Origin of the sequence: Rhizobium sp. AQ_MP (assembly GCF_014237835.1) — a bacterium.
GTDB lineage: Bacteria > Pseudomonadota > Alphaproteobacteria > Rhizobiales > Rhizobiaceae > Allorhizobium.
Genome location: NZ_JACJVI010000009.1, coordinates 1 through 55,928, shown reverse-complemented (window position 1 = coordinate 55,928; position 55,928 = coordinate 1). Strand labels below are relative to the sequence as shown.

Genomic DNA, 55,928 nt, shown 5'->3' with positions numbered 1-55,928 from the left:
CAAGGCCAACCGCGACATCGGCGAGATCCTCGGCCTGTCGGCCCGCACGGTGAACAAGCACCTTGAGCAGATCTACTCCAAGCTCGGAGTGGAGAACCGCGCCTCGGCCGCGGTGAAGGCGGCGGGCGTTCTGCGCGAGACGTGATAGGCAGTCGGCAGTCGGCAGTCGGCAGTCGGCAGCGAGATTGGATCGATTGCCGAGCAGCTTAGCAAGCCTCGGCATTCACCGCACCCTGACGTGGACCAAACCCTAGTCCCTAGTCCCTATTGCCTATTGCCTATTGCCTATTGCCTACTGCCTCCCCCGCCCCCAAACGCAGAAAGCCCGGCACAAGGCCGGGCTTCCGTCGGTCCGATGAAGGATCGAATTAGTTCTGGAAGTACGAGTACTTGCCGTCGTCGCCCTTCTTCCAGGTGTACATGACGTAGTCCGGACGGGTGATGTCGCCCTTGGCGTCGAAGCCGAGTTCGCCGATAACGGTCGTGTACGGGCCCTTTTCCTTGAGCGCGGTCGCAACGGCTTCCGGATCGGAAGAAGCAGCAGCCTTGGCAGCTTCTGCGATGACCTGCAGAGCAGCGTAGGAGTAGAGCGTGTAGGCTTCCGGTTCGAAGCCGGCGTCGCGGAACTTCTTGACGGCGTCAGCAGCGTTCGGGTTCTGGCGCGGATCCGGCGGGAAGGTCATCAGGGTGCCGTTGACTGCGTCACCAGCGATCGAAGCCAGTTCGTTCGAGGTGATGCCGTCGCCCGACATCAAGGTTGCGGTCAGGCCCTGGCTTGCCATCTGGCGCAGGATGAGACCGGCTTCGGTGTGCAGACCGCCGAAGTAGACGACGGAAACGCCGGCTTCCTTCATCTTGGCGATCAGGGCCGAGTAGTCCTTTTCACCAGGGGTGATGCCTTCGTAGATCACTTCGGTAACGCCGAGCTCGTTCATCGCCTTCTTGGTTTCGTCAGCGAGACCCTGGCCGTAAGGCGTCTTGTCGTGAACGACAGCAACCTTGGCGTCCTTGAAGTTGTCGGCGATGTACTTGCCGGCAACAGCGCCCTGCTGGTCGTCACGGCCGCAGGTACGGAAGGTGTTCCACAGGCCGCGCTCGGTGAAGTTCGGGTTCGTCGAAGCAGGCGTGATCTGCAGGATGCCGTTTTCGGCATAGACTTCCGACGCCGGGATCGAGACGCCCGAGTTGAAGTGACCGACGACGAACTTGACGCCGTCAGCAACGAACTTGTTGGCAACCGAAACGCCCTGCTTGGCGTCCGAAACGTCGTCGCCGAGAACGATCTTGATCGGCTCGCCGTTGATGCCGCCGGCTGCGTTGATGTCGGCAGCAGCCTGCTCGGCACCCTTCTGCAACTGTGCGCCGAAGGCAGCGTTCGGGCCGGTCAGCGGGCCGGCAACGCCGACCAGGATTTCGGCATAGGCGCTGCCGCTGAAGGCAACCATGGCCGACAGCGCAACCGCCGAAAGGAGAGACTTCTTCATATTTTGACTCCCAATTTTTTATGCGGGTTAGGTTTGAAAAGCCTGCGCAATACCCGCTGTGACTGCGCCGGAAACTGTTCCACTCTTTATTTCTGGCCAAGGCCTTGTTGTTTACCAGGCCGACGCCTTCTGTCGCCAATCTGCGACAGAAAACAACGGCTTGTCAATCTTTGTTCTTCCACGAGAAATACGAGGTTCTCTGGTAGAGCCAATAGTAGTTGTCGACCATCTGAGTGGTACGGCGTGCCTGGAAACCGGCCACCGCGAACACCATGAGAAGTGCGACGTCGATCACGTAGAAGAAGGGGCTGAGGAAGGGACCGCCAAACAGCGAGAAGTGAAGGAACCGCATCGCAAATCCCAATCCCAGCACGTAGACGAACACGGTGCCGTAGCCGTTCCAGCTCTCGGCAGCAGCCTTGCCGGTGCGCCACGCGGTCCAAAGACCGAGCAGCACCACAAGGAAGCGGAGGACGTAGCGAACAGTCGTGTCGCTCTCGAAAAACAAACCTTGCATGTCAAATACTCCCCGCGCTCAGTGATGGCCGCCTTCGAGATAGGCCGCACGGACCGAAGGATCGGCCAGCAGTTCCTTACCCGTGCCACTCATCGTCACCTTGCCGTTGACCATGACATAGGCACGGTCTGACAGTTTCAGTGCAGCGAATGCGTTCTGCTCGACGAGGAAGACGGTCAGTCCCTCTTCCTGGTTGAGCCGCTTGATCTGCTCGAAGATCCCCTTGACGATCAGCGGCGCGAGACCGAGCGACGGTTCGTCGAGAAGCAGCAGCTTCGGGCGCGACATCAGGGCGCGGCCGATAGAGAGCATCTGCTGCTCCCCGCCCGACAGCGTGCCGCCACGCTGGGTCTGCCTTTCCTTCAGGCGCGGGAACATGGTGAAGATCTTCTCCACGTCCTCCTTGAAGTACTTCAGATTATCCAGGCCGGCACCCATCTGCAGGTTCTCGAGAACGGTCATCCGCGGGAAGATGCGGCGACCTTCAGGCGACTGGGCAATGCGGCGGCGCGCGATCAGATGCGTCGGCAGTCGCGTAATGTCTTCGCCGTCGAAGACGATCTGGCCGGAGCGCGCTTGCGGGCTGCCGCAGATCGTCATCATCAGGGTCGACTTGCCGGCCCCGTTGGCGCCGATCAGCGACACGATTTCGCCCTTGTGCGCCTCGACGTCAACACCGGCCAAGGCGCGGATATTGCCATAATAGGTCTCGACGCCGGCGACTTTGAGAAGCGGTTCAGAGGACATCAGTGTTCTCCCCCTGCAACGGCTTCGACTTCATGGATAGCATCATCCAATTCTTCATCCTCGACACCCAGATAGGCCGCGATGACCTTCGGGTCGTTCTTCACGTGGTCAGGCGTGCCGTCAGAAATCTTCTGGCCGTATTCCAGAACCACGACATGGTCGGAAATCTGCATGACGACGGACATGTCGTGCTCGATGAGGAGCAGCGATGTGCCTTCGTCGCGGATGCTCCTGAGCAACGTGTTGAGCGCCAGAGACTCCTTCGGGTTGAGACCGGCAGCCGGCTCGTCCAGGCAAAGGAGCTCGGGCCCCGTGCACATGGCGCGGCAGATCTCGAGCCGCCGCTGGGCACCGTACGGCAGATCGCCGGCCGGATCGTCGGCGCGTTCGATCAGATCGGCCTTTTCCAGCCAGTAGCGTGCCTTCTCGATCGATTCAGCCTCGGCCTTTTTGTAGGCCGGCAGGCCGAGCAGACCGAGAATGGTGTAGCCCGAGGCCTTCATCAGCGCATTGTGCTGCGCCACCAGCAGGTTTTCGAGAACGGTCAGACCCGAGAAGAGCCGGATGTTCTGGAAGGTACGGGCGACCTTCGCCTTCTTGGTGATCTCGAAATCCGGCAGCCTCTCCAGAAGATACTGCTGGCCGGACTTCTGGTTTAGCGTAATCATCCCCATGGTCGGCTTGTAGAAGCCGGTGATACAGTTGAAGACCGTGGTCTTGCCTGCACCGTTGGGGCCGATCAGCGCGGTGATTTCGCCGCGCTTGGCTTCGAAGGAGAAGTCGTTGATGGCCATTAGACCACCGAAACGCATCGACAGATGCTCGACTTTCAAAATGGTGTCTTTGCTCATTGTCGTGTTCCCGGAAGCCATCAGCCGTGACCTTCCTTGGTGAAGCTGCCCGAAACGGCCTTGCGTTCCTTGAGGAAGGCCGTCGGCTCTCTGCTGCCGACGAAACCGCGCGGCTTGAACAGCATGACCACGACCATGGCGAGGCCGAAAAGGATCATGCGGTAGAGTTCCGGCGTGAAGTCGGGTCCGAAGATATGCTTCAGGAATTCCATCTCGCGCAGCGCTTCCGTGCCACCGATCATGACGATGGCAGCAATCGCGATCCCGGTGAGCGACCCCATGCCACCGAGTACGACGATGGCGAGGATGACGGCAGATTCCAGGAATACGAAGCTTTCCGGCGAGACGAAGCCCTGGCGGGCCGCAAAGAAGGAGCCGGCAAAGCCACCGAACATGGCACCGATCGCGAAGGCGGTGAGCTTGGTCGTGACCGTGTTGATGCCGAGCGAGCGGCAGGCGATCTCGTCTTCACGCAGCGCTTCCCACGCACGACCGATCGGCATGCGGCGAAGCTTGATCGTGACATAGGCCGTCAGGCAGCACAGCGCCAGGATCACGTAGAAGAGGTAGATCTTGTAGTAGGCAGACGACATCGGCAACCCGAACGTCTTGGCGAAACCATCAGCCGACGCGTTGAACTCGATGCCGAAGAAGGTGGCCTTCGGAATGCTCGAGATACCGAAGGTACCGCGGGTCACGTCCTGCCAGTTGATCAGCACCAGTCGAATGATTTCCCCGAAGGCGAGCGTCACGATGGCGAGATAGTCACCTCTGAGGCGCAGAACCGGGAAGCCCAGGATGATGCCCCAGAAGGCCGCCAGAATGCCGGCGAGCGGCAGCAGGATCCAGAAGGACAGACCGAAGTTCTGCGCAAGCAGCGCGTAGGAATAGGCGCCGACGGCATAGAAGGCGACATATCCGAGGTCGAGCAGGCCGGCGAGACCGACAACGATGTTCAGACCCCAGGCCAGCATCACGTAGATGAGGATCTGGATACCGAAATTGTCGACATATTTCAGCGAACCCTGGACACCCGAGAGTGCCACGATGACCGGCGGATAGAGGATCAGGGCAATCAGCGCGATCTTCAGGAAATGCGTCTTGAGGAAGGGCTGCTTGGCGTCGATGTCATGCACCGGCACCGCAGCCGACTTCTTTTCCTTGCGGGCGGCGAACCAGGGCGCCAGGAAGGCCACCATGGCGAAACGCCCGACGGCGGCGATGATGACGAAAATCGCCAGCAGTCCCCAGCGCGGATACCAGATCAGCTCATTGGCCATGTTCTGATCGGTCTTGATGCCGATGTAGAGGCTGAACAGGCCAAGAGCCAGAAGGCCGGCGAACAGGCCTTCCTTGATGGCGCGCGCCATTGTGCCGGACGAAGCGGCACCGTTTACGTTTGCAGGAGTAGTCATGGGATCAAACCTTCTCGACTTCCGGACGTCCGAGGATGCCGGTGGGCTTGAAGATCAGCACGAAGGCCAGGATGGCGAAGGTCGCGACATCCTTGTAGGCGATGCTGAAATAGGCCGACCAGAGCGACTCGATGAGGCCGATCAGCAACCCGCCAAGCACGGCGCCCGGGAGCGAGCCGATACCGCCGAGAACGGCTGCCGTAAAGGCCTTTACGCCGGGAATGAAGCCGTCATGGAACGAGGCGACACCGTAATACATGAGGTACATGGTACCGGCCACCGCTGCGAGCGCGGCACCCATGACGAAGGTGATGGAAATGGTGCGGTCAACATCGACGCCGAGAAGCGCCGCCATCTTGCGATCCTGTTCGGTCGCACGCTGCGCACGGCCGAGCGGGGTCTTGTTGACGATATACCAGAAGGCAGCCAGCAGGACGGCCGTGACAAGCACGATGATGACCTGCTTGACGGCGATGGTGACATCGCCGAAATGCAGAACGTCGCTGACCAGCGGCGGGATCGGCTTGTTGCGCGGACCCTGCGAGATCTGGATGAAGTTCGACAGCACGATCGACATGCCGATCGCGGTGATCAATGGCGCGAGGCGGAACGAACCGCGCAACGGCCGATAGGCCACGCGCTCGATCGTCCAGTTCCACAGACCGGTCATCAACATCGCAACGATCAGCATGATCAGCAGCGCAAGCGCCACCGGAATGCCGGCGAAGAACGATGTGAGAATGAGGAAAACGATCAGAGCGGCAAAGCCGCCGAGCATGAAGATGTCACCATGGGCAAAGTTGATCATGCCGATGATGCCGTAAACCATCGTATAGCCGATAGCCACGAGGCCATAGATGGATCCAAGAGTCAGCCCGTTTATGAGCTGCTGGATGAAGTATTCCATACATTATCCCCCGGACGCACCTGTTTACTGCGTCTCATTTTGTTGTCCCTGGCGGGCGTAGGCGTCGGAGGATTCCATATCGCTTTGTCCGAAAATGTGAAGCCTAAAAGGCGGGCACGGCACAAAATGTTACTGTTTCGCAGCACTTTGGCCCTTGAAATGACAGGCCACACAAAAAATCGGCAGAAAAAGCTTACGAAATCAGCAGGTCGCGGGAGCGACCTGCTGTCCATTTCAAAGCTCTAAAGCAAGCCCATTTTTGTGGAAAACGGTTCAGTTTCTCATTCGCGACCCATTCGCGTCAAATAGCGACTGAGGCTGCAGGCGGGCGGGCAGGATTTCCCCAAGAATTTCCACGCTCCAGCCGTCGATTTCGTCCGCAATTTCTTTCGGCACGTAGCCGATTGCGACGGAAACGCCGCTTGGATGCGCATAGCCACCCGAGGTGACCCACCCGCACACCTCGCCCTTGTAGGAGATCGGCTCGTCGCCGATGACATCGGCATCCTTGGCATCGACGATGAAGGTGCGAAGCCTGAGCTTGCCGCCGGACAGCTTCTCCTCGATTGCCGCCTTCTTGCCGATGAAATCCGCCTCCTTCTTCAGGGCGACGAAACGCGACAGGCCTGCCTCAAGCGGTCCGTAAAGCGGACGAAATTCACGTGACCAGCTGCCGAAGCTCTTTTCCAGCCGGAGGGCATTGAGCGCCCTGAGACCGAAGAGGGAGATGTTGAACTCGGCACCGGCTTCCATCAGCGCGTCGAAGACATAGCGCTGGTATTCCGGTCGCATCCAGATCTCATAGCCGAGGTCACCGGTATAGCTGACACGGCCAAGGATGACCGGCGCCATTCCGAGATCCATCTCGCGGATCGCCATGAACGGCAGCGCGGCATCGGATACATCGAGATGGGTGAGCTTGGCCAGCACATCGCGGGACTTCGGCCCGGCAATGGACAGGCCGACAAGGCTGAGGTTCAGCGCCTCGACATCAACCGAGCCGTCGTCGGGTAGATGGCTCTCGAACCAGCGCATGTGATAGTCCTCGGCAATGCCCGAGCCGATGACGAGGAAGTCCTCGTCGTCGAGATTGGCGACGGTGAAGTCACCGATCAGCTTGCCCGCCTCGTTCAGCATTGGGGCGAGCGCCATGCGACCGACTTCGGGGATCTTGCAGGCGAGCATGCGATCGAGCCACTCGCGCGAGCCCTCCCCGCTCACCATGTATTTGGCAAAGCCCGAGGTCTCCATCAGGCCTACGCTCTCGCGCACGGCCTTGGCCTCGCGGCCGACCGCCTCGAAGTCTGTCGAGCGGCGCCACGAGAAGGCATCCTCGACACCCTCGGGCGCGAACCAGAGCGCCGCCTCAAGCCCGTAGGAAGCACCGAACACGGCCCCGGCCGCCTTCAGCTTGTCGTAGATCGGCGTGGTGAGCAGCGGACGGGCGCCCGGAAGCTCCTCGTTCGGATAGCGGATCGAGAAACGGCGGGAATAGTTTTCGCGCACCTTGGCATTGGTATAGGCAAGCGTCGCATAGTCACCGTAGCGGCAGACATCCATGGCGAACACGTCGAAGCCCGGATCGCCCTCGATGATCCACTGGGCAAGCGCCAAGCCCACGCCGCCGCCCTGGGAGAAGCCCGCCATGACGGCGCAGGCCGACCAGAAATTGGTCATGCCGCGCACGGGGCCGACCAGCGGGTTGCCGTCCGGCGAGAAGGTGAAGGGGCCGTTGATGATCTTCTTGATGCCGGCATTGTTGAAGGCCGGAAAATGCCGGAAACCGATTTCAAGCTCGTTGGTAATGCGCTCCAGGTCTTCCGCGAGAAGCTCATGGCCAAAGGTCCAGGGCGTCTCGATCGGCGACCACGGACGGCAATCCTTTTCATAGGTACCCATCAGCATGCCGTTGCGCTCCTGGCGGATATAGATCTCGCCGTCGAAGTCGACGCAGTGCATCAGCTCCTTGCCGGTCGTCTTGTTGAACTCGATGACCTCGGGCATGTCCTCGGTGATCAGATACATGTGCTCCATGGCGAGCACCGGCAGCTCCAGCCCGACCATGCGGCCCACTTCGCGCGCCCAGAGACCAGCGGCATTCACCACATGCTCCGCGCGGATCTCGCCCTTGTCGGTGATGACGCGCCAGGTGCCGTCTTCCAGCTGCACCAGATCCTCCACCTTGGTGTGCAGATAGATCTCGGCACCGTTCTTCTTGGCCGACTTCGCGTAGGCGTGCGTCGTGCCGTAGGGGTCGAGATGGCCCTCATGCGGATCGAAGACCGCGCCGACGAACTGCTTGGGATCAAGCAGCGGCATCATCTCATAGGCTTCCTGCGCCGAAATGAGCGTCGCCTCACCGCCGGCATATTTGCCCTTGGCGAGCAGCGACTTCATCCAGTCGAAGCGCTCCTTGGTGGCCGCCAGCATCAGGCCGGAGGTCATGTGCAAACCGATATCCTGGCCGGAATATTCCTCGATTTCCTTGTAGAGCTCGACCGTATACTTCTGCAGCTTGGCAACGTTCGGATCGCCGTTGATCGTGTGCATGCCGCCGGCGGCATGCCAGGTCGAGCCGGAGGTCAGCTCCGAGCGCTCCAGCAGCACGACATCGGTCCAGCCGAATTTTGTCAGGTGGTACAGGACCGAACACCCGACGACACCCCCGCCGATGACGACGACACGCGCATGGCTCTTCATGGAAAAACGCTCCCCTTGGCAGCAATGGATTGGTACCACAAAGCTAGTTTGCGCGCGTGAAAGTCAGAAGACCGTGCTGCGACGAAAGATGTCGCATCGATGACAGCGAGTGTTCTCTCGGCGGCGTGGACAGGATGGTCAAAGGTGTCAACTTCTCACGACACATCCCAACATTTTTAAGGGTTCAGTAAGTTACGTTTTATAATCATACTTTTCGTCGGCACCCTGTCCCGGGTTGCTCCAAACAGAGATCAGCATGCCCTTATTTGACTTCGGCTTCGATGCCCGCGCTATTTTGAACGCTCTCGATAATTCCCAGGCCATCATCGAATTCGATTTGGAAGGCCGCATTCTCCACGCAAATGAAAATTTCCTGAAGGCGATCGGCTATCAACTGAGCGAGATTGTCGGCCAGCACCATAGGATGTTCGTGACACCCGCAGAAGCCGGCTCGGAGGATTATCGTCAGTTCTGGCGCAATCTGGCCGCCGGCAACTTTGACCAGCGGCAATACAAGCGCGTCGCCAAGGGTGGCCGCGAGATCTGGATCGAAGCGACATACAACCCGGTGCTCAAGGGCGGCCGCCCCCATAAGGTGGTCAAGTTTGCGACCGACATCACCGCCATGAAGTTGAAGTCGCTGGATGCCGAAGGCAAGCTGGCGGCACTCGATCGGGCCCAGGCGATCATCGAATTCACACCGACCGGCGAGATCCTGCACGCCAACGAAAACTTCCTCGGCGCCATGGGCTACACGCTGTCGGAAATTGTCGGACGCCACCATTCGATCTTCTGCGACAGGGACTACGCGGCCTCTGCCGAGTATCGCAACTTCTGGAAGGGCCTTAGCGAAGGCCGGTTTGTGGCCGATCAGTTCACCCGCTTCGGCAAGGGTGGCAAGCGCGTCCACATTCAGGCGTCCTACAATCCGATCATGGACACAGACGGCAAGGTGCTGAAGGTCGTGAAGTTTGCAAGCGACGTGACCGAACGCATCCGGGTCATCGAAGAACTCGGCGCCGGTCTCGGTCGCCTTGCCGACAGCAACATTCGCATGACGCTTGATGATCCCTTCACTGCCGAGTTCGAACCGCTTCGGCGCGACTTCAATGCCTCCATCGGGGCCTTCCAGCGAACCTTGTCGGGCGTTCTCGACCAGACCCATGACCTTGCCCGCAACGGTTCCGCCATGCGAACCTCCGCAGAGCAGCTTTCCGACCGCACGCATCAGCAGGTGGTCGCGCTCGAACAGACCGCGTCCGCACTTTCCGAAGCGACGAGGAAACTGAAAGCGGCGACCGAAGAGACCCGGGAAACCCGCCAGATCGCGACGGAAGCACGGGCCGCAGCGACCTCCTCGGTGGCCGTGGTCCGCGACACCGTGAGCGCCATGCAGCGCATCGAGGGCGCGTCGAACGAAATCGGCAAGATTATTGGCGTCATCGACGAGATCGCCTTTCAGACCAACCTTCTGGCCCTCAACGCCGGCGTCGAGGCGGCCCGCGCGGGTGAAGCCGGGAAGGGATTTGCCGTCGTCGCCCAGGAAGTTCGGGAACTCGCCCAGCGCTCCGCCAATGCAGCCAAGGAGATCAAGACACTGGTCAACACTTCCGCGAACGAAGTGCAGGAAGGCGTTCGCCTGGTGGGCGAGACGGGCCGGGCGTTGCAGGAGATCGAGAACTTCGTCTCTGCGATCGATCAGAATGTGAGCCGCATCGCAACTTCGGCGACCGAAGAAACGGCGGCGCTCGAAGCCATCAACGGCGCCGTCAGCGAGGTTGACAGCATGACCAAGGCGAATGCCGCTATGGTGGCGCATTCGACCGAGATCAGCCGTGCAGTCTCCGAAGGGGCGGCAGTGCTCGCCGATCTCGTGAACAGCTTCAAACTGAACCGTCGCGGTGAAATCCGCGAAGCGGACCGCGAGATCTGGTCACCGGCCGAACGCGCCGCACGCCTTGGGCAGACGGCTAGTCGCGCAGCCTGACAGATCAATCCGATCCCATCACCGGCCCGGCGCAAGCCTGGCCGGTTCATCGCATGGCGGCCTTTGACGCCGCCGACCGCAGCGTAAATTCCGTCAGTTCCGCCGGCACGCCGATCCTAAGCGCAAAGCCTGGCCAGAGCCCAGTGCCGTTGTTGACATAGAGCTGCATCCCACCGACCCGGTAAAAGCCCGAGACAAACCCGTTATTCGCCCGGGCGACGATCCGGTCGAGACCGCGAACCATGCCGCCGTGGGTATGGCCGGAGAGCTGCAGCGCAACGCCATGCTTGGCGGCCCGCTCCGCCATGCGCGGCTGGTGGTCGAGAAGGATGACGGGAGCATCCGCCGGCGCGCCCTGCAGCGCCCGTCCCAGATCCGGCTCGACAGCGCCGGTAAACCGCGCCGAAAGATCGGTCACACCGGCGATGACGAGCCTGCCCTCCCCCCGCTCGATGACGTGATGCGCGTTGGCCAGGATACGCATGTTGAGTTCGGGGAAATGCTTGAGCCAGCGATCGACATCGAAGAAATACTCGTGATTGCCGGGCACGGTCAGCACACCGTGACGGGCCTTGAGGCCCGAAAGCGGCGCGATGTCTTCGCGGCGGATGTCGAGACTGCCGTCGATCAGGTCACCGGTGATGACGATGAGATCGGCATCGAGCGCATTGGTCTTTTGAACGACGGCACTGGCCCATCGCCCGGTGAAAAGCCGGCTGATATGCATGTCCGTTAGTTGCACCATCCGGTAACCGTCGAGATCAGGCGCCAGACCGGGTATCTGAACCTCGATGCGCTTAACCTTCGGCACGCGGATCGCCTGGCTGATACCGAAGCTTGCAAGCAACAGCGCGGCGATCCCCATGCCGTAGCGCACCTCCGGGGGCACGGCCGGAAATGACCAGGTGACGGCAAAGATCAGGATACTGACGATGTCGAGTATTACCTGCATGGCCGCCAAGAGCACGATCGCCCCGAAGAACAGGTTGAAGCCGATCACCAGCGGCCGCGGGAATTCCGGCGCGAAGACCGATCCGGAGGTGAACCGGCTGAACAGATGGTACTGCGAGGCAAACAGCAAGAAGACGGCGAGCGAAAGCTGCACCCACCACGGCCACGGCAGGGGAGCGATGAAGCGCAAGGCAACGATCAGCCATGGCAGGGAAAACATCAGGTGAAACATGCGGGGCGCGGGATCCTTTGTGCCTGAAACGCAGAAACTACGCAGGCAGTTCACCCGAAGATAGGGACGTCAGCCCCTCATGCAAACCCCGCAGTCAGCGCAAACTCGCGGCCCATCTCGCGCATCTCATCGAACAGGAAGCCGGCGAAGCTGCGCATGAGGATGATCTCGAAGCTATCCTGGCCCGTTCGGGCGAGGTTCGCAGCGACATGGCAGATCTGGCAATTGGTCGACTGGCCGATTTCGAAGAGATCGGCATGCAGATCGAGCGCCGTGCATTTGGCGAGAATAGCCCGCACCTTCGGCCCGTGAACCCGAAGCACGACGCGCCCGTCGCTCTGGTCGACAAAGGAGGCCCGGCTCGCACCGAGTTCGGCGAGTTGCCGCGCGATCGTGTCAGCGGCAACAGTCTCGCTGACGACAAGCCATTCGCCCGGTCCACAGACGCGAATATGCACATCTTCGAGATTGGTCAGCGCCTCGTCGATGTCAGCCTCGTGGCCCTTGTGCGCGAGCACCGAAAACACGGAGACGGCCCGCAGGATGGCCAGATGATGGGGGTTCGGCGTCGCCTCGAAACCGGAAATGTGGTCCTCGAGCACGTGACGGGCGGCATAGGTCACCGGCATGGTCGGATCCTCACAGGTTCAGTTTCTTGTTGTCGGGGTCGTAAAAGACGGGGCTGACGACCTCGGCCAGAACTTCCGACCCGCGCAACCCGTCCCAGACGACGATCTTCTCGCCCAGCCGCTCGCGGCCGGATTTGAGGAAGGCGAGGCCGATCGTATGCCCGAGCGTCGGCGAATGGCAGACGGAGGAGACCCAGCCCTGATCGTTGAGCGTCGACGGCTTGACGTTTTCCTTCAAGAGATGTGCGCCTGCCTTGAATTCCTTGTCGCGCTCGACGGGCTTCAAACCGACGAGTTGCGGACGGTCGGCCGCGGTCAGGCCGAAGCGGCTCGACAGACGCTTGCCGATGAAGTCGCTCTTCTGCGTCGAGAACATTTTACCGAGGCCCACATCGTCTGGCGTCGTGCGCCCATCGATTTCGCTGTGCGTGATGAAACCCTTTTCGATGCGCAGCACGTTGAGTGCCTCGACCCCGTAAGCGCAGATCCCATGCGGCTTGCCGGCGGCCATGATCGCATCGGCAACCGCCTCTCCGTAATTGGCGGGGACTGCCACTTCGAAGGCGAGTTCACCGGAGAAAGAGATTCGGAAGAGCCGCGCCTTCAGGCCGCCCTTGAGCAGCACCTCGCGGGCCGACAGGAAGGGGAAGGCCTCGTCGGAGATATCGTCCTCGATGATCTGTTCGAGGATGATCCGAGCCTTAGGCCCCGCGACCGACATCTGCGCCCACTGATCTGAGGAGGAGACGAAGCGCACGTCGAGATCCGGCCAGAGAACCTGGGAGCAGAATTCCAGATGCGTCATCACCTCGCCGGCATAGGCCGTCGTCGTGGTCATGAAGAAATGCTCGTCCGAGAAGCGGCTCGTTGTACCGTCGTCGTAGATCATCCCGTCTTCACGCAGCATCAAGCCGTAGCGCGCCTTGCCGACGGGAAGCTTGAGGAAGGCGTTGGAATAGACGCGGTTCAAGAATTCCGCGGCATCCCTGCCGAAGATCTCGATCTTGCCGAGCGTCGAGACATCGCAGATGCCGGCATTGGCGCGGATGTTCAACACTTCCCGGTCGACGGCCTCGCGCCAGGTCTTCTCGCCGTCGCGCGGGAACCAGGAAGAGCGATACCACAGGCCGGATTCGACGAAGACGGCGCCGTTTTTCTTGGCCCAGCCATGCAGCGGCGAGGTGCGCACGGGCCGCGAATGTTCAGCCCGCGAGGTGCCCGCCATCGCCCCGAAGGAAACGGGCGTGTAGAAGGGCCGGAAGGTGGTGGTTCCGATTTCGGCCGGGGAGACGCCACGCATGCCGGCCATGATGCCGATCGTCGCGACATTGCCGAGCTTGCCCTGGTCTGTCGCCATGCCGCCGGTCGTGTAGCGCTTGGTGTGCTCGACATGCCCCATGGCCTCGCGCTGGGCAAGGCTCAGGTCCTTCACATGCACGTCGTTCTGGAAGTCGACAAAGGCCTTGGACTTGGCGCCCGGCACATACCAGAGCGGCGCGAAGGAGGCATCGAATTCACCTTCGACTTGCGGAACGTCGACCGTGCCGACGAGACGACCGAGATCGCCGATCGCCTCATGTGCCTTGTCCGCACCATCGCGCAGAACGGCGGCAAGCGAGGCATGACCGGCAGCCGAGCCCGCGATCCTCAGCCCCTGCCCCACATCGGGTGCCAGGAAGGCCTGATGCTCGTCGGACCAGATGGGCTTTGCGCCGCGCTGGCAGGCGAGATGCACGATCGGGCTATAGCCGCCGCTCATCGCCAGCGCATCGCAGGCGATCTCCTCCTGATGGCCCATGCGTTCGGCGATCAGCCCCTTGATCCGATAGTACCCTTTGGTGTCGACGACGGCGCCGCCCCGGATGACCCGCACGCCTGATGGAGCAACATCAGACGAGTCTGTCCGCCCGTCGATGATGGCCGCAACGCCAACCCCGGCAGCGACCAGATCGGCAGCCGTGCGATAACCAGCACCGCCATTGGTGAAGATGGCAAAGTTCTGGCCGGCGGCAACGCCATAGCGATTGAGATAGGTCCTGACAGCACCTGAGATCATTACGCCCGGCTTGTCGTTTCCGCCGAAGACCAGCGGTCGCTCTTCCGCACCTGACGCCAGGATCGCCCGCTTGGCGACGATGCGCCAGACCCGCTCGACCGACAGATCGCCCGAGGGCTGCGCGACATGCTTCTGCACCTTTTCCACGGCACCGAAAACATTGTCGTCATACCAGCCGAACACCGTGGTGCGCGGCATCAGCGTGACGTTCGAAAGGCTCTTCAACTCCTCGACGACGGAGGCAGCATATTCGGCTGCCGGCACGCCGCCGACGGTGACGCGTTCGCTCAACAGCGAACCACCAAGCCGGAAACCTTCATCCGCCAGAATGACGCGCAACCCCGCCCGCGCCGCAGCCCGCGCTGCCATCAGACCGGCGGGGCCGGCGCCGATCACCAGGAGGTCGCAATGCGCCCAGGCTTTTTCGTAGCGATCAGGATCGGCAATGAAGGGCGTCTTGCCGAGACCTGCGGCTTTGCGGATGATCGGCTCGTAGAGCTTTTCCCAGAAGGCCTTCGGCCACATGAAGGTCTTGTAGTAGAAGCCGGCCGAGAGAAATGGCGACAGCAGGCTGTTGACCGCGCCGATATCGTATTTCAGCGACGGCCAGCGGTTCTGGCTATTGGCCTCGAGCCCCTGATAGAGCTCGGCGACGGTCGCCCGTGTGTTCGGCTCGGTGCGCCCTTCTGCACCGATCGTCACAAGCGCATTCGGCTCGGCAGAACCTGCCGTCACGATGCCACGCGGACGGTGATACTTGAAGGAGCGGCCGACCAGCAGCTGGTCATTGGCGATCAGTGCCGAGGCCAGCGTATCGCCCTCGTAACCCGTATAGGTCTGACCATCGAAGCTGAAGGCAAGGGTGCGCGCGCGGTTGACGAGCCCGCCGGAAGACAGCCTGAAACCACTCATCGCGCAGCCTCCTTCGCGTACTCGCTCGCATCGGTCACGCTGTAGACCTCGTGACTCCCAGCATTATCGCGCTCGACGACAAGCCAGCGCCGGCAACCGGCGGTGTGATGCCAGTGCTCGATGATCCGACCCTTCGGATTGTCGCGGATGAAAACGTAAGCGTTCCAGGCATCGTCGGGCGCGCCGGGCGCCGGGCGAACGGGGCTCGCGTCACCGCGAATGCTGAACTCTTCCTTGGGACGGACGCCGCAATGCGGACAGGTAATCAGGCTGGCCATGGCGATGTCTCAATGCAGGTTCGGTTGTGGACCCTTGCCGCCTTCGTCGACGGCAAAACCGCGCTCGAAGCGGTCGAGGCGCAAAAGGCGGGCCACAGGATGGGGTTCGTTCTTGGCAATCAGATGGGCAAAGCAGAAGCCGGACGCAGGCGTCGCCTTGAAGCCGCCATAGCACCAGCCGCAATTCAGATAGAGATTGTCGATCGGCGTGCGGTCGATGATCGGCGAGCCGTCCATCGACATGTCCATGGCGCCACCCCAGGCGCGCAGCACGCGAACCCTGGACAGGCCGGGGATCAGCGACACACCCTCCTCGATCGTATGCTCGACGGTCGCAAGATTGCCGCGCTGGGCATAGGACGAATAGTAGTCGATGTCGGCGCCGAAGACCAAACCGCCCTTGTCGGACTGCGAGATATAGAAATGTCCCGCGCCATAGGTAATGACATTGTCGATCACCGGCTTGATGCCTTCCGAGACGAAAGCCTGCAGCACATGCGTCTCGATCGGCAGGTCGAGCCCGGCCATCTTGCCGGTGACGGAGGTATGGCCGGCGGTCGCCAGCGCCAGCTTGTTGCAGCCGATGAAGCCCTTAGTCGTTTCGACGCCGGTCACCTGGCCGAGCTCGTCGCGGCGGATGCCGGTCACTTCGCAATGCTGGATGAGATCGACGCCGCGCTCGTCCGCACCACGACCGTAACCCCAGGCAACCGCATCATGACGGGCCGTGCCGCCGCGCCGCTGGAGGAGGCCACCCAAAATCGGGAAGCGCGCATGATCGAAATTGAGATAGGGCATCATCTGACGCACCTGCTCACGGTCGAGCAGTTCGGCCTTCACCCCATGCATCATCATTGCATTGCCGCGCCGCGCATAGGCGTCCCGCTGGCCATCGGTGTGGAAAAGATTGACGATGCCACGCTGCGAAACCATCGCATTATAATTGAAGTCCTGTTCCAGGCCTTCCCACAGCTGCATCGACAGTTCGTAGAAGGGCTCATTGCCCTCAAGCATGTAGTTCGAGCGAATGATCGTCGTGTTTCGCCCGACATTGCCGCCGCCGAGATAGCCCTTCTCGATCACGGCGACATTGGTGATGCCGAATTCCTTGGCCAGATAATAAGCGGTCGAAAGGCCATGCCCGCCCCCGCCGACGATGATCACGTCGTAATGCGGTTTCGGCTGCGGCTCGCGCCACATCGGAGCCCAGTTCCGGTTTCCGGAAAGCGCCTGGCGGAAGATCGAAAGGGCGGAATAACGCATCGAACAACCTCTGCAAATGTCGCGTCACATTCGCATAGGCGTCACAAAGAGCAAGCGCGATCAGGACAAAAACTATGCTGTTTGAGACATGGAACACAGGTTTGATCGCAGTGCAGCACAGAAACATCACGCGCCGGCAAGGGCTTGCGACATCGCGCACTTCCAAAGCGTTGGCGACAGGGCTAAACCGGAGAGGAAGTGATCGGGAGACCGGTTTGGTGCATCGGACGGCAGACTTATTGAAACTCTTCGAGGCAAGCGCCATCGCCGCCGGCCGCGTCATCCTCGAAATCTATCAGACGGGTGCCAAGGTGCGCCTTAAGGGCGACACATCGCCTGTAACCGAGGCGGACGAGGCCGCCGAACGCCTGATCCTCGCAGCACTTGCGCGCGACTTGCCCGACATCCCCGTGGTTGCCGAGGAGGAGGTCGCCGCCGGTCGCATCCCAGACGTGAGCAACGAACGCTTCATTCTGGTTGACCCGCTAGACGGCACGCGCGAATTCATCGGTGGCCATGACGACTTTACGGTCAACATCGCCCTGATCGAAAACAGCGTGCCGGTCCTCGGCGTGGTGCATGCGCCGGCCCTGCAAACCCTTTATCTCGGCGGCGGCAACACGGCGGAGAAGGTCAAGCTTGACGATACGGATCAGGTGATCGCGCGCATGCCGATCGCGGCGCGCATGCGAAGCGCCTCACCATCCGCCCTCGTCTCGCGTTCTCACAATTGCGATGCGACGGACGCCTATATCCTGAAGTCGCAGATCATGGAGCGCAAGACCGTCGGCTCCTCGCTGAAATTCTGCCTCGTGGCCGAAGGCGTGGCCGATCTTTACCCGCGCTTCAGCCCGACCATGGAATGGGACACGGCCGCCGGCGACGCGGTTTTGCGGGCGGCCGGCGGCATGGTGTCGACCGAAGACGGCGCACCACTGACCTACGGCAAGCGCTTGCCCGGCCTGCGCGCCTTCGAAAATCCGCCCTTCCTGGCGACCGGGCGCCCATCCGAGCGGGGATGAGTTTCGAAAATTCCTGAGACTATTCAATGGGGGCATGTGCTTTTCATCCCCCTCCTCCGCGGCTGGCTCACACTCACGCCTTCAACCGCGCTGTCTCCGACAGCCGAACGCGAAGGAGAGACCATGCAAGAAACGACGCCCAATCTAGCCCTGCCGTTCATCCTGCCGGCGCAGGCCCAGAAGCACGTGACCCACAATGAAGCGCTCCAGCGCCTGGATGCGCTGGTACAGCTGGTCGTCGCCAGCAGCGCGACAAGTCCACCCGCCGATCCTCACGAAGGCGAGATCCACTGGGTCTTGCCGCCCGAGAGCGGCCTGTGGATCGGACGTGCGGGCAAGCTCGCGATATTTCAGGATGGTGTCTGGATCTTCATAACGCCGAAACATGGCTGGTCTGCAGTCTTCCTGATGGAAGCCAGGCTTAAAGTCTTCGACGGGACCGAATGGATCGAGCCACCACTGCCCGACAACGCCCGCGTCGAACACCTCGGGATTGGAGGCGATGCCGATAGCTACAATCGTCTTCTGATCTCATCGCCGGCCAGCCTGCTGAACCACGCTGGCGACAGCCACCGGCTGACCATCAACAAGGCGGGAACAGCGGAAACCGCCAGCCTGATCTTCCAGTCCAACTGGCAGGGCCGTGCCGAAATGGGACTGGCGGGCGAAGACCGCTTTTCGCTGAAGGTGAACGGCGATACGACAGGGTGGCGGCAGGCGGTCAGCGTGACACCGGAAGGCTATGTCCGCCACGATCAGCGCCCGCTTGTCCGCGCAGCCCTTGCCGTCACCACCCTGACCCCGGCTGCCGGAAGCTTTACCGGCTTCGATGATCTTCACCTCTCCGGAGGCGATGTCACCCTGGGGTCTCCGCTCGCCTCGGGCCACGGCCGCCCGCTGGTCATGCCGACCTCAGGCCACTATCTCCTGTCGCTCTCGGTATTCGCCGTCAGCACCGCAACCCACACCGTGCATGTCAGCCGCAACGGTTCGGCGGATATTGTGAGCCATGCAGGCGGAGCGGGACGATCGAGCACCACCGCGATCGTCTGGCTCGATGCCGGCGACACGCTGGCCCTGCGCCATGAAGGCACGATCCAGTACCAGTTCGGCTACGGCCAGACCGAACTCAACCTGACTTTGCTTTGAATGAATGAAACGACAAGGGCGCTGCATCGCTGCAGCGCCCGATCAGATAAGAGAGCGGAAACTTTTACCGTCAAAGCAGCCGGTAGCGACAGGCCCGCGCGACCGCCTGCATTCGGTTGACGGCCTCGAGCTTGCGCATCGCGCTCTTCAGATAGCTCACGACCGTGTGGCTGGAAATATCGAGAATGATCGCGATCTCATCGCTGCTCTTGCCGGCCGCCGACCAGCGAAGACATTCGATCTCGCGGGCCGACAGTTTTTCCTTTGGCCCGAACCGCGGCACCAGGGCATCGACGCCTGCATCCAATAGCTCCAGGGCACTGAGCTGCAGGAGAGCGATTTCCTGCCGGTCCGGCGTATCGTCCCGCCCCGAAAAGACGAGAACATACTGCGTCTGGTTGCGGTCGTGCAGACTGAAGATCAGGCAGGCGCCGAGATCGAACTGTCGAAACAGCGGTGCAAGAGGCTGGCGCGCCTCTGCCCCGGACGTGCCGAGGAAGAGATTGTCTTGCGTGAAAAGCGGAAGAACCGACTGCTTGATCCGCGCGACCAGCAGGCTGCCGGCATAGATGTCTGCCGCTTCATAGGCGAGGCGCAGCTCATCCGGCCAGGAACAGAGGATGAGATTGGCGGAAAACTCTGGGCTATCCGCCTTGGGCACACGGGCGAGCAGACAGTGCCGGAAACCGTGGCTTCGGCCAAGCGCGGAGAGTTCGCGCCCCCACGGCCCTGCCGAAAGTGCTTCGGTGCGAAAAACGGGTTCCCCGTCACCAAAATCGTGACTTCGCGTCACATCGTTTGGCCTGAACATAAAACTCCTTTCGACCGGACATTCATCCGATCGGGATTCCGAATGTTTATGGACATTATGGCGTTCCATGGGGAACGACTATCAGTCGGGCCTGTCGCCGGTCTTGCGGCCCTGACGGAAACCGCGATGTTCGACATCTACCCGTGTGATCGACACGTCGATCAGGTCATTTCAATTGCTGGCCAGCCCATTGCCACAAATCCCGAACGCGCACCAGTCGCGCGGCTCGCATAACACCTATGCAAATGCCGCAAGTTTAATCAACTTCCACCGAATCCGCCGACTCTCCGATGCGGTGAAGTCGCAACAATTATTATCAAATGCTTACAACGGGCTTAGGCAAATTTTAAAGCATCGGTCCTAGTATGAGGGTGTGTGGTCTTGAGTTTGTATAGAGAGTCCAATGACCGAAATGATCCGCCCACGAGTGAAATATGTCATCGGCCCCGATGGCAGCCCCCTGACGATTGCCGATCTTCCGCCGGCCAATACGCGCCGCTGGGTGATCCGCCGCAAGGCTGAGGTTGTCGCGGCTGTGCGTGGTGGCCTGTTGAGCCTGGAAGAAGCCTGCGAACGCTACACGCTGACGGTTGAGGAATTTCTCTCCTGGCAGTCCTCCATCAATGACCACGGCCTGCCGGGCCTGCGCACCACCCGCATTCAACAGTATCGCCATTAATCGATTTTTGTGCCGGCTGCCCGGCACGCCGTGATTTGCATCAGACCCATACCTGAACCGGCAAGGCCCAGCCTGCCGGTTTCATGTTTTGTAGCCCACCTCATCTTGCTTCAACACGCTCAGCATGACGACCGCAAGGCTGGAACCCGCATAAAACCAAAGCCCGGGCTGCGTGAAAGCCTGTGCAAGGCCGCTGGTCTTGGTCGCAAAGATCAAGATTGCGACCAGCAACACATCCATCATCGACCATTTCGACAGCACCGGCACCAGACGGGAGAGCGCGCCCTGCCCTGCCAGCGGCGCACCGGCCATGAGTTCGGCGGCGACAAGCAGCAGCTTGGCCAGGGGAAAGACGATCGAGACGAGCGCGACGAGGAGTGCCAGCAACCGATCCCCTTCCGCCCAGAGAGATGTGATCACCTCGACGAGCGAAGCATCGGTCGAGAAGACATAGAAGCTCTCGAACCGCATCAGCGGTAGCGTCACGCCGAGCGCGAAGGATGCAGCGGCCGCAACGAGAAGCAAGGCCTTCAGCCAGAGGAGCAAGATGGTTCCTTTCCTGCACATCGAACAGACCGTATCCGCCCAACCGCGTTGCCGCCGAACAACCGTCGATGTTAATCAGAACCACAAGAACGCGGCAACAGGAGGCAACAATGCAGATCAGAAGCGAAGAAGCAGGCTCCGGCGGACGCTATGTCCTCCACATCGAGGGGATCGAAGAGCCGGCGATCATGACCTATTCGCGTGCTTCGGCCACGCTGATTATCGTTGACCATACCGAAGTGCCGTCCAGCATGCGCGGAAAAGGCGCCGGCCAGGCGCTCGCCGAACATGCCGTTACCGAAGCGCGCAGCGGCGGCTGGAAGATCATTCCGCTCTGCCCCTTCATGAAGTCGCAGATGGACCGTCACCCCGACTGGAACGACGTGCGCAAGTAAGACGTAGCGCAAAACGAACGAAGGCGGACGGAGGATTGCCCTCGCCCGCCTTCCATTTCGAAATCTCAACCAGACTGAACCGTTAAATTCAGGCCCGGACACGCATCTGGCCATCGCGCTCTTCGAGAGCCGCAGCCTTCTGGTATTCCGCTTCAGCCTCTTCCAACGCCAGTTCTGCCGCTTCCTGCTGGACCCTCAGCTCTCGGATCGAGACCTGGAGATTGTCCGCGCGTTGGCGTGCCGCCTTGGCGAAGGTGGGATAGGCGAAATGATTGGGATCGGTGATGCCCGATTTCTTTTCTTCGATGCCGATCTGAGCCTCAAGCTCTTTCGACATCCGTTCGAACTCCGACATCATAGACTGCAACTGCTGCAATTGCCGACGCTTTTCGGTAACCTGAAATCCCTTCAGGCGTACCAGGCTCTCACGCGACTTCATACGCAATACTCCCGTGATGCGAGACCCCCCGCCACACTTGCTACTCAACACGCCCGCCACCGATTCGTCCAAAAAAAGTCCGCGGCGTTAACAAAAAGCTACCTTTGGTAACCTTTCGTTTACGGGCATCGTTAATGATAAGGCCGATCACTTAAGGGTCAGTAAATGCCAGAGCCCGAAAAGAGCTCCTGACAATGATGAGTCAAATGAATCGGTTACAGGGTTTTCCTGAGGCGCAGATTCAGGTGTGGCGATGACCGAAACACATGAAGAATCAGGAGGCTGATATCTTTGCTTAATAAATTCGATACACCTTGCCAGAGGGAATCAGAATTTGTTAACCAATTGGTGGCAGCCTTCAAATCAGGCAACGACTGGATCCGTATCGCGTAGGGGGCCATCTTGACCTTTCGGCGGCGGTAAAGGGGATAAATATGCGGGTTCTACTCATTGAAGACGATAGCGCGACGGCGCAGAGCATCGAACTGATGCTCAAGTCCGAGAGCTTCAACGTCTACACCACCGACCTCGGCGAAGAAGGTGTCGATCTCGGTAAGCTCTACGACTACGATATCATTCTGCTCGACCTGAACCTGCCCGACATGTCCGGTTACGAGGTGCTGCGTACCCTTCGCCTGTCCAAGGTGAAAACGCCCATCCTGATCCTTTCCGGTATGGCAGGTATCGAAGACAAGGTCCGTGGTCTCGGCTTCGGCGCCGACGACTACATGACGAAGCCGTTCCACAAGGACGAGCTCGTTGCCCGCATTCATGCGATCGTTCGCCGCTCCAAGGGCCATGCCCAGTCGATCATCGTGACCGGCGAGCTGATCGTGAACCTCGACGCCAAGACTGTTGAGGTCGGCGGCCAGCGCGTTCACCTGACGGGCAAGGAATACCAGATGCTGGAGCTGCTCTCGCTGCGCAAGGGCACGACTCTCACCAAGGAAATGTTCCTGAACCACCTTTATGGTGGCATGGACGAGCCGGAACTGAAGATCATCGACGTCTTCATCTGCAAGCTGCGCAAGAAGCTTGCCAACGCCGCCGGCGGCGCCAACTACATCGAAACTGTCTGGGGCCGCGGTTATGTGCTGCGCGAGCCGGATGGTTCGGAATATATGGAAACGGCCTGAGCCTTTCCGCTGTGTCATCAAGAGGCCCGCGTCCATGACGCGGGACTCTGGCATTTTGGGATCTCGTGACCGGATCCAAACGGAACATTCAAACAGAAAAGGCGGCGCTCCTGGCACCGCCTTTAACAATTGGATCTGAACTCAGGGAAATCAGGCCGCGATGGCCTTGTCGCCGAAAGTCTTGGTCAGGATCTCACGATCGAAGGGCTTGAGCAGGAAATCGCTGGCGCCGGCACGCTTGCCCGCCATCATTACCTTCAGCTCGGCTTCGACCACGCAATAGTAGATCTTCACCGCTTTGCCCTCGGGCAGTGCTCTGACATTGGAGATCAGATTGAGGGCGTCGTCCAGACCGGCGTCGACGATCATCACATCGGGAAGTTCCCGTTCACAGCGGGAGAGAGCCTCACGTCCGGAAGAGGCTTCCGACACCTGATAGCCAAGCTCCGACAGGATCTTTTTGCCGACCTTGCGAACGATGTCCGAGCCGTCTGCGATCATCAAGCGCTTCATGGTCAACTCCCCTCCCCGCAATCGAGGATTTGAAATGCATTCGTTAACATATCGCCCTTCGACTAAGGAAAGGTTACCGGTAGCAAGCCTTTCGCGTCCCGGTTTGATACGGCTTAGGAAACAACCTCAGCGGTAAAGGCGATCTCGCCTTCGCTGGGCACGCACTTGAGTTCCATCCCGCATTCCTCTGCCAGAAGCACCGTGTAGTAAGGCTGGATCGAATGTGCATCCACCGCCTCTTCCAGGTGTCCGGACAGGATTTCCTGGTATTTGGGCGGCACGCGCAGCATGCGACCCTTGGCGACGATCTTGAACTTTGCGTCCGTCTCGGGATTCTCCAGATGGATATCGAGCGAGCCCCCGCGCGGGATGGCGCCATAGGCGACCAGGAAGAGATTGAGGAGCAGCTTGACCCGGTTCTTGGCGATGATGGCGCGCGGGCCGTTCCATGTCACCTCGGTCTTCTTTTCCGCCAGCGCAAAATCCTTGGCCGCCTTCTCGGCCTCGCCGGTATCGATCGAGGCGCCGACTGAACCCGATGCACCGAAGGCGAGGCGGGCAAACTTCAGGCGCACCGAAGCATTGAGGGCGCTCGTGCGGATGAGATCCATTGCGTCAGCATCGGCGCCACCTTCGTCAAGCAGCTCGAGACCGTTGTTGATGGCGCCAACTGGCGAGATCACGTCATGGCAGACGCGGCTGCAGAGCAGTGCGGCAAGGTCGGGCCCTGCAAGCGTGAGGTTGGGGTTCTTCGCCATGGTCGTCTCCAGAAGATGTGGACCCTCAGCGCAACAGGCGGACACGCGTCCGCAGGCCGCGACTTGGTCGGATGCCGTTCGGCCATAATGACACCATATTTGGTAAACCGATTATTAAGACGATGCTCGCTAGGTTTAATTACCCCCAAGGAAGACGCCGAATCCGTCGGCTTCGCATTTAGGAGGCACCATGCGTCACCTGCCCCATCGCTCCCTGCCGCTGTTTCGGTCGTTCGTCCTGGCCGTTCTGGCGACGATCAGCCTCGTTGCGGTCCAGCGCCCTGCCGAGGCTGCCGGCGAATATTCGATCCAGGAAGTGGTCGACGCAGGCCATGGCTTCTTCGGCGAAACCAGCGGCGCGCTCGCCAAGGTTATCGAGCAGGCCTTCGAGCAATACGGTCTGCCGAACGGTTACATCCTCGGCCAGGAAGGCTCCGGCGCCCTCATTGCTGGCCTGACCTATGGCGAGGGCACGCTCTACACCAAGAATGTCGGCCAGCATGATGTTTTCTGGCAGGGCCCGTCGCTTGGCATCGACTATGGCGGCAATGGCACTCGCACCATGATGCTCGTCTACGACCTCCCCGATGTGGACACGCTTTATTCCCGTTACGGCGGCGTGAGCGGCTCGGCCTATATCGTCGCCGGTGTTGGTATGACCGTGCTGAAAAGCCGCGACGTGATCCTTGTGCCGATTCGCACTGGTATCGGCGCGCGGCTTGGTGTCAACGTCGGATATCTGAAGCTCACCCGCACCCCCACCTGGAACCCCTTCTGAGCGGGCATCAAGCTCTCGTTCAGGCTGATGCAAGCTCGATCTGCTCTGTCGTTAGCCATATTGGTTGAAGCATGGGCCGCGTCGGGCTGTTCTGCTTGCTCGGCGCATGCCAGCATGCTTAACTATCTTCTAATGCTATCCTAGTGCACTGGCGCGGTCGTGATTGAATATAGCCTGATTTTCGCGATGGGATTTATGGCGGCGGCGCTGCTGGTGATGCTTGTCGCCCCGGCGGTGCATCAGCGTGTTGTCCGCTACACGGAAAACCGGTTGAAGGCGACCATGCCGCTCAGCCCTCAGGAAATCCGTGCCCAGAAGGATATGGTGCGCGCACTCTACGCTGCGGAGAATGCCCGGACCCAGCACGAACTGAGCCGTGAACGGGAAAAGTCGATCGGTCTCAACCTGAAGAACGAGGCGTTGAGCAGCGATGCTGCACGCCTCGTCACCGAGACCAAGGAGCTGAAGGTCCAGATCGAGGAGATGAGCACGGAAGCCGCCGATCTGCGCTCTCGCCTACGGCGCGGCGATGTCGAAATCACCTCACTGCGCGAAATGCTGAAGCGGGTCGAGAACGCTGCGGCCGCCAAGGATGTCGAGCTTGAAAATCGCGCTGCCCGCATGACGCGCCTTCTGGCCGACATGGATACGATGCGGATCGAGGCGATGAGCCGCGACACCGAAATCGACAATCTGAAGACCCGTATTCTGGGGATGCGCGACGAGCGCGAGGAACTGCGCCGGGAAAACAAGCTGCTCAGCAAGCGGGCCAAGGATGCGGAACTGCGCCTCGCTCAGGAAGAGCATAAGGTCATTCGCCTCGAAGACACGCTCGCCCGCGACGCTGCCGACCGTGCCGACACCGGATCGCTCCTCGATCGCAGAACGCGTGAATTGCGGGACGTTCGTGCCAAGCTGAAGACCGCCAATGCTCAGCTTCGTGAGGCCCAGCGTGCCCTGCGGGAGGCGGGCCTCGCCATGCCCGAGATGAAAGATCTTGCCATGCCCGAAGACGAGATTGCGAATTCCAACCGTGCCACGGATACGGCGGCGCTCGAAATCGATATCCGCCAGAGCCAGACGGCATTGACCGAGCGCCTGCTGAAGGCGAAGGCCTCAACGGAGGACGATGCGCTTCGCGAAGAACTTGGCGATATCGCCGCCAAGATGATTGTTTTGACCGCCGCTCGGGAAGGCGAACAGTCTGTGATCGGCGATCTTGTTTCGTCTCAGCCGAAGACGGGTGAGAAGAGCAAGAGCCTGGTTGATCGTGTTCTCGCCATGGAGCCTTCCATCGGCCGTGGTGCCGGCATGGCAACCCCGGCCGAGTAAGGGGCGGATCTGCAGCTTGACCGCTGGGGTGCGACAGGGCGTTAACCGAGGCGCCCCAGGGCCCGCGCGATGGCATAGAGGGCAATACCGCTCGCAGTCCCGACATTGAGGCTGTCCAGCCCTGAAGCCTGCGCGATCCTCGCCGAGCGGAAGCGGTCGAGAATGGAAGCAGGCAGCCCCTCGCCTTCCGTCCCCATCACCAGAGCAACACGCCGACCGGGCACGATGGTTCCGATCTCGACGGCACCATCCGGCGACAAAGCCCAGATTTCAAACCCTGCCTGCGCCAGCGCTCCGAGGACCGCCTCGGCACTTTCCTGCCGCGCATAGGGCACCGTCAGAACCGAGCCGACGGATACACGCAGCGCCTTGCGATAGAGCGGGTCGCAGCAAGTCGCATCAAGGAGCACCGCATCCGCCGCAAATCCGGCTGCATTGCGAAACAGGGCCCCGACATTGTCGTGATTGGAGATGCCGCATCCGACCAGGACCAGCGCGTCCTCCGGCAGGCCAGCAATCATGTCATGCAGACCGGGAGGCGCCACACGGCTGCCAAGCGCCAGGACACCGCGATGGAGATGAAAACCCGCGATAGCATCCAGCACGGCCGCCGAGGCGACATACACAGGCAGATCCGAAGGGAATTGCCCGATCAGATGGGAAAGCCCCACCACCCGGTTCTCAAGAAGCAGAAGTTTTTCCGCCCGAACCCCGCCTGCCCGACCATGCGCCTTGGCAAGCATGGAAAGCACCACCGTACCCTCGGCAATAAACTGCCCCTGGCGCCCGGTGAGGTCCCGCTCGCGGATCGCCGTGAATTCGGCAATCCTCGGATCGCCGGGATCGGTGATCTCGATGAGACGGGCCTGTCCCACGGCCTGCCTCAGCCGCCGGCCAGCGTTACGTCGGCAATGATGCGGCCGAGCGCGAGATCGAAAACGAAGGCCTTTCTTTCGCCGGCAGCGGTTTCGCCATAGATGAGGATCTGACTGCCGGAAAGCGAGGTCTGGACGACCCGGAAGCCGGCCGGCAGGTTCGCCGTCACGCTGAGCGGCTGATCGGAGGGCACGGCGAAGGGCTGCGATGTCGTCGCCACCGGCTGCGCACCACCCTCCTCGCGCGTCAGCTTGTAGAAGATCGAGACGAGAACGGCGAGGAAGAGCGTCGCCATGATGCCGCCGGAGATCAACTGCAGCTTGACCATCTTGCGGCGAACGCTTTCCATTGCCGGATCAAGCGGCTTCTCTTCCTGGTTCTCGTCGTCGATATGCGCCATGGCTGCAATCATTTCCCACTTGCGTTCGCGCTGCTCTCGACGCTTCCACCGGCGCGAACGAGCCGGATAAAGTGGCCGGGCGGACCGGCAGTCGATTGTCGAAAACCCCGGTCTGTGCCAAATGGCAGCGACAAAGGCCAAAGCCCCGGCCGCCGTATGACGGGATGACATGATGACCGAACCCTTTAACGAAGCCGCCGCATCAAGGAAAGAGCTGATTGCCGAGGATGATGCCGAGGGCCGCATCGATGCCTGGCTGACGGCCGCCCTCGGGCAGGAGTTTTCCCGCAACCGGGTCAAGGCGCTGATCGAACAGGGCGCGGTGCAGCTGAACGGCAATCTGCTGGACAGCCCGAACCGCAAGATCAAGCCGGGCGACACCGTTGTTGTCGATCTGCCGGAACCCGAGGATCCGCAGCCAAAGGGCGAGAACATCCCGCTCGACGTTCTCTACGAGGACAAGGACCTGATCGTGATTGCGAAGCCTCCCGGCCTCGTCGTGCATCCGGGTGCGGGCAACTGGAATGGCACGCTGGTCAATGCGCTGATCTACCACTGCGGCGACAGCCTGTCGGGCATCGGTGGAGTCAAGCGCCCGGGCATCGTCCACCGCCTCGACAAGGACACGTCGGGCGTGATGGTCGTTGCCAAGAACGACATCGCCCACCGTCACCTCGCCGACCAGTTTGCCGACCATGGCCGCACAGGCCCATTGGAACGCGCCTATCGCGCCATCGTCTGGGGCCGCCCGCGCACGCTGGCCGGGACGATCGATGCAGCCCTTGGCCGTTCTGGCGCCGACCGCACCAAGCGCACGGTCAAGCGCGAGGACACCGACGACGCCCGGGAGGCCATCACCCACTACACCGTGCTCGAACGTTACGGCGAAAAGCCCGACGCCACCTGCCTCGCGTCGCTGGTCGAGTGCCGGCTGGAAACCGGCCGCACGCACCAGATCCGCGTCCACATGGCCCATATCGGCAATCCCCTGATCGGCGACCAGGAATATGGCGCCGCCTTCAAGACCAAGGCCAATCTCCTGCCCGAAGACGCCAAGCGCGCCGTCAACAAGTTCCATCGTCAGGCCCTGCACGCCTATCTGCTCGCCTTCGAACACCCGGCCACGGGGAAGACCATGCGCTTTGAAGCACCGATCCCGGCCGACCTGCAAAAGGTGATCGATGCCTTGAAGGGGATGTAAGAGCGTTCCACCCCTTGCGGGGCCGAGGGTCCATGTATCTCAGCGGGCACAGGCCACAACATTGAGGAAAAGGCTGGCGTTTCCCGCCTGTCGTTTCGCACCTTGTCTCGGCTTTGCCACTGCTGTTGACTGACAGATAAAGCCACGAACGAAAGAGCATGCAGAAGGATTATGTGATGAGCTGGCGAATGCCATCTGAAACTGCGCCCCATGATCGCACCTGGATGGCCTTTCCAAGGGAGGGCACGACGCTCGGCAGTGGCGAGGCCTGGAAGGAGACCGGCTATCAGGCCTGGACGGCCGTCGCGCACAGCATCGCCGAATTCGAGCCCGTCACAATGGTTGTCGACCCCTCCGAGCGGCAGCGCGCCCGCCGTATGCTCGGCAGCCATGTCGAGTTGGTCGAGATGCCACTGGATGAATTCTGGATGCGCGATTTAGGCCCCACCTTCGTGCTGGATGACGCGCGCCCTACCGTGCTGGGTGCAGTCGACTGGGTCTTCAATGGCTGGGGCGACCACGCCTGGGCGCAATGGAAGCAGTCGGCCGAGATCGCCCGGATGATCGCAAGCCATAGCGGCGCCGAGCTCGTGTCGAGCCTGCTCGTCAATGAAGGCGGCGGGATCCATGTCGACGGTGAGGGAACAGTTCTGGTGACCGAGACTGTCCAGCTTGATCCCCGTCGCAACCCCTTCGCTGACAAGTCTCGCGTCGAAGCCGAGCTCGCGCGCACGATCGGAGCCACCAAGGTCATCTGGTTGCCGCGAGGCCTCACCCGTGACTATGAGCCCTTTGGTACATCGGGTCATGTGGACATCGTCGCAACGATTGCCGCACCGGGCACATTGCTCCTGCATCGGCAAGCCAATCCCGACCATCCGGACCATGCCGTTATGCGGGACCTGCGTGACTTTCTCGCCCAGACGACGGACGCGTCGGGCCGCACATGGCGTATTCTCGACCTCGACGCGCCAGCTGCGATCAGGGATGAAGACGGCTTCGTCGACTACAGCTATGTCAATCACCTGGCGGTCAATGGTGGTGTCATCGCATGCGGTTTCGGTGACGAGAAGGCCGATGCAGCTGCGTGCGCCATTCTGGAAGAGGCCTATCCCGGCCGCCGCGTGGTCAGCGTCGATTCCCGCCCCATTTTCGCGCGCGGCGGCGGCGTCCACTGCATCACGCAGCAACAGCCCTCTCCGACCGAAGCTCGCTAAGCACATCGTGCGGCCGGCGTTTCTTGCGGCCCCTGCGGCGTCGCTCAGGCGTTGACACTCCGTCACGGCCTCGTGAGGGAACGCAAATCTTGTATCGCCGTTTTGCCATACTTATCTGTCAAGAGGATTTCTGTGGGGAAATGAGATCCACGGAGATCGGGCTCGCCGTCTGCTTGGGAGCCCAGAAGGAAAAAGGGGTGCTATATGGCCCGCAACACGCTGCCAACCATCACTGCCGGTGAAGCCGGCCTCAATCGTTATCTCGATGAAATCCGCAAGTTCCCGATGCTGGAACCGCAGGAAGAATACATGCTCGCCAAGCGTTATGCCGAGCATGCCGATCGTGACGCAGCCCACAGGCTCGTGACCAGCCATCTGCGCCTCGTGGCGAAGATCGCCATGGGTTACCGCGGCTATGGCCTGCCGATCGGCGAAGTGGTGTCCGAAGGCAATGTCGGCCTGATGCAGGCCGTCAAGAAGTTTGATCCCGAACGCGGCTTCCGCTTGGCCACCTACGCCATGTGGTGGATCAAGGCCTCGATCCAGGAATACATCCTGCGCTCCTGGTCGCTGGTAAAGATGGGCACGACCGCCAATCAGAAGCGCCTGTTCTTCAACCTGCGTCGCCTCAAGGGCAAGATCCAGGCGATCGAAGAAGGCGACCTGAAGCCCGATCAGGTGACCGAAATCGCCACCAAGCTGAATGTCTCGGAGGAGGAGGTCATCTCGATGAACCGCCGCCTCTCCGGCGACGCCTCGCTGAACGCCCCGCTGCGCGCCTCCGAAGGCGAGAGCGGCCAGTGGCAGGACTGGCTCGTCGACGACCACGACAGCCAGGAAGAGGTTTTGATCGAGCAGGACGAACTGGAGACCCGTCGCAGCATGCTGAAGCGGGCGATGGCTGTCCTGAACGACCGCGAACGCCGCATCTTTGAAGCGCGTCGCCTGGCCGACGATCCGGTCACGCTGGAAGAGCTCTCCGCCGAGTTCGACATCAGCCGCGAACGCGTCCGCCAGATCGAGGTCCGCGCCTTTGAAAAGGTCCAGGAAGCCGTTCAGAAGGACGCCATGGAACGCGCAAAGGCATTGCGGGTCGTGGAGGCCTGAGGCCACCCCATCCGGCGTGAAGCCAACAAAAAACCGGGTGTGTCGCCACACCCGGTTTTCTTTTGTCTGGTCTCAGCCTCAGTTGGCCGGCGCGGCGGGCGCGAGCGCGGCCCATTCACGGATCACCTGGTCGAAGACATTCGTCCCCGTGGTTCCCTTGTCCAGCGTGATCAGCGCACGACGACCGTTGCGGTAGGTGACGGGAATATCGATCCAGGCACGGGTGGAGAGAAGCTCCATGTTGCGCTTGACCACATCCTCGAAATCATTGAGCGCCACGAGATAGGTATCGTCAGTGACCTTGGCGGTGACGGCCACCAGCGGATCGCCGCGATCCTGTTCGGTGCGCTTCATCGCGATGCGCTGCAGGTTCTCAACCGCACCCCCCTCGAAATCCGCAGGAACGGAGAACACCACTTCAATGATGTGGCTCGCCGGCAACGAGTTGTCGGTGTTGCGCTTGAAGGTGAGCAGCGCCGAGATGCCCCGCTCGGGAACATTGATCCGCCCCTGGATCTGCGGGTCGGGACGCCCGTCGGCACCATTTTCCCGGACCGCCGTCCAGGTGATCGAACCGGGCACGGCCACCGGTGTCGCCTGGCCAATGCGCTCCTCGTATAGGAAGAGCTTTTCGCCGCCGGCAACTGCGGCGGTATTGGCAGCCGTTCCAGGCGCCTGCGTGGCAGCTGCACCACTGGTTGCCGCCGGCGGATCGGTAGGCTCAACCGTGGAAGCCACGGTCTGAGCAGATACGGAACGACCCTCGGCCGGCGCACCATCGATCGGCGCAGAACCGACGCCTTCGTCCACTTCCGTTCCATCCGGGCGCAGACGCTGGGTGAACTTCTGGGTGGCAGTGGAACCATCGGCAGGCGGAGTGGCCACTTCCGGAGCGGCCGCCGTTTCGGCCGCAGGCTCGGTCGCCGCAGGCGTCGTCTGCGCCGTTGGCGTCTGTGCCGTCGGCTCTGCGGGCGCAATCTCCCCGGTCAGGTTGGCCACCATGCTGCCGATCTGGTCGCGCATGCTCCAGGCGAGGTAACCTGCGCCGCCCAGGACCGCAAGCACCAGCGCACCGATGATGACGGGCGCGAAGTTGCGACGCTTCTTCGGTTCAAGGCGATAGGCGGGTTGCTGCCCATATCCGCTGACGAGCGCTTCCATACCGTCGGGCTGGGATGCCATCTCGACCTGCGCGCCCTTGGCGCTCGGCGCAAAGCTGTCTACGTGCTCGTCCCACTCGGAACCAGGGGCGGGAGCAGCAGCCGCAGAAGCAGACCCGGCAGCGCCGCTGTCCTTGCCACCTTGATCAACATGCTCCTGGAACCACTGGCTGAAGTCGTCGGCATCGATGGCCGGTGTCGCGGGCGTCGAGGTGAGTTTGCCCACCACCGTAGGGTCGGCGTCAGGCAGGCTCAGGCCTTCCGGCGTAACGTAGTCGCGGCTGGCCTCGACATGCAGAGGCTCGACATAGGCAGGAAACTCATCGGTCGGCGTGTAGGAGGCCGACGCCGGTCCGGTGTCAATTTCCGGCAATTCCGGAACCCGGTTTGCCGCAGTCTCGGTCGCGGCTGGCAAGTCCCAGCTGGCGGCGGGAATGACCGGGACAGGATCGAGCGCGCGGCTCTGCAGCCAGTCTTCGACCGAATCGACCCGGATACCGGCCTGCGGTGGCTCGGAAGGCCGATCGGCTTCGACTTGCACGGGCTCGCCAAAGGTCGGATCGGTCGTTACCGGCAAAGTCTCGAGAGGCGTGACAGTCTCCCAGCCGGGAGCGACGGCATGGGGCTCCTCATCGCGCGACCAGGTCTCCTCGGCCGTCGGCGCATCGACGTAAGGCGCGGCTGCAATATCCGGTTCCACTTGAGGCTTGGCCGGAGCCTCCGGCTCGGAAACGCTGACCGGCTCCGGCGCTACAGGTTCATGGACCGGGCTGTCGTAAAGACCGGCATAGACGGCTTCGTGCTCGTCGCGTCCGAAAGACGGCTCTGTGGACCAGGAATCGGTATCTGCTTGAACGGTCTCTATGGCAGGCTCGGCGGTCGGCTCCTCGACCACGGCGGGCGGCTCATCGGCGACCGGCTGGTCGACGACCGGCTCGTCGGTCGCGACGGGGACAGCCGGCTCCGCCATATGGGCATCGGCCCAATCATCGCCTGTTACCGCCGGTGCGGGCTCGACCGGTTCGTCTGTGGACACCGCCTCGTCAGCCGCTTCCTGCCCGAACATGCCACGATCCTGAACGGGCTGAGCCTCAGCGACCGTTTCAGGTTCAGGCTCCGTCCAGGCCGGATGCGCTACAGCAGCGGTTGCCGCAGTCACGGGAGCAGCGACCGGCACCGCCGCCACCTGCGGCTCCTGATCGAGCGGCGGAAGGGCGTCCGCATGTTCCGCCTCGACCTCACGGATAGCCTGATCGAGCTTGTCCAGCTGACGCTGCAGCATATGCTCGGGCGGGCGGGGTGACATGTTCTCAAGCTGCCGAACGACAGCGGCGCGAGCCTTTTCATAGACCCGCGCGCGCATCTCCGGAGTATTGTTCGACAGGCCGTCCACGGCCCGTCGAATCACAGCGATAAAGTCAGCCATCAGCACTTTCTCTTGAGAGCCGGCCCGCCGCGCCGGCAAAATTTCAATAAAATCCTAGATTAATCCTCGAAGGGGTCCGTCACAAGTATGGTGTCGTCCCGTTCCGGACTTGTCGACAGGAGGGCGACCGGCGCACCGATCAGTTCCTCCACCTGACGGACATATTTGATCGCCTGAGCCGGTAAATCGGCCCATTTCCGGGCCCCTACGGTTGATTCTTTCCATCCTTCGAGCGTGATGTAGATCGGCTCGACTCGCGCTTGGGCGGCTTGGGCGGCCGGAAGATAGTCGATTTCCTGGCCGTCGAGCTTGTAGCCGACACAGATCTTGAGCTCTTCCAGACCGTCGAGAACGTCGAGTTTGGTGAGCGCAATGCCGGTGATTCCATTGGTGGCGACCGACTGGCGCACCAGCGCTGCATCGAACCAGCCACAACGGCGCTTGCGGCCCGTCACGGTGCCGAATTCATGCCCCTTCTCGCCGAGGAACTGGCCGATCTCGTCATGCAATTCGGTCGGGAAAGGACCCTCGCCAACGCGTGTCGTGTAGGCTTTGGTGATCCCGAGAATATAGCCGAGCGAACCCGGGCCCATGCCGGAACCGGCAGCGGCCTGACCAGCCACCGTGTTCGACGAGGTAACAAAAGGATAGGTGCCGTGGTCGATGTCGAGAAGCGACCCTTGGGCGCCTTCGAACAGAATGCGCGAGCCCTTGCGGCGCTCCTTGTCGAGCAGCACCCAGACCGAATCCATGAACGGCAGCACGCGATCGGCGATCGAGGTCAGTTCGTCCATGATCGTCTTGTGTTGGATTTCCGCCACGCCAAAACCGCGACGCAGCGCGTTGTGGTGCGTCAGGATCCGCTCGACCTTTCCGTCCAGCGCATCGAGATCGGCAAGATCCATCACGCGGATCGCGCGACGGCCGACCTTGTCTTCATAGGCCGGGCCGATGCCGCGACGGGTGGTGCCGATCTTTGTGCCGCTGTTGGAAGCTGCATCTTCGCGCATGCCGTCGAGCTCGCGGTGCAGCGAGAGAATCAGTGTCGCATTTTCGGCGATCCGCAGGTTCTCGGGCGTGACGTCCACGCCCTGGTCCTTCAGACGGCCGATCTCAGCGATCAGCGCATGCGGATCGACGACCACGCCGTTGCCGATGACGGCCTTCTTGCCGGGACGCACGACGCCCGACGGAAGAAGCGACAGCTTGTAGGAAACGCCGTCGATGACGAGCGTGTGGCCGGCATTGTGTCCGCCCTGGAAGCGGACCACGATGTCCGCACGTTCGGAGAGCCAGTCGACAATCTTGCCCTTGCCCTCGTCACCCCATTGCGAACCAATCACCACGACATTCGTCATCACATAATCCTGTATATTGCGCACCACCTGCGCCCACCCAAACCCGCGCATCTATACTGTGTTGTTTTTGGGAAATCGACCCGTCTTGACGGGCGATTTGGCTTTTTACGTGACAAAGCATGCCCCCTCGCCTATTTCGAAGGCAATTCGCGCCGTGACGGACCGGGGGGAGCAAGTTTCGTCACATGGCGCCTGCATGCAGGGAAGAGATGCCTTTGCCCATTCGCGCTTATGCCTTTCTCGTCATCACCACGCTGCTCTGGGGCGGCAACACGATTGCCGGCAAGCTGGCGCTCGGCCATGTCAGCCCGATGGTGCTGAGTTTCGGCCGCTGGGCGCTTGCCACCATTGTCATCGCCGCCATCTCCATCCCGCAGATCCGCAAGGACTGGCCCGTCCTCAGGGCAAACTGGAAGCTCCTGGTCTTCTACGGCGCAGTCGGCTACGCGGCTTTCAACGGGTTCCTCTATACGGCCCTCAAATATACGAGCGCCGTCAACGGCGCGATTGAACAGGGCGCGATCCCCGTCCTGATCTTCGTCATAAACTTCCTGCTGTTTCGCATCGCGGTATCCGCCATCCAGATCCTCGGCTTCCTGATCAGCTTTGTCGGCGCTGCCGTCACCGCATCCCACGGCGACCTCCAGACCCTGCTGACATTGACGCTCAACTACGGCGATCTGCTGATGCTGTTTGCCGGCATCTCCTATGCGATTTACACGGTCTCGCTCCGCTGGAAGCCCCCGGTTCACTGGAAGAGTCTGATGGCCGTGCCGGCGCTTGCCGCCGCCATCACCTGCCTTCCGCTTCTATGGTGGGAATCTGGCCGCGGCGAGCTCATCCTCCCGGACACGCAAGGCTGGCTCATCATACTCTACGCCGGCCTCTTCCCCTCGCTGATCTCGCAGATTCTCTACATCAAGGGCGTGGAAGGTATAGGTGCCAACCGCGCAGGCCTCTTCATCAATCTCGTCCCGGTTTTTGGAACGTTGCTGTCGATCACCATCCTGGGCGAGCAACTGGAGGTTTTCCACGTCGTGGCACTGGTTCTCGTCCTCGGCGGGATCGCAATTGCCGAATGGGGCAAGCCAGCGGCAGACAAGCCGAAACCCTGATCGTCCGGGCCCTCAGTATCAGCCGACAGAAAGGATCTTCACCGCGCCGGCCTGCAGCCGCGCGGCCGTCAGGCGCCCGGTGCGATAGCAATGCGTGTCCAGACTGACCCTATCCGGTCCGACATGGGCCTCGCGCATCGGCGTATGACCGTGGAAGACGCGGACCGGCAAACCGGGCCCCAGGTCGAGAAAGGAACGACGTATCCACATCAGGTCGTCGTCCGTTTGCTCCGAGAGCGGACGCCCCGGCCGGATGCCGGCATGCGCAAAGATGTCGCTGCCGATCGTCAACAGCACCGGAAGCGTTTGGAGAAACTCGAGATGACTGGCGGGAATGGCAGCACGGAGTGCCTCGCGGAGGAGATGCCGGTTCACGCCCGGTCCAAAGTTCTGCACATCCACTCCATAGGACGCAAATGTCGTGTCGGCGCCATGATCGAGCACCCAGTCTCCGGAGGGATCAGCTTCGATGAAGGCGAGAAAGGCATCGTCGTGATTGCCGCGTAGACAGACACGATCAAAGCCGGCGGGTGCCGAAGCCGTCAGGTGATACAAGACCGCCGAAGACTTGGGACCCCGGTCGACATAATCGCCGAGCATCACGATCAGCTTGCGCCCGTCGACCTTTGTCGCGTCATTGCGAATGAGGTCTTCGAGCTCCAGAAGCGCATCGAGGCAGCCATGCACGTCACCGATCGCATAGATCGCGGCATACTCGGAGGGATCGATGGCGAGACGTGGCGCACGGCCGGTCTCGACACCCATCGGCCCGTCATTACCCATTGGACGCCTCCTGTCCCACCGCCGCGCAGCACGCTTGCAGAGAAAAGCCTATCGGCACGAAAAAGGCCAGCCCCGAAGGGGCCGGCCTCAGGCTGGCTGGAAATGGCCGGTTATGGCGTGGTGGTCGCCGGCGGCGTGCCGGTGGCACCACCGGTCGGTGCCGGTGTCGTGGGCGCCGGATCGGCAGCAGGCGGCGGGCTGGCCGGATCCGCTGGCGGGGGCGGTGCGGTATCGGCCGGCGGTGTTGCCGTATCGGCCGGCGGGGTCGCCGGAGCATCGGCCGGCGGCGCAGCCGGTGTGCTGCTTTCCGTGTTGGTTGTAGCCGGCGTCTGGGCGGTGTCACTGCCACCGAAGACGAAGAAGGCGCCAGCTGCGATTACCACGATCAGCAGAATGGCAATACCCCAGGTCGCACCGCCACCTGCGGAAGTCTGCTGCGTGACGTGCGGACGCTGATCAAGGCGAGGGTCGGGACGTTGGTCCATGGTATTTCCTCCTGAATGGGGCGACCGGCCGCAGCGCGGACGATCAGGCCCTGTTATCTGTGAAGACGAATGGACGGCGCTTACTGGACGACGCCCACGACCACATAGGTCTGCGGATCGACGATGACGCGCTGGTTGTTGACCACGGCATAGGCGTAGGTCGGATCATCCGGGATCGGTGTCAGCACGATTTCCTGCGGAAGGGGTTCACCGACGACCACCTGCTTCTCGATGACGACGGGCTGGGTGGGAAGCGGCTGGCCCTGGACATAGGTCACGACCTTCTGCGGCGGCGGCGCGACCGCCGTGCCAGCGATTGCGCCGACGACACCACCGACGGCTGCGCCGACGGGGCCACCGACAATAGCCCCCGTCACCGCACCACCGGCGGCGCCCGTGACAGTACCTTCCTGAGCCAGAACGGGGGTGGCGACGGCACCAATCACCAGAGCTGAAAGAGCGATGATCTTCGTATTCATGGCTTGATCCTTTCCGTTGACTGCCAATGACGGAAACAACGGACTTCACGGGAAATTGTTCCAAAGCTTAAGCTCGGCCCCCTGACTGCAAGCCATTGGAAAAATAGGCGGAATTTAGGCAGAAGAGTGGAGTCTCTGGCAAGCAATACTGGAAGTGGCAAGAATGCGCCGCCCATGCGCCGCGCAATACGCCACCCCACGGACTGCCGTCATCGAGCCTTTTTATGACCCCAGCCGACGATTCCCTTGATTTCGAGAAAGTCGTGAATGCCCCAATCGGCATATTCGCGGCCGTTACCCGACTGCTTGTAGCCACCGAAGGGCGCGGATGTGTCCCAGTCAGGATAGTTCAGATAGACGGAGCCCGCCCGCATCCGCGCGGCCACGCGCCGGGCATGTTCTATATCCTGTGACTGGACATAAGCGGCAAGCCCGTAAACCGTGTCATTGGCAATTTCGATCGCCTGCTCTTCGGTGTCGTAGGGCATGATCGACAGGACCGGCCCGAATATCTCCTCGCGCGCAATCGTCATGTCGGGGCTGACATGGCCGAAGACAGTGGGCCGGACATAATAGCCCCGGTTCAACCCATCCGGACGCCCAGGACCACCGGTGACCAGAAGCGCGCCCTCTTCGATCCCGACTTCGATCAGCCGCTGAATCTTGTTGTACTGGATGTCGCTCACGACCGGACCGAGAACGGTATCCTCTGCTTGGGGATCGCCGACCTTGTGCGCCTCTGCGGCAGCGCGCGCGAGGTGAAGCGCCTCATCGTGGCGATCAGCCGGCACCAGCATGCGCGTCGGCGCATCGCAGGATTGCCCTGAATTGCCAAAACACCCCTCGACACCCTTGCGCACTGCAGTCTCGAGATCAGCATCCGGAAGGATGATATTGGCTGATTTGCCACCGAGCTCCTGAGCCACACGCTTGACTGTGTCGGCCGCCGTTTTCGCGACGATGATGCCGGCCCGCGTCGAGCCGGTGAACGAGACCATGTCGACGTCGGGGTGACCGGCCATCACCTGGCCAACGTCGGGGCCACGACCATTCACGAGGTTGAACACGCCCTTCGGCGTCCCGGCGGCCTCCATGATCTCCGCGAAGATCAGGCCGGAAATCGGCGCGATCTCTGACGGCTTCAGCACCACCGTGCAGCCTGCCGCGATCGCAGGCGCCACCTTGCAGACAATCTGGTTGAGCGGCCAGTTCCAGGGGGTGATCAGCGCGCAGACGCCGATCGGTTCCTTGACGATGCGGGTCGTGCCACGCTGCTCGGAGAACTCGAATGATTTGAAGGCGGCGATCGTTGCCTCCAGATGCGCCCGTCCTGCCCAGGCCTGAGCGTCCCGAGCAAAGGTGAGCGGCGCCCCCATCTCCCGGCTGACCGCCTGGGCGATGTCTTCGAAGCGTTCGTTGTAGACGGCAAGGATTCGCTGAAGCAGAGCGAGGCGCTCCGCGCGGTCGGTCAGGGAGAACGTGGCGAAGGCTTCTCGAGCCGCCTTGACCGCACGGTCGACATCGGCACGGCTTCCGATCGCAATCGTCGTGAACGGTTCTTCGGTAGACGGATCGATGACGTCGAGAAGAGCGGGGGCCGCCGGATCGACCCATGCACCGTCTATGAAGAACTTCAAATGGTTGGACATGAGAACTCCGACGGAGTGGAAAATCTGTTTTTGGCACTATTGGTCACCTGCGCGATCACGGCAAGCACCCAACGGACAGCGAAGCGCCAATCCCCAACCAGAATAGCCGGATCACCGTTCCAGGGCGTCCAGCGCCCGGTACAAGGTGACGTTCGCAGCCACCGCAAGACGGCGAAACCGATGAAGTGGAATAGGCTTGAGCGGTGAGATCGGCAGCGGCAAATCGTCAGGCTCGCCCGTGCGACAGTATCGCGCCAGCGCTTCGCCAAGCCCCACCATGAGCCCGATTCCGCGGCCTTGGCAGCCGGCCACCATCAACAATCCAGGCTGAGGCTCGTGAAGATGCGGCAGCGCATCGCGGGTCATGGCAACACGACCGAACCAGCGATGCTCGACACGCACGGCGCCAAGCATGGGAAAAAGGCGATGCATGGCCCGTTCCAGATGTCGCCAGTCCTCCGTCCTTTTCGGCACGCGCATCGGACCCCGTCCACCGAGCACGAGACGCCCGTCGGGCGTGCGGCGATAGTAGACCAGGATCCGGCGGCTGTCGGAGACAGCCTGGCCGCTTGGCAGGATGAAGTCGAAGGAGGCTGGCAGCGGTTCCGTCGCGATCTGAAAGGAATTTAGCCAGACGAGGCTTTCGGCGAGGTTGGGGACCAGTCCCTGCGAATAGGCATTGGTCGCAACGAGAACCTTCGAAGCTCTCAGCGAGTGGCCGGACAGCGTTTCCACGCGCCAGAGCGCTCCATCCTTCCGCAGAGATGTCGCAGCATCGTTCAGCACGAGGGCCGCACCGGATGCAATTGCGATGCGCGCCAGTTCATGCACCAGCGCCAGAGGATTGACGACACCGGCCCGGCGATCGAGAAAACCGCCCCGATAGCCCTCGGCTCCGGTCAACAGCGCTACATCGGCCTGGTTCAGCAGCGCCACATCGGCGCCTTGCGCGCGCCATTGACGATTGCGCTGCACGGCCACCTGCAGGGCCAACTCGGTATGCGCCGCCTGTATCCAGCCCGAGCGCTGATGCTCGACCTCCAGTCCTTCCGCGCCGATAAGATCGAAAACGGCATCTGCGGTTTTCGCTGAGAACTGCAGGAGCCTTCGACCGGCCTGTTCGCCAAACAGCGCAAGCAGGGTTTCCGGGTCCTGCTTCAGTCCGGGAATGACCTGGCCCCCATTCAACCCGGACGCCCCATCACCAAGCGAACCGGCCTCGATCACCTGAACAGAAAGCCCGGCGCGCGCGGCATGCAGGGCGGTGGACAATCCCTGATAACCGGCTCCGATGATCAGAAGGTCGACCTGGCCATCGGCAAAGCGGCACACGATCGGCGAGGTGGGCCGTCGCCACGGGGACGAAATTGAAACTGCGGATGGCATCGAAAGGAGACCTGAACATGATCAATGAAATACCAAGGCAATCTGCCCGGCAAAAAGAAGCCGGACAATAAACGTGAAGCTGTATTTGTACGCGTGGTAGAATGACAGGCTACTTACTTTAGCTCAGGACGATAAGCCTGCGCGTCCTGCTATCATGCTTCGGTCGGTAACTGCCAATCGATCGCAGATCTGCATCGGGAAACCAGATAATCATTCGCCTGCGAAAAGTGACGGCAACCGAAGAAGCCGTTATGGGCCGAAAGCGGCGATGGATGCGGCGCCTTGAGGACAAGATGCCGCGATCTGTCGACAAAGGCGGCCTTCTTCTGCGCATATGAGCCCCAGAGCATGAACACCACGTGCTCGCAATCCTCGTTGACCGCCCGGATGACCGCATCGGTGAACCGCTCCCAGCCCTGCCCCTGATGCGAGGCCGCGCGCGCCTCCTCGACGGTCAGCACGCTATTGAGCAGCAGCACGCCCTGGCGCGCCCAGTGCTCCAGGAAGCCATGTCGGGCTGGCGCAATGCCCAGGTCACTCTGCAACTCCTTGTAGATGTTGACCAGGGAGGGCGGAATGCGCACGCCGGGCCTGACACTGAAGCAAAGCCCATGCGCCTGCCCGGCCCCGTGATAGGGATCCTGACCCAGAATGACCACACGGACCTCAGTCAGCGGGGTGAGATCGAGAGCCCTGAAGTATTCGGCTCCCTTGGGAAAGATCTGCTTTCCTACCGCCTTTTGCCTTTGCAGAAAATCCTTGAGGTCGCGCATGTAGGGCTGGGTGAATTCGTCTGCCAGCACAGCTTTCCAGCTGTCTTCGAGCCTGACCTCCGCGTCCGCCATTGCCGCTGCTCCTCATTCCCGATTACATGCACGAAGACGATAGAAACCTGGCAACCGACCCTGTCAACCTGCTGCCGCTGCGAGCACACAAGAGAACCGTGAAGTCATTCCTGAAACTCTGGCGCCGCCACCCGGTGCTCACCTCGGCCTTTGTCATGGCCATGGCGCTTGCGATCTTCTTCGCCGGACGGACGATCTTCTTCGTGGTCTATTGGAATGACCCGGCGCGGCAGGATCTGGCACCCAAGCCCTGGATGACCATTGGCTATGTGGCCCATTCCTGGCATGTGCCTGTCGAGAAGCTGGCCCGCGACCTCAACCTGCCACCGCCACCCAAGGATGGCCCTCGTCCCTCGCTCGAACGCCTAGCCGAACAGCGCGGCCAGAGCTTCGATCAGTTCAAGGCCGAAATCGAAGCCTCCCTGGCCGAACTGCGGCGACAAAGGTCAGATCAATGACCCTGACTGAAACGCTGCTTGCGTCACTGCCATCCTATGGTTTGTCGCTGCTGGCGCTGGTCGTTTGCGTCAGCTGTCTCGGGGCGCCCCTGCCCGCATCCATCGTCATGATGCTCATGGGCGCGCTCGCCGCCGCTGGCGACTTTACCTTGTGGACCGTGGTCGCCGTGGCACTCGCCTCTGCAATTGCAGGAGACCAGGCAGGTTATCTGCTCGGGCGCATCGCAGGGCAGCGTCTGCTTCCCATCGTGGCGAGGAACCCACATCGCCTGAAGGCGCTCCACCGGGCAGAGCAGCAAATGGACGCGCGCGGCAATCTCGCCGTTTTCCTCACCCGGTGGCTGCTCTCACCGCTTGGACCCTACCTCAACCTGATGGCCGGCGCCTCCGGTTTCCCATGGTTTCGCTTCACCCTCGCAGGCATTCTGGGCGAGGCGGTGTGGGTTATCCTCTACACGGGGCTGGGCGCGAGCTTCAGCGAAAGTGTCACGGAGATCGCCGAGATCAGCGGCAGCATCAGCGGTTTCCTTGCAGCCGCTGCCGTCGCCGCCTTCCTGGGCTTCAAGCTGCTTCAGGCACTGGCCAGCAAGGATTGAAGCTTCGCCGAACTGTCACACTGCGATGTTATGCGGAAGACAAAATCCGGAGACTCGCCATGACTGTTCTGATCTGGTTCGCCGCGATCGCCCTTGTCATCCAGCTTGCAAGCATCGCCTTCGTCCTCTCCGCCAGACTGCGCAACCCAAACAGAGGAACGACGTCGACCCCACGGCCGCCCGTCACCTTGATCCGCCCCATCTGCGGTTTGGAAAACAATCTTGAGCGCTGCCTCGCTTCCTCGTTCAGGCTCGATTGGCCCGCTTACGAGATCCTCTTCTGTGTCGCCAGAGCCGACGACCCGGCGGCCACCCTTGCACGCCGCCTGATGGCAGAACACCCACATATCCCCGCAAAGCTTCTGGTCGGAGAGGACCTGTTCAGCGTCAATCCGAAGATGAACAACGTCATAAAGGGCTGGCGCTGCGCCCGCCATGACTGGATTGTCATGACCGACAGCAACGTCCTGATGCCATCGGACACGATAGAGCGCATGCTTGCCCGCTGGGATGAGCAGACCGGCCTCGTCTGCTCGCCTCCGGCCGGCACGGAACCTGAAAACTTCGGCGCTTTCCTCGAAAGCGCCTGGCTCGACAGTTTCCAGGCCCGCTGGCAGCTGTTTGCCGATGCCGTCGGATTCGGCTTTGCCCAGGGCAAGTCGATGCTCTTCAACCGCCAGCTGATCACCCGGCTCGGCGGTTTCGAGCGGCTTGGCGAGGAAGTCGCGGAAGATGCGGCGGCCACGCTCCTCATCCGCAGCGCGGGCCTCAAGGTCCGGCTCGTACGCCAGCCTTTTCCTCAGCCGCTCGGGGAGCGCGACATCAGGGCCGTCTGGAAGCGCCAGCTGCGCTGGGCCCGCCTGCGCCGCGCGTCCTTCCCGATCTACTTCCTGCCGGAGCTCTTCACGGGAGCCGCCCTGCCTGCCGCAGCGACCATTGCACTGTCGGCGATGGGCAGCATGCCGCTTTATGCTCCCCTCGCCTATCTCGCGCTATGGTACGGCGGCGAAGTTCTGCTCGCCCGGACCTATGGCTGGCCGGCCAGCTGGCGCATCATCCCCGCCATGGCAACACGTGACCTTTTTCTGCCGGCCCTATTCATCGCCGCCTGGTTCGGCAGCGGCTTTGAATGGCGCGGCAACGCGATGACGGTAGCCGACAACGACAATGGCCGCACGGCACGGCTTCGCAAGGCCGTGGTGAAGACCCGCGACAAAGCCAGAGCCCTCGTCGCTGCGCGCGGCCTCTAGGCTTTCTCAGAGAAAAAAGCGGGCGGGACCGCCTGGCGATCGCCGCCCGCAAGAGGGAGGTGTAGTCTTTGCCGCTCAGATCGTGCCTTGGCCCATCTGTTCGGCGATGTAATCCGCCTGTCGGATCGCAAGAGAGACGATCGTCAAGGTCGGATTTTCTGCGGCGCCCGTGGTGAACTGGCTACCGTCTGAAACGAAGAGATTGCTGATGTCGTGCGTTTGGCCCCATTTATTGACGACGCCGTCCTGCGCCTTCTCGCTCATGCGGTTGGTGCCGAGATTGTGGGTCGACGGATAAGGCGGCGTGGGGAAGGCCCTGTTAGCACCGACCGCTTCATAAAGGGCGACACCCTGCTTGTAGGCGTGATTGCGCATTGCCTCATCGTTCGGATGGTCAGTGAACCAGACATCCGGGATCGGCATGCCGAACTTGTCCTTGAGCTCGGCATGCAGCTTCACGGCATTCTGTTCCTGCGGCATGTCTTCGCCGACGATCCATAGACCGGCCATGTTCGCATAGTTGTCGAGCGCCGAGGTGAAGGACCGGCCCCAGCCGCCCGGATCGAGAAAGGCCGCCATGAACGGCAGACCGAGCGCAAGCGTCTCGAGTTCATAGCCGCCGACGAAGCCGCGCGACGGATCGTGCCTTGCTTCGTCACGGATGATCCCGGCCATGGTCGTACCGCGATAGAAATGCACCGGCTTGTCGAACACGGCATAGACCGAGCCGGTCGTGTGGCGCATGTAGTTCTTGCCGACCTGACCGGAGGAATTGGCCAAACCATCCGGGAACTTCGATGAGGCGGAGTTCAGAAGCAGGCGCGGGCTTTCGATCGAATTGCCGGCAACGCAGACGATGCGCGCCTTCTGGCTCTTCAGGTTGCCGTCCTTGTCGGCATAGACGACGGCATTCACCTTGCCATTGGCATCATGCTCGATCTTGATGACATGCGACTGCGGCCTGACTTCAAGCTTGCCGGTCGCTTCGCCCTTCGGGATTTCCGTGTAGAGCGTCGACCACTTCGCACCCCATTTGCAGCCCTGGAAGCAGAAGCCGGTCTGCTGACAGCTCATGCGGTCGTCGCGCTCTGCCGAATTGATGGCCATATTGCCGGTATGACAGTCCTTGTAACCCAGCTTGTCGGCCCCGGCCTTCAGGATCTTGAAGTTGTTGTTGCCGGGCAGCCCTTCGATACCATTGGTCCGGGTCACGCCCATCTTGTCCTCGGCCTTGGCATAGTATGGCTCGAGGTCGGCAAGGGTGATCGGCCAGTCTAGGAGATTGGCCCCTTCGACCTTGCCGTAATGGGTGAGCGTCTTGAACTCGTGCTCCTGGAAGCGCAGCGACGCGCCAGCCCAGTGCGTGGTCGTGCCGCCGACGGCTTTCACAATCCATGCCGGCAGGTTGGGGAAGTCTTTGGCCACCCGCCAGCCGCCGCCGGTGGTGCGGTGGTCGAGCCAGGCAAGCTGGGCAAAGCTGTCCCATTCGTCGTTGATGAATTCCTCATGCTCGATGCGGGCACCGGCTTCGAGCACGACGACGTCGATGCCCTTCTGGGCAAGCTCGTTGGCAAGCGTTCCGCCGCCTGCACCGGAGCCGATGATGACGACCACGCTGTCGTCGTTGAGATCATAGGGCGCTGCCATGTTTTCCTCCCGGGAAATCGGTCAATTTGGGTAAGCGCCGCCGTTCCCATCCGCGATGGGCCTCCTTCCGGCGACGATGAATGCGTGTCTTGGGGTTAGCTCAGAGCCAGGTGATGTCGTTGAACCCGCGCTCGATATAGCCGCCCTTGGAATAGGACTCGCCCTCGTAGCCGAAGATCGGCCAGATCTCCTTCTGGTTATAGAGGCTGACCACGAGGTCGCCTCGCACGGCCTGAAAGAAGGGTGTCGTCTCGATGTCGCGCAGGATCGCCACACGATCGTCTTCCCAGCCAAGCCCACGATAACCGCCGGCACCTGCCCGCTTGTCGAGATCGGCAATCCCGTCCTCGATCAGCGCCTTGTGTTTCTCGTCCTTGGCCGCCAGCGTGTCCTGCCCCTTGACGGCGACGGCATAGAATTTGTCGGCCAGCTGGTCATGCGGATAGATGTCGCGCGCCAGCTTGATCAGCGTGGCGATGGTTTCGGGCTTAAGCGCAGTGGCTTCCAGGCCCCAGGCCTGGTCGGGACAGATCACGGCGGTGCCCGTGACCATCAGCACGGCACTCGCCGCACCGGTCTTCAGAAGCTGGCGGCGAGACATGCCCCCGGTCTTGTCGAGTATCGTTACCACGTCATTCTCCTCCCATGAGATGATGTGCGACGGCCTGCTGCCGTCACCCCAGGCAGGCGCTGACCGCGCCGACCGTCTGCGAAACAGAAAAGGCCGGGAGTTCCTCTTCCCCCGGCCTTCCGATCATTTGAACCGTCCGTGCCGGGCCAAGACTTCGATCTTGTAGCCGTCGGGGTCGGTGATGAAGAAGAAGCGCGCGATGAGAACACCATCCCGGTTGAACTCGACGATCTTGTTCGGGTTCAAGCCCAGATCGGTGAGACGCGCGTGCTCGGAATCCAGGTCCGAAACGCTGACGGCGAGATGGCCGTAGCCGGTGCCGAGGTCATACGCTTCCTCGCGCCCCTTGTTGACCGTCAGTTCCAGCTCGAATTCGCTTTCCGAGTTGCTGAGATAGATCAGGGTGAAGGTTTCGAAATCGAGACGGTCCGCGATCTCCAGCCCGAAGGCCTTCGTATAGAAGTCGACCGAGCGCTCTTCCTGAAGAACACGGATCATCGAATGGATCATTTTGGCCAAGGGGCTGCTCCTCGCATGCTGACAAATGTCATGTCTGGAGAATGTCGCGATTTGCCGGAAGGCTGGTAGCAGCCCATTACCGCAGGCGAATTTTTTCGCCGACGGCTGTGCCCATTCTTCGCACCCGGGCGAGGCAGTTTAGAGAAGACGGAAATTGACCGCCGGCCCGCCCCGCAACATAATGCTCAAAACACTAAAGAACGAAAAAACGAAAACCAGGGAGGAGTATGCCATGTGTGAAGTCTTCGCAGGACAGGACCCGGCCCGCTATCGCGCGGTCAACCGCTCCGTCCGTATCGGTGGCCATTCCACCAGCATCCAGCTCGAAGCCGCCTTCTGGGTGCTGATCGACGAGATCGCCGCCAGCCAGAATTTCTCGACGTCCCGCTTCCTCTCGACGCTTTACGACGAGGCGCTCGAGATCAACGGCTCGGTCTCGAACTTTGCCTCGCTTTTAAGGACGAGCTGCCTGATCTACCTGATGAGCAAGGCGCAGAATCCAACAGAGCCGCAGGAATTCCACATCATTGCTGCGGAGTGACGAGGGCAAGGAAGCGTGCCACGGCAGAGGCCGGATCGCATCAGGACAGGTAACACCACAGGTCACGAATAGCCGCCCGTCTTGGGAGCCGGAGACGGGTCGCACCCATCTTCGCCGCGCATCTTTTCGGCCATGGCCGCGGCCGCATTCGCCAACAACCAGGTATCCGTCCCATTGGCCATGAAGCGCACGCCGGCCCGGCGCGCGAGCGCGATCATTTCCGGATCGCCGGTCATGATGCCCGCCGGCTTGCCGGCAGCCTTGATCTTGCCGATCAGCGCCTCGACCGTCTGCATCACCTCCGGCACTGTCGCCTTGCCGCCATACCCCATGTCGGCCGAGAGATCGGCAGGACCAATCAGCACGGCATCGACGCCCTCGACCGCGAGGATCTGATCGGCATTTTCGACGCCCAGGCGGCTCTCAATCTGGGCGATGAGGCAGACTTGCGCATTCGCCGTCTCGGCGTAATCGGCGATCCGCCCGAAATTCGAGGCGCGCCCCAGGCTCGCGCCCATGCCTCTGATACCGTCGGGCGGATAACGTAGCGCCTTGGCCAGAAGCTCCGCCTGTTCGCCCGTCTCGACCATCGGGATCATCAGCGTCTGCGCCCCGATGTCGAGCGCCTGCTTGATCAGCCAGGGCTCACCGACCGGCAGCCTGACGACCGGGTGCGAGGGATGCCGGGCAATCGCCGCCAGCTGGGCTGCGATCAGCGGAATGTCGTTCGGCCCGTGCTCGGCATCGATGAGGATCCAGTCAAAGCCGGCCCCGGCGCAGATCTCCGCCGAATGCGGATTGGCGAGCGCCACCCAGAGCCCGGTCAGGAGCCCCCTGTCTTCACGCAGCGCTTTCTTGAAGAGGTTCACGGGGGCGGGCATGGGCAGTCTCCTGGAGCAATCATGATCCGGCAGACAGACCGGAGTATTCAAGCTATCCCCGGAAGCGGGATGAACCGCAAGCCTCGTTGTTGATCGCCGGTACGCCGCGCGATTGAACCTCCGGGCTTCTCCGTGATAGGGGCAGCTGAACTCTTCAAAGCGCAGGAACTGACCCATGCTCCCCTGGATCCAGCTCGACACGGCCAAGATACCCGGCGGCAGCGAATTGCGCCTGAAACAACGCGGCACGGAATTCTCGATCATGCTCGGCAGCAACGAGCTGATGAACAGCCGCCTCAGCGGCTCTGAGGAAGCGCTCGCCACGCTGGCCTTCGAGCGGATCGTCGATCACAAGCGCCCGCATATCCTGATCGGTGGCCTCGGCATGGGCTTTACGCTCCGCGCCGCCCTGGCTGTGCTGCCTGAGGATGCCAAGGTGACCGTCGCCGAACTCGTGCCCGCCGTCGTCGACTGGGCGCGCGGCCCGATGGCCGAGATCTATGCCGGCAGCCTCGACGACCCGCGCGTGGCCATTCACGTCGGCGATGTCGGCGCGTTGATTGCCAAGTCCAAAGGCCTGTTCGACGCGATCCTGCTCGACGTCGACAACGGCCCCGACGGCCTCACCCGGGAAGAGAACGACGGCCTCTATTCCCATGACGGGATTCGCAAATCCAAGGCAGCGCTGACCCGCGGCGGCGTTCTCGGCGTCTGGTCGCAGGGGCCGGACCCCAGGTTCACGCGCCGCTTGAAGGACTGCGGCTATGGCGTGGAAGAGATTCCCGTCCGCGCCGGGAAAGCGGGGCGCGGCAAGAAGCACATGATCTGGATGGCGAAGACGTGATGGCGATACCCTGCTGCACCGGTTCGGCTTCGCCAACACCCCCCTCTGTCACTGCGTGACATCTCCCCCACAAGGGGGGAGAGCGGGGCGTCGCGTCTGCCGCTAGCTCCACAACACTAAAGGGAGAACGCCGGGCTGGCGGCTCAGCCAGTCTCCCCCCTTGTGGGGGAGATGCCCGGCAGGGCAGAGGGGGGTGCCGTCCGGCAAAACGGGAAAGACTACCCCCACAACCCACGCGGCGGCAGCGGCATGACCGCGCCGTCATAGGCAATCGCCGGCTCGCGGTCGCGCGCCAGAAGCAGCGGACCGTCGAGATCGACAAAGGCCGCGCCCTGCCCGATCAGAAAAGCCGGGGCCATGGCAAGCGATGTGCCGACCATGCAGCCGACCATGATCTCGAAACCGGCATCCAAAGCCGCATCGCGCATTAAAAGCGCTTCCGTCAGACCACCCGTCTTGTCGAGCTTGATGTTGACGGCATCATACTTGCCCTTGAGGCTCGCCAGCGATGCCGTGTCGTGGCAGCTTTCGTCGGCACAGACCGGCAGGACCCGATCGAGACCGAGAAGCGCCTCATCTGCGCCTGCTGGAAACGGCTGCTCGACCAGCTTGACCCCGAGATCGAGAAAGACGGGCGCCAGCGCCTTGTATTGCTCCAGGCTCCAGCCCTCATTGGCATCGACGATGATATCAGCGTTCGGGGCGCCTGCCCTGACGGCCCGGATGCGTTCGATATCACCCTCCCCGCCGAGCTTGACCTTCAGAAGCGGCCGATGCGCCTCCTTCTCCGCCGCTGCCCGCATGCTCTCAGGCGTGCCGAGCGACAGCGTATAGGTGACCGATAGCGGCTTTGGCTCTTGCAACTTTGCAAGGTGCCAGGCCGGAAGCCCTGCCCGCTTGGCTTCGAGATCCCAGAAGGCGCAGTCGAGTGCATTGCGCGCCGCCCCCGGCTTCAGCCTGCTCTGCAGCCCTAGCCGATCCAGCCCCTGGGCCACCTCCGGCACCAGCGCATTCAGCACATCGACGACACTCTCCACCGTCTCGCCATAACGCGCATAAGGCACGCATTCGCCCTGCCCGACAAACACGCCATCCGTCAGCCGCACCGTGACCACTTTCGCCTCGGTCTTCGACCCGCGCGAAATCGTAAACGTCCCGGCGATGGGAAAGCTCTCGGGCGTGACGGTCATCTGGACGGGCATTTCTTCGGACCTCCCTGCGGGACACCTCCCGCGAATCGCTGCTCTTGCACGAAGATGCAATCCTTTCTATATCCGTCAACTAAAGGACCGGTACCGGCAGCGGGTGAAAAACCCGGCAGAGCCTGGCCAAGATCGCCTGAAGCGGCGGGCTGAACGGTCGCATGAAGCACAGAGACGAAGCCCGTGAACACGCTGGATTTTGACAAGAGACCGGAAGATACGCGCGTTGTCGTCGCCATGTCGGGCGGCGTGGATTCCTCCGTCGTCGCCGGCATCCTGAAGCGCGAGGGCTATGACGTCCTCGGCATCACGCTGCAGCTTTATGACCATGGCGCCGCCGTCCATCGCGCCGGCTCCTGCTGCGCCGGCCAGGACATCGACGATGCCCGCCGCGTCTGCGAAACGCTGGGCATTCCCCATTACGTGCTCGACTACGAACAGCGCTTCCGCGACACCGTGATCAACCCGTTCATGGAAAGCTATGTCGCCGGCGAAACGCCGATCCCCTGCGTGGCCTGCAACCAGACGGTCAAGTTCGCCGATTTGCTCGCGACCGCGAAAGAACTCGGCGCCGATGCGCTGGCGACCGGCCACTATATCCGCTCGAAATCCGTGCCGCTGGCAAACGACCCCGGCCACCGCGCCCTCTTCCGCCCGATCGATAGCGAGCGCGACCAGAGCTATTTCCTCTTTGCCACCACGCAGGAGCAGATCGACTATCTGCGCTTCCCGCTCGGCGCCATGTCGAAGGCGGAAGTCCGCGTGCTTGCCGAAGAGATGGGCCTCGTCGTTGCCCAGAAGGCCGACAGCCAGGACATCTGTTTCGTGCCCCAGGGCAAATATGCCGACGTCATCAACAAGCTGAAGCCGAATGCGGCTTTGGCTGGCGAGATCGTCCATCTCGATGGCCGGGTGCTGGGCAATCACGAAGGCATCCTGCATTACACCATCGGCCAGCGGAAGGGTTTAGGGGTAGCCACCGGCGAGCCGCTCTATGTCATCTATCTCGACGCCCGCTCTCGCCGCGTCATCGTCGGCCCGAAGGAAGCGCTGGAAACCCACCGCGTCTATCTGCGCGACATCAACTGGCTGGGCGACCGCACACTGGCGGAAGATGCAAGTGACGGCATGCCCTGCTTCGCCAAGGTGCGCTCCACCCGCCCGCCGACACCGGCCATGCTGCATGCCGATGAAAAGGGCGTCTATGTCGATCTCGAAATCGGCGAAGCGGGTGTGGCCCCCGGCCAGGCCTGTGTCCTCTATTCCGCACCGGGCGCCGACGCCCGCGTCTATGGCGGCGGCTTCATCGAGCGCTCGGAACGTTCAGGCACGGCCGAAAGCGCGCTGAAGGCGCTTCTCGCCAGCCCCGTGGCGGCATGAGGCCAAGGCTTTCGGGCCGCTCTCAAGCTCCTCAGTCAAGCCGGTGGAAAGCCACGTTGTTTTTGGCCAAACCGCGCTTGACTTTGATCGGACCCTCGCCTTATAAGCCGCCCATCGCTTCGGACGGCGACGGCTTCTAGGCCAGAATGTTCGATGTGTGGCGGGGTAGCTCAGGTGGTTAGAGCGTGGGATTCATAACCCCAAGGTCGGCGGTTCAAGTCCGCCCCCCGCTACCAAAGCTCTCCAGTTTAGCAGATTGTTAGTCCGGCAAAGTGGCGCAGCGCTTCAGCGTGTAACTAGTGATTATTTGCCATTCTTGACGCCCAACCAATTTCCCGCAAAGATTGCACCAATCATCGCGACACCGAGATTGGATGATGTTCCATGCCCAACGAAACGCCGAAGCGCCGCATAGCGACGGCAGCCGCATTGAAGGACAGCGACGGTGGTGGCACATTTGATACCATGGAACAGCGCGTGAAAGCCCTAGAAGACGACATGAAGCGGGTCCTGCAGGATACCGCCGAGATCAAGGGCATGCTGCGCGCAGCCCCTTCCGCGATCGAATTCGGCGAGTTGAAAGGCCGCGTCAACAGCCTTCCAACCATGGGCAAGGCCGCCGCCATGCTGTCGATCGCAACTGCTGTCATTGTCAGCCTCAACAACTGGTCCGCAGTACGCTCCTGGCTCGTCGGCTAATCTGCCCTACCGCGCCGCCCAAACCAGCCCTCTCCGCACGATCTCCCGCATCTGCGCCACATCGAACTCCGCCGCCTGGTGGCCGAGCGAGGAATAGAACACCCTGCCCTGCCCGTGGCGGCGCTTCCAGACGACCGGGATCACATGGCCCTCGATCCAAGCATCGTGCTCGCCGGTAAAGGTCGTGGTCGCCAGCACCTCGTTGTTCGGGTCGACATGCATGTAATACTGCTCGGAGCGATAAGGGAAATCGCCAATGCCGGAGACGAGCGGGTCCTCGGGCTTCACGATATTGACCGTGTAATCGTAGATATTGCCGGGATGGGCGACCCATTGGCCGCCGATCATGTACTGATATTGCACGCAATCGCGAAAACTGTCGCCGGCCTGGCCGTGGAAGCCGCCGAGGCCGACGCCGCCGCGGATGGCGAGTTCCAGGTTCTCGATTTCAGGCTTTTCGATCTTGGTCATCGTCAGCATCGGCACGATGAGGCTGTAGTCGCGGATCGCGGGATCGGCAAAGGCCTCCGTGCCCGCCTCGACCCGGACAGTGAACCCTTCGGCCTTGAGCATGTCGGAGACGATGGCAGCACATTGGTCGGGCTGGTGCCCATCCCAGCCGCCCCAGCAAATCAGAACCTGGCGCATGAAAATATCCTTTTTGAAATGAGCTCAGCGGCCGATCAGGCCATCGACGAGCGATTGTTCGAGCGGCGCCGGCCGCTCGACACTGGTGGTGATCTTGACGGTTTCGCCCCGGTCGGACGCCGTCTGGAAGGCTTCCATCACCTCAAGCACATGCAGCGCGAGATCCCCGTTTGCCCGATGCGGGCGGTTGGAGAGAATGGCATGCGCCATGTCGGCCACGCCAAGTGAGCGCCAGTTGCCCTCAGCGTAAGGCAGCGTCACCGGCTTGCCTTGCGCCTCGCCGGTCAGCGGCAGGACAAAGACGTCGCCGCCGAAATGATTGGGATCCGGCACGATCAGCGTGCCCTCCGTGCCATAGACCTCAAGCGGCTTGTGCCAGTGGGCGGCGACATCAAAGCTCATGGAGATCTGCACCACCGCGCCATTGGCGAAGGACATCAGCCCCGCAACATGCGTCGGCACATGCACGGGGATCGTCTCGCCCCGGCGCGGCTCGCTGCCGACCTTTCTGCTGTCGCGCACCTTGGTGGCAAACCCCGCCACCTTCTCGACCGGACCGAAGAGATTGACGAGATCGGTAATGTAGTAAGGCCCCATGTCGAGCATCGGCCCGCCACCGGCCTCGTAGTAGAAGTCCGGATTGGGGTGCCATCGTTCATGGCCGGGGCACATGAAGTAGGCCGTCCCGCCGATCGGCTGGCCGATCACGCCCTGATCGATCAGCCCGCGCGCCGTCTGATGCGCGCCGCCGAGAAAGGTATCAGGCGCAGAACCAACACGCAGATTGAGCGGTTTCGCTGTCTCGACAAGCCGCTTGCCCTCGGCAAAGGTCACGCCGAGCGGCTTTTCCGAATAGACATGTTTGCCTGCGGCAAGCGCTTTCAGCCCCACCTCGACATGCGCCTTGGGGATCGTCAGGTTGACGATGATCTGCACTTGCGGGTCGGCGTAAAGCTCATCGATCGAACGCGCGGTCACGCCGAATTCAGCGGCCCGCGCCTGCGCGAGATCGGCATTGAGATCGGCGATGCCGCAGACCTTCAGGATCGGAAAATGCTGGAGCGCCTTGAGATAAGCGCCTGAAATATTGCCACATCCGATGATGCCGATGCCGACCTGCTGCATACGCAAAAATCCTCACTCCCGAACCAGTTCCGTCCATCATCGCCGGGGCAAGGACGAAATCGCCCCTCCTCGCTGCCCACAGCCGCGCGGCAGACTGGTGGCAAAACGAACCGTCGTCAACGCCTCATTGTATCTGGGTCAAAGCTTGTCGACAGGCATTCTCACAGACCCGGCAGGCCTCGCCGCAGATCCGGCAGTGTTCGTGCATTTCGCCGTGACGGCCACATTCGTCGGCGCACAGCGCACAGGCCCGCGTGCAGGCTTCGACAAGCTTCTGCAGGACCTCGGTATTGCGTCCGGTGCGCCGGATCGCAGCCCGCCCGGTGGCAAGACAGATGTCGGCGCAGTCCTCATTCAGGCGGATGCACTGGCGAAGCTCCGCCACCATGTCTTCCGCCAGGCAGGCGTCCGCACAGGAAATGCAGGTCTGGGCACAGTTGAAGCAGGCCTCGATGCAGGCAATCAGCGCATCATTTGCGGCTCCCTCCATCCGTGGATGGGTTTCGATCATGGCGCGAATGGACATGGGGCTGGCTTCCTTTCTGCGGTTGGACGTGCAGGCGAAACCATAAACGGTGCACCGTGTTCCCCTCCCCTGATCGGGGGATGCAAGATCCGGGGGCGGTTAAGAAAACCTTTCGTTAAATTTTAATGAATAGAATGGAGAGCCTGTAGCGAGGTTTTGTCATGCGTACCGCTCTCTATTCTGCCCTCGGCGTCATGCTGATGCTGTCGGCCTGCGCCAAGCCGCCAACCCAGACCCGCAATGCCTGCGCGATTTTCGAGCAGCGCGACGGGCTGTTCAACAACTGGCGCCGCGCGGCCGTGGCCGCCGAGCGCGAATACGGCGTGCCGGTGCCGATCCTGATGGCGACGATCTATACGGAATCGAGCTTCCGCCATAATGCCAAGCCGCCACGCAAATGGTATTTCGGCTTCATCCCGGGCAAGCGCCCGTCGACCGCCTATGGCTATTCGCAGGCGCTGGACGGCACCTGGGAACGCTACCAGCGTGAAACCGGCCGCTGGGGTGCCCGCCGCACCGACTTTGCCGATGCCATCCGCTTCATCGGCTGGTATCACCGCCAGAGCGCGGAGAAGGTCAATATCCCTCTGAACGATCCCTACAAGCTCTATCTCGCCTATCACTCCGGCCACACCGGCTATCTGCGCGGCGCCTACAACAAGCGGCCGGAGGCCCTGCGGGGCGCGAAGAGATTTACTGATATTACCTATACTTACGCAAGGCAGTTGCAGCAGTGCCCGGGTTGAGGGCGGAGCTGAAGGTTCTTTGAGCGTCTGCTGACGACGGCGTAGAGGGTTGCCCCCTCTGCCCTGCCGGGCATCTCCCCCACACGGGGGGAGAGCCGAAGCCCGCGACGTGCCCACGCCTCAAAACCGTTCAGGAATTGAGACCTGTCACGAGAGTGAGGCGGCCACGGCGGTGGTGGCCACTCTTGTAACTTCCCGAAAGCCGCGTTTGAGGCTGTAATGGCAGGCGCGGTGGCGGATGGGAGACCGACACACCTCAGG

Annotated in this window: 56 protein-coding genes and 1 tRNA gene (1 of these 57 running past the window's edge); 22 read left to right on the top strand and 35 right to left on the bottom strand. The window is 61.7% G+C overall.

All coding sequences use genetic code 11. From position 1 onward, the window contains the following. Positions 1–145, top strand: partial view of a response regulator transcription factor gene (locus tag H6M51_RS14455; RefSeq protein ID WP_185810516.1) — the 3' portion only. The gene continues 779 nt to the left of window position 1, outside the view; only the last 145 of its 924 coding nucleotides appear in the window; its start codon lies off the left edge, out of view; it ends in the stop codon at positions 143–145. 223 nt (positions 146–368) lie between these two features. Here H6M51_RS14455 and H6M51_RS14450 read toward each other — a convergent pair whose 3' ends face one another. From H6M51_RS14450 to H6M51_RS14420, 7 genes are all read right to left on the bottom strand, one after another. Next, positions 369–1,484, bottom strand: a complete 1,116-nt coding sequence (locus H6M51_RS14450; protein ID WP_185810515.1) for a branched-chain amino acid ABC transporter substrate-binding protein — start codon at positions 1,482–1,484, stop codon at positions 369–371. Between the two features lie 163 nt (positions 1,485–1,647). Continuing rightward, positions 1,648–2,001, bottom strand: coding sequence for a DUF6867 family protein (locus H6M51_RS14445; RefSeq protein WP_185810514.1), 354 nt, complete (start codon positions 1,999–2,001; stop codon positions 1,648–1,650). Between the two features lie 18 nt (positions 2,002–2,019). Next, positions 2,020–2,748, bottom strand: coding sequence for an ABC transporter ATP-binding protein (locus H6M51_RS14440; protein WP_185810513.1), 729 nt, complete (start codon positions 2,746–2,748; stop codon positions 2,020–2,022). Next, the gene (locus H6M51_RS14435) at positions 2,748–3,620 is read right to left on the bottom strand and encodes an ABC transporter ATP-binding protein (protein ID WP_185810512.1); all 873 of its coding nucleotides are present in this window, start codon (positions 3,618–3,620) and stop codon (positions 2,748–2,750) included. Before H6M51_RS14435 ends, H6M51_RS14440 begins: the two co-directional genes overlap by 1 nt. Then, positions 3,620–4,969, bottom strand: a complete 1,350-nt coding sequence (livM, locus tag H6M51_RS14430; protein ID WP_407073588.1) for a high-affinity branched-chain amino acid ABC transporter permease LivM — start codon at positions 4,967–4,969, stop codon at positions 3,620–3,622. Before livM ends, H6M51_RS14435 begins: the two co-directional genes overlap by 1 nt. A 49-nt stretch (positions 4,970–5,018) precedes the next feature. After that, the gene (locus H6M51_RS14425) at positions 5,019–5,921 is read right to left on the bottom strand and encodes a branched-chain amino acid ABC transporter permease (RefSeq protein ID WP_185810510.1); all 903 of its coding nucleotides are present in this window, start codon (positions 5,919–5,921) and stop codon (positions 5,019–5,021) included. A 273-nt stretch (positions 5,922–6,194) separates the two neighbouring features. Then, positions 6,195–8,621, bottom strand: coding sequence for an FAD-dependent oxidoreductase (locus tag H6M51_RS14420; protein WP_185810509.1), 2,427 nt, complete (start codon positions 8,619–8,621; stop codon positions 6,195–6,197). 256 nt (positions 8,622–8,877) lie between these two features. Between H6M51_RS14420 and H6M51_RS14415 the strand changes: the two genes are divergently transcribed. Continuing rightward, a complete protein-coding gene (locus H6M51_RS14415) occupies positions 8,878–10,608 on the top strand; it encodes a PAS domain-containing methyl-accepting chemotaxis protein (RefSeq protein ID WP_185810508.1) in 1,731 nt (576 codons plus the stop codon). Between the two features lie 46 nt (positions 10,609–10,654). On the opposite strand, the gene H6M51_RS14410 is transcribed toward H6M51_RS14415, so the two are convergent. From H6M51_RS14410 to H6M51_RS14390, 5 genes are all read right to left on the bottom strand, one after another. Next, positions 10,655–11,791 carry a metallophosphoesterase gene (locus H6M51_RS14410; protein ID WP_185810507.1) on the bottom strand — a complete coding sequence of 379 codons (1,137 nt, stop codon included), beginning with the start codon at positions 11,789–11,791 and terminating at the stop codon, positions 10,655–10,657. A 77-nt stretch (positions 11,792–11,868) separates the two neighbouring features. Then, complete coding sequence (locus H6M51_RS14405) at positions 11,869–12,420, bottom strand: sarcosine oxidase subunit gamma (RefSeq protein WP_185810506.1); 552 nt, start codon at positions 12,418–12,420, stop codon at positions 11,869–11,871. 10 nt (positions 12,421–12,430) lie between these two features. Further along, complete coding sequence (locus tag H6M51_RS14400; RefSeq protein ID WP_185810505.1) at positions 12,431–15,388, bottom strand: sarcosine oxidase subunit alpha family protein; 2,958 nt, start codon at positions 15,386–15,388, stop codon at positions 12,431–12,433. Continuing rightward, the gene (locus H6M51_RS14395) at positions 15,385–15,666 is read right to left on the bottom strand and encodes a sarcosine oxidase subunit delta (RefSeq protein ID WP_185810504.1); all 282 of its coding nucleotides are present in this window, start codon (positions 15,664–15,666) and stop codon (positions 15,385–15,387) included. The genes H6M51_RS14400 and H6M51_RS14395 overlap by 4 nt, the downstream gene beginning before the upstream one ends. Before the next feature lie 9 nt (positions 15,667–15,675). Further along, on the bottom strand, positions 15,676–16,929 hold the full coding sequence (locus H6M51_RS14390) for a sarcosine oxidase subunit beta family protein (protein WP_185810503.1): 1,254 nt from the start codon (positions 16,927–16,929) through the stop codon (positions 15,676–15,678). Between the two features lie 239 nt (positions 16,930–17,168). Here H6M51_RS14390 and cysQ point away from each other — a divergent pair, with 239 nt between their 5' ends. Together cysQ and H6M51_RS14380 are read left to right on the top strand one after the other, a co-directional pair. Beyond that, the gene (gene cysQ, locus H6M51_RS14385; RefSeq protein WP_246780528.1) at positions 17,169–17,951 is read left to right on the top strand and encodes a 3'(2'),5'-bisphosphate nucleotidase CysQ; all 783 of its coding nucleotides are present in this window, start codon (positions 17,169–17,171) and stop codon (positions 17,949–17,951) included. 123 nt (positions 17,952–18,074) lie between these two features. Beyond that, the gene (locus H6M51_RS14380) at positions 18,075–19,100 is read left to right on the top strand and encodes a DUF2793 domain-containing protein (RefSeq protein ID WP_185810501.1); all 1,026 of its coding nucleotides are present in this window, start codon (positions 18,075–18,077) and stop codon (positions 19,098–19,100) included. Between the two features lie 70 nt (positions 19,101–19,170). Here H6M51_RS14380 and H6M51_RS14375 read toward each other — a convergent pair whose 3' ends face one another. Further along, positions 19,171–19,911 carry a LuxR family transcriptional regulator gene (locus H6M51_RS14375; RefSeq protein WP_185810500.1) on the bottom strand — a complete coding sequence of 247 codons (741 nt, stop codon included), beginning with the start codon at positions 19,909–19,911 and terminating at the stop codon, positions 19,171–19,173. Positions 19,912–20,314: 403 nt separating this feature from the next. On the opposite strand from H6M51_RS14375, the gene H6M51_RS14370 reads away from it, so the two are divergent. After that, entirely contained in the window at positions 20,315–20,590 is a 276-nt protein-coding gene (locus tag H6M51_RS14370; RefSeq protein ID WP_006725852.1) for a DUF1153 domain-containing protein, read from the top strand. An 81-nt stretch (positions 20,591–20,671) separates the two neighbouring features. Here H6M51_RS14370 and H6M51_RS14365 read toward each other — a convergent pair whose 3' ends face one another. Then, positions 20,672–21,136, bottom strand: coding sequence for a paraquat-inducible protein A (locus tag H6M51_RS14365; RefSeq protein WP_407073587.1), 465 nt, complete (start codon positions 21,134–21,136; stop codon positions 20,672–20,674). Between the two features lie 110 nt (positions 21,137–21,246). Here H6M51_RS14365 and H6M51_RS14360 point away from each other — a divergent pair, with 110 nt between their 5' ends. Continuing rightward, positions 21,247–21,531, top strand: coding sequence for a GNAT family N-acetyltransferase (locus tag H6M51_RS14360; protein ID WP_185810498.1), 285 nt, complete (start codon positions 21,247–21,249; stop codon positions 21,529–21,531). Positions 21,532–21,619: 88 nt separating this feature from the next. On the opposite strand, the gene H6M51_RS14355 is transcribed toward H6M51_RS14360, so the two are convergent. Then, the gene (locus H6M51_RS14355) at positions 21,620–21,970 is read right to left on the bottom strand and encodes a flagellar export protein FliJ (protein WP_185810497.1); all 351 of its coding nucleotides are present in this window, start codon (positions 21,968–21,970) and stop codon (positions 21,620–21,622) included. Between the two features lie 434 nt (positions 21,971–22,404). Between H6M51_RS14355 and ctrA the strand changes: the two genes are divergently transcribed. Continuing rightward, positions 22,405–23,106 carry a response regulator transcription factor CtrA gene (ctrA, locus tag H6M51_RS14350; RefSeq protein WP_027488658.1) on the top strand — a complete coding sequence of 234 codons (702 nt, stop codon included), beginning with the start codon at positions 22,405–22,407 and terminating at the stop codon, positions 23,104–23,106. A 150-nt stretch (positions 23,107–23,256) separates the two neighbouring features. Here ctrA and H6M51_RS14345 read toward each other — a convergent pair whose 3' ends face one another. Further along, positions 23,257–23,619: a response regulator gene (locus H6M51_RS14345; protein ID WP_185810496.1), complete on the bottom strand. Its 363-nt coding sequence runs from the start codon at positions 23,617–23,619 to the stop codon at positions 23,257–23,259. 113 nt (positions 23,620–23,732) lie between these two features. Continuing rightward, on the bottom strand, positions 23,733–24,377 hold the full coding sequence (gene chpT, locus H6M51_RS14340) for a histidine phosphotransferase ChpT (RefSeq protein ID WP_185810495.1): 645 nt from the start codon (positions 24,375–24,377) through the stop codon (positions 23,733–23,735). Positions 24,378–24,567: 190 nt separating this feature from the next. Between chpT and H6M51_RS14335 the strand changes: the two genes are divergently transcribed. Then, positions 24,568–25,155, top strand: coding sequence for a DUF1134 domain-containing protein (locus H6M51_RS14335; RefSeq protein ID WP_185810494.1), 588 nt, complete (start codon positions 24,568–24,570; stop codon positions 25,153–25,155). A gap of 159 nt (positions 25,156–25,314) precedes the next feature. Then, positions 25,315–26,487 carry a hypothetical protein gene (locus H6M51_RS14330; protein WP_407073586.1) on the top strand — a complete coding sequence of 391 codons (1,173 nt, stop codon included), beginning with the start codon at positions 25,315–25,317 and terminating at the stop codon, positions 26,485–26,487. A 41-nt stretch (positions 26,488–26,528) separates the two neighbouring features. Here H6M51_RS14330 and H6M51_RS14325 read toward each other — a convergent pair whose 3' ends face one another. Together H6M51_RS14325 and H6M51_RS14320 are read right to left on the bottom strand one after the other, a co-directional pair. Further along, positions 26,529–27,362, bottom strand: coding sequence for an RNA methyltransferase (locus H6M51_RS14325; protein ID WP_185810493.1), 834 nt, complete (start codon positions 27,360–27,362; stop codon positions 26,529–26,531). Positions 27,363–27,370: 8 nt separating this feature from the next. Next, positions 27,371–27,763 (bottom strand): hypothetical protein, encoded by a 393-nt coding sequence (locus H6M51_RS14320; protein WP_185810492.1) that lies wholly within the window; start codon positions 27,761–27,763, stop codon positions 27,371–27,373. 172 nt (positions 27,764–27,935) lie between these two features. Here H6M51_RS14320 and H6M51_RS14315 point away from each other — a divergent pair, with 172 nt between their 5' ends. From H6M51_RS14315 to rpoH, 3 genes are all read left to right on the top strand, one after another. Beyond that, a complete protein-coding gene (locus tag H6M51_RS14315) occupies positions 27,936–28,964 on the top strand; it encodes an RluA family pseudouridine synthase (RefSeq protein WP_185810491.1) in 1,029 nt (342 codons plus the stop codon). Positions 28,965–29,152: 188 nt separating this feature from the next. Beyond that, complete coding sequence (locus tag H6M51_RS14310; RefSeq protein WP_210314832.1) at positions 29,153–30,181, top strand: agmatine/peptidylarginine deiminase; 1,029 nt, start codon at positions 29,153–29,155, stop codon at positions 30,179–30,181. A gap of 204 nt (positions 30,182–30,385) precedes the next feature. Then, on the top strand, positions 30,386–31,288 hold the full coding sequence (rpoH, locus tag H6M51_RS14305) for an RNA polymerase sigma factor RpoH (RefSeq protein ID WP_185810490.1): 903 nt from the start codon (positions 30,386–30,388) through the stop codon (positions 31,286–31,288). 78 nt (positions 31,289–31,366) lie between these two features. Here rpoH and H6M51_RS14300 read toward each other — a convergent pair whose 3' ends face one another. Both H6M51_RS14300 and H6M51_RS14295 read right to left on the bottom strand, forming a co-directional pair. Beyond that, positions 31,367–33,874 (bottom strand): hypothetical protein, encoded by a 2,508-nt coding sequence (locus H6M51_RS14300; RefSeq protein ID WP_185810489.1) that lies wholly within the window; start codon positions 33,872–33,874, stop codon positions 31,367–31,369. Between the two features lie 59 nt (positions 33,875–33,933). Continuing rightward, positions 33,934–35,232 carry an adenylosuccinate synthase gene (locus H6M51_RS14295; RefSeq protein ID WP_185810488.1) on the bottom strand — a complete coding sequence of 433 codons (1,299 nt, stop codon included), beginning with the start codon at positions 35,230–35,232 and terminating at the stop codon, positions 33,934–33,936. 215 nt (positions 35,233–35,447) lie between these two features. Here H6M51_RS14295 and H6M51_RS14290 point away from each other — a divergent pair, with 215 nt between their 5' ends. Then, positions 35,448–36,347 (top strand): DMT family transporter, encoded by a 900-nt coding sequence (locus H6M51_RS14290; protein ID WP_185810487.1) that lies wholly within the window; start codon positions 35,448–35,450, stop codon positions 36,345–36,347. A gap of 18 nt (positions 36,348–36,365) precedes the next feature. Here the strand turns inward: H6M51_RS14290 and H6M51_RS14285 are convergent, their stop codons facing one another. The 6 genes from H6M51_RS14285 to ung all read right to left on the bottom strand — a co-directional run bounded on the left by H6M51_RS14285 (position 36,366) and on the right by ung (position 41,974). Then, complete coding sequence (locus H6M51_RS14285; protein ID WP_185810486.1) at positions 36,366–37,130, bottom strand: metallophosphoesterase; 765 nt, start codon at positions 37,128–37,130, stop codon at positions 36,366–36,368. A 110-nt stretch (positions 37,131–37,240) separates the two neighbouring features. Then, positions 37,241–37,615, bottom strand: coding sequence for a hypothetical protein (locus H6M51_RS14280; protein ID WP_185810485.1), 375 nt, complete (start codon positions 37,613–37,615; stop codon positions 37,241–37,243). Positions 37,616–37,695: 80 nt separating this feature from the next. After that, complete coding sequence (locus H6M51_RS14275) at positions 37,696–38,094, bottom strand: DUF1236 domain-containing protein (protein ID WP_185810484.1); 399 nt, start codon at positions 38,092–38,094, stop codon at positions 37,696–37,698. Positions 38,095–38,303: 209 nt separating this feature from the next. Further along, positions 38,304–39,743, bottom strand: a complete 1,440-nt coding sequence (locus tag H6M51_RS14270) for an aldehyde dehydrogenase family protein (RefSeq protein ID WP_185810483.1) — start codon at positions 39,741–39,743, stop codon at positions 38,304–38,306. Between the two features lie 111 nt (positions 39,744–39,854). Further along, on the bottom strand, positions 39,855–41,129 hold the full coding sequence (locus H6M51_RS14265; protein ID WP_185810482.1) for an FAD-binding oxidoreductase: 1,275 nt from the start codon (positions 41,127–41,129) through the stop codon (positions 39,855–39,857). Between the two features lie 152 nt (positions 41,130–41,281). After that, positions 41,282–41,974, bottom strand: coding sequence for a uracil-DNA glycosylase (gene ung / locus H6M51_RS14260; RefSeq protein WP_185810481.1), 693 nt, complete (start codon positions 41,972–41,974; stop codon positions 41,282–41,284). Between the two features lie 98 nt (positions 41,975–42,072). On the opposite strand from ung, the gene H6M51_RS14255 reads away from it, so the two are divergent. The 3 genes from H6M51_RS14255 to H6M51_RS14245 are packed head-to-tail and all read left to right on the top strand — an operon-like array spanning position 42,073 to position 44,278. Continuing rightward, a complete protein-coding gene (locus tag H6M51_RS14255) occupies positions 42,073–42,432 on the top strand; it encodes a hypothetical protein (RefSeq protein ID WP_185810480.1) in 360 nt (119 codons plus the stop codon). After that, complete coding sequence (locus tag H6M51_RS14250) at positions 42,429–43,028, top strand: DedA family protein (RefSeq protein ID WP_185810479.1); 600 nt, start codon at positions 42,429–42,431, stop codon at positions 43,026–43,028. The genes H6M51_RS14255 and H6M51_RS14250 overlap by 4 nt, the downstream gene beginning before the upstream one ends. 59 nt (positions 43,029–43,087) lie before the next feature. Continuing rightward, on the top strand, positions 43,088–44,278 hold the full coding sequence (locus H6M51_RS14245) for a ceramide glucosyltransferase (protein WP_185810478.1): 1,191 nt from the start codon (positions 43,088–43,090) through the stop codon (positions 44,276–44,278). Positions 44,279–44,353: 75 nt separating this feature from the next. On the opposite strand, the gene H6M51_RS14240 is transcribed toward H6M51_RS14245, so the two are convergent. The 3 genes from H6M51_RS14240 to H6M51_RS14230 all read right to left on the bottom strand — a co-directional run bounded on the left by H6M51_RS14240 (position 44,354) and on the right by H6M51_RS14230 (position 47,075). After that, on the bottom strand, positions 44,354–45,925 hold the full coding sequence (locus H6M51_RS14240; RefSeq protein WP_185810477.1) for a GMC family oxidoreductase: 1,572 nt from the start codon (positions 45,923–45,925) through the stop codon (positions 44,354–44,356). Positions 45,926–46,025: 100 nt separating this feature from the next. Next, the gene (locus tag H6M51_RS14235) at positions 46,026–46,556 is read right to left on the bottom strand and encodes a twin-arginine translocation signal domain-containing protein (protein ID WP_185810476.1); all 531 of its coding nucleotides are present in this window, start codon (positions 46,554–46,556) and stop codon (positions 46,026–46,028) included. Positions 46,557–46,679: 123 nt separating this feature from the next. Next, a complete protein-coding gene (locus H6M51_RS14230; RefSeq protein WP_185810475.1) occupies positions 46,680–47,075 on the bottom strand; it encodes a VOC family protein in 396 nt (131 codons plus the stop codon). A gap of 232 nt (positions 47,076–47,307) precedes the next feature. Here H6M51_RS14230 and H6M51_RS14225 point away from each other — a divergent pair, with 232 nt between their 5' ends. Further along, complete coding sequence (locus tag H6M51_RS14225; protein WP_113458452.1) at positions 47,308–47,616, top strand: ribbon-helix-helix domain-containing protein; 309 nt, start codon at positions 47,308–47,310, stop codon at positions 47,614–47,616. Positions 47,617–47,678: 62 nt separating this feature from the next. Here the strand turns inward: H6M51_RS14225 and H6M51_RS14220 are convergent, their stop codons facing one another. Beyond that, on the bottom strand, positions 47,679–48,497 hold the full coding sequence (locus H6M51_RS14220; protein WP_185810474.1) for an HpcH/HpaI aldolase/citrate lyase family protein: 819 nt from the start codon (positions 48,495–48,497) through the stop codon (positions 47,679–47,681). A 175-nt stretch (positions 48,498–48,672) separates the two neighbouring features. On the opposite strand from H6M51_RS14220, the gene H6M51_RS14215 reads away from it, so the two are divergent. Beyond that, positions 48,673–49,341, top strand: a complete 669-nt coding sequence (locus H6M51_RS14215; RefSeq protein WP_185810473.1) for a spermidine synthase — start codon at positions 48,673–48,675, stop codon at positions 49,339–49,341. A gap of 218 nt (positions 49,342–49,559) precedes the next feature. Here H6M51_RS14215 and dgcA read toward each other — a convergent pair whose 3' ends face one another. After that, positions 49,560–50,543, bottom strand: a complete 984-nt coding sequence (gene dgcA / locus H6M51_RS14210) for an N-acetyl-D-Glu racemase DgcA (protein ID WP_185810472.1) — start codon at positions 50,541–50,543, stop codon at positions 49,560–49,562. Between the two features lie 183 nt (positions 50,544–50,726). Between dgcA and mnmA the strand changes: the two genes are divergently transcribed. The 3 genes from mnmA to H6M51_RS14195 all read left to right on the top strand — a co-directional run bounded on the left by mnmA (position 50,727) and on the right by H6M51_RS14195 (position 52,622). Beyond that, a complete protein-coding gene (mnmA, locus tag H6M51_RS14205; RefSeq protein ID WP_185810471.1) occupies positions 50,727–51,923 on the top strand; it encodes a tRNA 2-thiouridine(34) synthase MnmA in 1,197 nt (398 codons plus the stop codon). 159 nt (positions 51,924–52,082) lie between these two features. After that, positions 52,083–52,159: transfer RNA gene (locus tag H6M51_RS14200), tRNA-Met, on the top strand. Between the two features lie 148 nt (positions 52,160–52,307). Continuing rightward, a complete protein-coding gene (locus H6M51_RS14195) occupies positions 52,308–52,622 on the top strand; it encodes a hypothetical protein (protein ID WP_185810470.1) in 315 nt (104 codons plus the stop codon). A gap of 6 nt (positions 52,623–52,628) precedes the next feature. Here H6M51_RS14195 and H6M51_RS14190 read toward each other — a convergent pair whose 3' ends face one another. The 3 genes from H6M51_RS14190 to H6M51_RS14180 all read right to left on the bottom strand — a co-directional run bounded on the left by H6M51_RS14190 (position 52,629) and on the right by H6M51_RS14180 (position 54,921). After that, a complete protein-coding gene (locus H6M51_RS14190; RefSeq protein WP_185810469.1) occupies positions 52,629–53,270 on the bottom strand; it encodes a ThuA domain-containing protein in 642 nt (213 codons plus the stop codon). 24 nt (positions 53,271–53,294) lie between these two features. Beyond that, positions 53,295–54,395 carry a Gfo/Idh/MocA family protein gene (locus tag H6M51_RS14185; RefSeq protein WP_185810468.1) on the bottom strand — a complete coding sequence of 367 codons (1,101 nt, stop codon included), beginning with the start codon at positions 54,393–54,395 and terminating at the stop codon, positions 53,295–53,297. Positions 54,396–54,519: 124 nt separating this feature from the next. Then, positions 54,520–54,921 (bottom strand): four-helix bundle copper-binding protein, encoded by a 402-nt coding sequence (locus tag H6M51_RS14180; protein ID WP_185810467.1) that lies wholly within the window; start codon positions 54,919–54,921, stop codon positions 54,520–54,522. Positions 54,922–55,082: 161 nt separating this feature from the next. On the opposite strand from H6M51_RS14180, the gene H6M51_RS14175 reads away from it, so the two are divergent. After that, positions 55,083–55,667, top strand: coding sequence for a transglycosylase SLT domain-containing protein (locus tag H6M51_RS14175; protein ID WP_185810466.1), 585 nt, complete (start codon positions 55,083–55,085; stop codon positions 55,665–55,667). Positions 55,668–55,928: the final 261 nt, after the last annotated feature.

Coding starts and splice junctions, on each gene's coding strand:
- H6M51_RS14450 (WP_185810515.1), bottom strand. CDS start 1,484: ATGAAGAAGTCTCTCCTTTCGGCGGTTGCGCTGTCGGCCATGGTTGCC.
- H6M51_RS14445 (WP_185810514.1), bottom strand. CDS start 2,001: ATGCAAGGTTTGTTTTTCGAGAGCGACACGACTGTTCGCTACGTCCTC.
- H6M51_RS14440 (WP_185810513.1), bottom strand. CDS start 2,748: ATGTCCTCTGAACCGCTTCTCAAAGTCGCCGGCGTCGAGACCTATTAT.
- H6M51_RS14435 (WP_185810512.1), bottom strand. CDS start 3,620: ATGGCTTCCGGGAACACGACAATGAGCAAAGACACCATTTTGAAAGTC.
- livM (WP_407073588.1), bottom strand. CDS start 4,969: ATGGCGCGCGCCATCAAGGAAGGCCTGTTCGCCGGCCTTCTGGCTCTT.
- H6M51_RS14425 (WP_185810510.1), bottom strand. CDS start 5,921: ATGGAATACTTCATCCAGCAGCTCATAAACGGGCTGACTCTTGGATCC.
- H6M51_RS14420 (WP_185810509.1), bottom strand. CDS start 8,621: ATGAAGAGCCATGCGCGTGTCGTCGTCATCGGCGGGGGTGTCGTCGGG.
- H6M51_RS14415 (WP_185810508.1), top strand. CDS start 8,878: ATGCCCTTATTTGACTTCGGCTTCGATGCCCGCGCTATTTTGAACGCT.
- H6M51_RS14410 (WP_185810507.1), bottom strand. CDS start 11,791: ATGTTTCACCTGATGTTTTCCCTGCCATGGCTGATCGTTGCCTTGCGC.
- H6M51_RS14405 (WP_185810506.1), bottom strand. CDS start 12,420: ATGCCGGTGACCTATGCCGCCCGTCACGTGCTCGAGGACCACATTTCC.
- H6M51_RS14400 (WP_185810505.1), bottom strand. CDS start 15,388: ATGAGTGGTTTCAGGCTGTCTTCCGGCGGGCTCGTCAACCGCGCGCGC.
- H6M51_RS14395 (WP_185810504.1), bottom strand. CDS start 15,666: ATGGCCAGCCTGATTACCTGTCCGCATTGCGGCGTCCGTCCCAAGGAA.
- H6M51_RS14390 (WP_185810503.1), bottom strand. CDS start 16,929: ATGCGTTATTCCGCCCTTTCGATCTTCCGCCAGGCGCTTTCCGGAAAC.
- H6M51_RS14380 (WP_185810501.1), top strand. CDS start 18,075: ATGCAAGAAACGACGCCCAATCTAGCCCTGCCGTTCATCCTGCCGGCG.
- H6M51_RS14375 (WP_185810500.1), bottom strand. CDS start 19,911: ATGTTCAGGCCAAACGATGTGACGCGAAGTCACGATTTTGGTGACGGG.
- H6M51_RS14370 (WP_006725852.1), top strand. CDS start 20,315: ATGACCGAAATGATCCGCCCACGAGTGAAATATGTCATCGGCCCCGAT.
- H6M51_RS14360 (WP_185810498.1), top strand. CDS start 21,247: ATGCAGATCAGAAGCGAAGAAGCAGGCTCCGGCGGACGCTATGTCCTC.
- H6M51_RS14355 (WP_185810497.1), bottom strand. CDS start 21,970: ATGAAGTCGCGTGAGAGCCTGGTACGCCTGAAGGGATTTCAGGTTACC.
- ctrA (WP_027488658.1), top strand. CDS start 22,405: ATGCGGGTTCTACTCATTGAAGACGATAGCGCGACGGCGCAGAGCATC.
- H6M51_RS14345 (WP_185810496.1), bottom strand. CDS start 23,619: ATGAAGCGCTTGATGATCGCAGACGGCTCGGACATCGTTCGCAAGGTC.
- chpT (WP_185810495.1), bottom strand. CDS start 24,377: ATGGCGAAGAACCCCAACCTCACGCTTGCAGGGCCCGACCTTGCCGCA.
- H6M51_RS14335 (WP_185810494.1), top strand. CDS start 24,568: ATGCGTCACCTGCCCCATCGCTCCCTGCCGCTGTTTCGGTCGTTCGTC.
- H6M51_RS14320 (WP_185810492.1), bottom strand. CDS start 27,763: ATGGCGCATATCGACGACGAGAACCAGGAAGAGAAGCCGCTTGATCCG.
- H6M51_RS14315 (WP_185810491.1), top strand. CDS start 27,936: ATGACCGAACCCTTTAACGAAGCCGCCGCATCAAGGAAAGAGCTGATT.
- H6M51_RS14310 (WP_210314832.1), top strand. CDS start 29,153: ATGCCATCTGAAACTGCGCCCCATGATCGCACCTGGATGGCCTTTCCA.
- rpoH (WP_185810490.1), top strand. CDS start 30,386: ATGGCCCGCAACACGCTGCCAACCATCACTGCCGGTGAAGCCGGCCTC.
- H6M51_RS14300 (WP_185810489.1), bottom strand. CDS start 33,874: ATGGCTGACTTTATCGCTGTGATTCGACGGGCCGTGGACGGCCTGTCG.
- H6M51_RS14295 (WP_185810488.1), bottom strand. CDS start 35,232: ATGACGAATGTCGTGGTGATTGGTTCGCAATGGGGTGACGAGGGCAAG.
- H6M51_RS14285 (WP_185810486.1), bottom strand. CDS start 37,130: ATGGGTAATGACGGGCCGATGGGTGTCGAGACCGGCCGTGCGCCACGT.
- H6M51_RS14280 (WP_185810485.1), bottom strand. CDS start 37,615: ATGGACCAACGTCCCGACCCTCGCCTTGATCAGCGTCCGCACGTCACG.
- H6M51_RS14275 (WP_185810484.1), bottom strand. CDS start 38,094: ATGAATACGAAGATCATCGCTCTTTCAGCTCTGGTGATTGGTGCCGTC.
- H6M51_RS14270 (WP_185810483.1), bottom strand. CDS start 39,743: ATGTCCAACCATTTGAAGTTCTTCATAGACGGTGCATGGGTCGATCCG.
- H6M51_RS14265 (WP_185810482.1), bottom strand. CDS start 41,129: ATGCCATCCGCAGTTTCAATTTCGTCCCCGTGGCGACGGCCCACCTCG.
- ung (WP_185810481.1), bottom strand. CDS start 41,974: ATGGCGGACGCGGAGGTCAGGCTCGAAGACAGCTGGAAAGCTGTGCTG.
- H6M51_RS14250 (WP_185810479.1), top strand. CDS start 42,429: ATGACCCTGACTGAAACGCTGCTTGCGTCACTGCCATCCTATGGTTTG.
- H6M51_RS14245 (WP_185810478.1), top strand. CDS start 43,088: ATGACTGTTCTGATCTGGTTCGCCGCGATCGCCCTTGTCATCCAGCTT.
- H6M51_RS14240 (WP_185810477.1), bottom strand. CDS start 45,925: ATGGCAGCGCCCTATGATCTCAACGACGACAGCGTGGTCGTCATCATC.
- H6M51_RS14225 (WP_113458452.1), top strand. CDS start 47,308: ATGTGTGAAGTCTTCGCAGGACAGGACCCGGCCCGCTATCGCGCGGTC.
- H6M51_RS14220 (WP_185810474.1), bottom strand. CDS start 48,497: ATGCCCGCCCCCGTGAACCTCTTCAAGAAAGCGCTGCGTGAAGACAGG.
- H6M51_RS14215 (WP_185810473.1), top strand. CDS start 48,673: ATGCTCCCCTGGATCCAGCTCGACACGGCCAAGATACCCGGCGGCAGC.
- dgcA (WP_185810472.1), bottom strand. CDS start 50,543: ATGCCCGTCCAGATGACCGTCACGCCCGAGAGCTTTCCCATCGCCGGG.
- H6M51_RS14195 (WP_185810470.1), top strand. CDS start 52,308: ATGCCCAACGAAACGCCGAAGCGCCGCATAGCGACGGCAGCCGCATTG.
- H6M51_RS14190 (WP_185810469.1), bottom strand. CDS start 53,270: ATGCGCCAGGTTCTGATTTGCTGGGGCGGCTGGGATGGGCACCAGCCC.
- H6M51_RS14185 (WP_185810468.1), bottom strand. CDS start 54,395: ATGCAGCAGGTCGGCATCGGCATCATCGGATGTGGCAATATTTCAGGC.
- H6M51_RS14180 (WP_185810467.1), bottom strand. CDS start 54,921: ATGTCCATTCGCGCCATGATCGAAACCCATCCACGGATGGAGGGAGCC.
- H6M51_RS14175 (WP_185810466.1), top strand. CDS start 55,083: ATGCGTACCGCTCTCTATTCTGCCCTCGGCGTCATGCTGATGCTGTCG.